This window comes from Streptomyces uncialis, assembly GCF_036250755.1.
Lineage (GTDB): Bacteria > Actinomycetota > Actinomycetes > Streptomycetales > Streptomycetaceae > Streptomyces > Streptomyces uncialis.
The window spans coordinates 6,039,091-6,096,135 of sequence record NZ_CP109583.1; the positions used below are offsets into that span (position 1 = coordinate 6,039,091).

52 protein-coding genes, 3 tRNA genes and 2 pseudogenes (2 of these 57 cut by a window edge) are annotated in these 57,045 nt (G+C 72.0%); 35 read left to right on the top strand and 22 right to left on the bottom strand.

What is annotated here, in order from left to right:
• Window positions 1–324, bottom strand: partial view of a Gfo/Idh/MocA family oxidoreductase gene (locus OG711_RS25200; RefSeq protein ID WP_266515975.1) — the 5' portion only. 771 nt of this gene lie to the left of the window's left edge; only the first 324 of its 1,095 coding nucleotides appear in the window; it begins with the start codon at window positions 322–324; its stop codon lies beyond the left edge, outside the window.
• 55 nt (window positions 325–379) lie between these two features.
• Here OG711_RS25200 and OG711_RS25205 point away from each other — a divergent pair, with 55 nt between their 5' ends.
• On the top strand, window positions 380–1,549 hold the full coding sequence (locus OG711_RS25205; RefSeq protein WP_329560596.1) for an ROK family transcriptional regulator: 1,170 nt from the start codon (window positions 380–382) through the stop codon (window positions 1,547–1,549).
• 408 nt (window positions 1,550–1,957) lie between these two features.
• Here the strand turns inward: OG711_RS25205 and OG711_RS25210 are convergent, their stop codons facing one another.
• Window positions 1,958–4,807 carry an alpha/beta hydrolase gene (locus tag OG711_RS25210; protein WP_329560598.1) on the bottom strand — a complete coding sequence of 950 codons (2,850 nt, stop codon included), beginning with the start codon at window positions 4,805–4,807 and terminating at the stop codon, window positions 1,958–1,960.
• Between the two features lie 506 nt (window positions 4,808–5,313).
• Here OG711_RS25210 and OG711_RS25215 point away from each other — a divergent pair.
• Window positions 5,314–6,411, top strand: a complete 1,098-nt coding sequence (locus tag OG711_RS25215) for a hypothetical protein (RefSeq protein WP_329560600.1) — start codon at window positions 5,314–5,316, stop codon at window positions 6,409–6,411.
• 29 nt (window positions 6,412–6,440) lie between these two features.
• Here the strand turns inward: OG711_RS25215 and OG711_RS25220 are convergent, their stop codons facing one another.
• Window positions 6,441–8,042: an MFS transporter gene (locus OG711_RS25220; protein ID WP_073793876.1), complete on the bottom strand. Its 1,602-nt coding sequence runs from the start codon at window positions 8,040–8,042 to the stop codon at window positions 6,441–6,443.
• Between the two features lie 375 nt (window positions 8,043–8,417).
• Between OG711_RS25220 and OG711_RS25225 the strand changes: the two genes are divergently transcribed.
• The 3 genes from OG711_RS25225 to OG711_RS25235 all read left to right on the top strand — a co-directional run bounded on the left by OG711_RS25225 (window position 8,418) and on the right by OG711_RS25235 (window position 11,142).
• On the top strand, window positions 8,418–8,564 hold the full coding sequence (locus tag OG711_RS25225) for a hypothetical protein (RefSeq protein ID WP_178391177.1): 147 nt from the start codon (window positions 8,418–8,420) through the stop codon (window positions 8,562–8,564).
• Between the two features lie 162 nt (window positions 8,565–8,726).
• Window positions 8,727–9,506: an HAD-IIA family hydrolase gene (locus tag OG711_RS25230; protein WP_099283322.1), complete on the top strand. Its 780-nt coding sequence runs from the start codon at window positions 8,727–8,729 to the stop codon at window positions 9,504–9,506.
• A 229-nt stretch (window positions 9,507–9,735) separates the two neighbouring features.
• Window positions 9,736–11,142: a hypothetical protein gene (locus OG711_RS25235; protein WP_329560604.1), complete on the top strand. Its 1,407-nt coding sequence runs from the start codon at window positions 9,736–9,738 to the stop codon at window positions 11,140–11,142.
• Window positions 11,143–12,001: 859 nt separating this feature from the next.
• On the opposite strand, the gene OG711_RS25240 is transcribed toward OG711_RS25235, so the two are convergent.
• Both OG711_RS25240 and OG711_RS25245 read right to left on the bottom strand, forming a co-directional pair.
• Window positions 12,002–12,664 carry a YdcF family protein gene (locus OG711_RS25240; RefSeq protein WP_329559839.1) on the bottom strand — a complete coding sequence of 221 codons (663 nt, stop codon included), beginning with the start codon at window positions 12,662–12,664 and terminating at the stop codon, window positions 12,002–12,004.
• Window positions 12,665–13,036: 372 nt separating this feature from the next.
• Window positions 13,037–13,849, bottom strand: coding sequence for a GntR family transcriptional regulator (locus OG711_RS25245; protein ID WP_329559838.1), 813 nt, complete (start codon window positions 13,847–13,849; stop codon window positions 13,037–13,039).
• 539 nt (window positions 13,850–14,388) lie between these two features.
• On the opposite strand from OG711_RS25245, the gene OG711_RS25250 reads away from it, so the two are divergent.
• The 18 genes and pseudogenes from OG711_RS25250 to OG711_RS25335 all read left to right on the top strand — a co-directional run bounded on the left by OG711_RS25250 (window position 14,389) and on the right by OG711_RS25335 (window position 27,782).
• The gene (locus tag OG711_RS25250) at window positions 14,389–14,604 is read left to right on the top strand and encodes a hypothetical protein (RefSeq protein WP_329559837.1); all 216 of its coding nucleotides are present in this window, start codon (window positions 14,389–14,391) and stop codon (window positions 14,602–14,604) included.
• Complete coding sequence (locus tag OG711_RS25255; RefSeq protein ID WP_329559836.1) at window positions 14,604–14,885, top strand: hypothetical protein; 282 nt, start codon at window positions 14,604–14,606, stop codon at window positions 14,883–14,885. Before OG711_RS25250 ends, OG711_RS25255 begins: the two co-directional genes overlap by 1 nt.
• Complete coding sequence (locus tag OG711_RS25260) at window positions 14,882–15,178, top strand: hypothetical protein (protein ID WP_329559835.1); 297 nt, start codon at window positions 14,882–14,884, stop codon at window positions 15,176–15,178. The genes OG711_RS25255 and OG711_RS25260 overlap by 4 nt, the downstream gene beginning before the upstream one ends.
• Window positions 15,175–15,621, top strand: a complete 447-nt coding sequence (locus OG711_RS25265; protein ID WP_329559834.1) for a Pycsar system effector family protein — start codon at window positions 15,175–15,177, stop codon at window positions 15,619–15,621. The genes OG711_RS25260 and OG711_RS25265 overlap by 4 nt, the downstream gene beginning before the upstream one ends.
• On the top strand, window positions 15,618–15,962 hold the full coding sequence (locus tag OG711_RS25270; RefSeq protein WP_329559833.1) for a hypothetical protein: 345 nt from the start codon (window positions 15,618–15,620) through the stop codon (window positions 15,960–15,962). Before OG711_RS25265 ends, OG711_RS25270 begins: the two co-directional genes overlap by 4 nt.
• Window positions 15,959–16,861, top strand: a complete 903-nt coding sequence (locus OG711_RS25275) for a DUF2637 domain-containing protein (RefSeq protein WP_329559832.1) — start codon at window positions 15,959–15,961, stop codon at window positions 16,859–16,861. Before OG711_RS25270 ends, OG711_RS25275 begins: the two co-directional genes overlap by 4 nt.
• A gap of 137 nt (window positions 16,862–16,998) precedes the next feature.
• Window positions 16,999–17,364 (top strand): annotated as a pseudogene (locus OG711_RS25280) (DNA cytosine methyltransferase); the annotation flags it as partial.
• A gap of 22 nt (window positions 17,365–17,386) precedes the next feature.
• Entirely contained in the window at window positions 17,387–17,884 is a 498-nt protein-coding gene (locus OG711_RS25285) for a hypothetical protein (RefSeq protein ID WP_329564268.1), read from the top strand.
• A 23-nt stretch (window positions 17,885–17,907) separates the two neighbouring features.
• On the top strand, window positions 17,908–18,066 hold the full coding sequence (locus OG711_RS25290) for a hypothetical protein (RefSeq protein ID WP_329564266.1): 159 nt from the start codon (window positions 17,908–17,910) through the stop codon (window positions 18,064–18,066).
• A 308-nt stretch (window positions 18,067–18,374) separates the two neighbouring features.
• Window positions 18,375–19,847, top strand: coding sequence for a hypothetical protein (locus OG711_RS25295; protein WP_329559831.1), 1,473 nt, complete (start codon window positions 18,375–18,377; stop codon window positions 19,845–19,847).
• A gap of 80 nt (window positions 19,848–19,927) precedes the next feature.
• Window positions 19,928–22,066 carry a hypothetical protein gene (locus OG711_RS25300; RefSeq protein ID WP_329559830.1) on the top strand — a complete coding sequence of 713 codons (2,139 nt, stop codon included), beginning with the start codon at window positions 19,928–19,930 and terminating at the stop codon, window positions 22,064–22,066.
• Window positions 22,067–22,278: 212 nt separating this feature from the next.
• A complete protein-coding gene (locus tag OG711_RS25305; protein WP_405673753.1) occupies window positions 22,279–22,752 on the top strand; it encodes a hypothetical protein in 474 nt (157 codons plus the stop codon).
• Between the two features lie 9 nt (window positions 22,753–22,761).
• Entirely contained in the window at window positions 22,762–23,514 is a 753-nt protein-coding gene (locus tag OG711_RS25310) for a hypothetical protein (protein WP_329559829.1), read from the top strand.
• 85 nt (window positions 23,515–23,599) lie between these two features.
• Window positions 23,600–24,505 (top strand): bifunctional DNA primase/polymerase, encoded by a 906-nt coding sequence (locus OG711_RS25315; RefSeq protein WP_329559828.1) that lies wholly within the window; start codon window positions 23,600–23,602, stop codon window positions 24,503–24,505.
• Window positions 24,502–24,855 carry a hypothetical protein gene (locus OG711_RS25320; RefSeq protein ID WP_329559827.1) on the top strand — a complete coding sequence of 118 codons (354 nt, stop codon included), beginning with the start codon at window positions 24,502–24,504 and terminating at the stop codon, window positions 24,853–24,855. Before OG711_RS25315 ends, OG711_RS25320 begins: the two co-directional genes overlap by 4 nt.
• Window positions 24,852–26,087 (top strand): DUF3631 domain-containing protein, encoded by a 1,236-nt coding sequence (locus OG711_RS25325; RefSeq protein WP_329559826.1) that lies wholly within the window; start codon window positions 24,852–24,854, stop codon window positions 26,085–26,087. Before OG711_RS25320 ends, OG711_RS25325 begins: the two co-directional genes overlap by 4 nt.
• A 175-nt stretch (window positions 26,088–26,262) precedes the next feature.
• Window positions 26,263–26,514 (top strand): helix-turn-helix domain-containing protein, encoded by a 252-nt coding sequence (locus OG711_RS25330; RefSeq protein WP_329559825.1) that lies wholly within the window; start codon window positions 26,263–26,265, stop codon window positions 26,512–26,514.
• An 8-nt stretch (window positions 26,515–26,522) separates the two neighbouring features.
• Complete coding sequence (locus OG711_RS25335; RefSeq protein ID WP_329559824.1) at window positions 26,523–27,782, top strand: tyrosine-type recombinase/integrase; 1,260 nt, start codon at window positions 26,523–26,525, stop codon at window positions 27,780–27,782.
• 78 nt (window positions 27,783–27,860) lie between these two features.
• Here OG711_RS25335 and OG711_RS25340 read toward each other — a convergent pair.
• A tRNA-OTHER gene (locus tag OG711_RS25340) sits at window positions 27,861–27,945 on the bottom strand.
• 89 nt (window positions 27,946–28,034) lie between these two features.
• On the opposite strand from OG711_RS25340, the gene OG711_RS25345 reads away from it, so the two are divergent.
• The 3 genes from OG711_RS25345 to OG711_RS25355 all read left to right on the top strand — a co-directional run bounded on the left by OG711_RS25345 (window position 28,035) and on the right by OG711_RS25355 (window position 30,234).
• A complete protein-coding gene (locus OG711_RS25345) occupies window positions 28,035–28,463 on the top strand; it encodes a hypothetical protein (protein WP_329560606.1) in 429 nt (142 codons plus the stop codon).
• 40 nt (window positions 28,464–28,503) lie between these two features.
• Window positions 28,504–29,166 (top strand): class F sortase, encoded by a 663-nt coding sequence (locus OG711_RS25350; protein ID WP_329560609.1) that lies wholly within the window; start codon window positions 28,504–28,506, stop codon window positions 29,164–29,166.
• Between the two features lie 63 nt (window positions 29,167–29,229).
• Window positions 29,230–30,234 (top strand): glycoside hydrolase family 6 protein, encoded by a 1,005-nt coding sequence (locus tag OG711_RS25355; RefSeq protein WP_329564013.1) that lies wholly within the window; start codon window positions 29,230–29,232, stop codon window positions 30,232–30,234.
• A gap of 152 nt (window positions 30,235–30,386) precedes the next feature.
• Here OG711_RS25355 and OG711_RS25360 read toward each other — a convergent pair whose 3' ends face one another.
• Together OG711_RS25360 and OG711_RS25365 are read right to left on the bottom strand one after the other, a co-directional pair.
• Window positions 30,387–30,590: a DUF397 domain-containing protein gene (locus OG711_RS25360; protein WP_073793869.1), complete on the bottom strand. Its 204-nt coding sequence runs from the start codon at window positions 30,588–30,590 to the stop codon at window positions 30,387–30,389.
• Window positions 30,591–30,603: 13 nt separating this feature from the next.
• Window positions 30,604–31,467 (bottom strand): helix-turn-helix domain-containing protein, encoded by an 864-nt coding sequence (locus OG711_RS25365; RefSeq protein ID WP_073793868.1) that lies wholly within the window; start codon window positions 31,465–31,467, stop codon window positions 30,604–30,606.
• Window positions 31,468–31,710: 243 nt separating this feature from the next.
• Here OG711_RS25365 and OG711_RS25370 point away from each other — a divergent pair, with 243 nt between their 5' ends.
• Window positions 31,711–32,118, top strand: a complete 408-nt coding sequence (locus tag OG711_RS25370; protein ID WP_073794411.1) for an ATP-binding protein — start codon at window positions 31,711–31,713, stop codon at window positions 32,116–32,118.
• 110 nt (window positions 32,119–32,228) lie between these two features.
• On the opposite strand, the gene glxA is transcribed toward OG711_RS25370, so the two are convergent.
• The 3 genes from glxA to OG711_RS25385 all read right to left on the bottom strand — a co-directional run bounded on the left by glxA (window position 32,229) and on the right by OG711_RS25385 (window position 37,282).
• The gene (gene glxA, locus OG711_RS25375; RefSeq protein ID WP_266515936.1) at window positions 32,229–34,166 is read right to left on the bottom strand and encodes a radical copper oxidase GlxA; all 1,938 of its coding nucleotides are present in this window, start codon (window positions 34,164–34,166) and stop codon (window positions 32,229–32,231) included.
• Window positions 34,163–36,265: a glycosyltransferase family 2 protein gene (locus tag OG711_RS25380; protein ID WP_329560613.1), complete on the bottom strand. Its 2,103-nt coding sequence runs from the start codon at window positions 36,263–36,265 to the stop codon at window positions 34,163–34,165. Before OG711_RS25380 ends, glxA begins: the two co-directional genes overlap by 4 nt.
• A 943-nt stretch (window positions 36,266–37,208) precedes the next feature.
• A tRNA-Lys gene (locus OG711_RS25385) sits at window positions 37,209–37,282 on the bottom strand.
• 574 nt (window positions 37,283–37,856) lie between these two features.
• Between OG711_RS25385 and OG711_RS25390 the strand changes: the two genes are divergently transcribed.
• The 3 genes and pseudogenes from OG711_RS25390 (at window position 37,857) to OG711_RS25400 (ending at window position 40,914) form a co-directional block, all read left to right on the top strand.
• The gene (locus OG711_RS25390; protein WP_329560615.1) at window positions 37,857–39,323 is read left to right on the top strand and encodes a peptidoglycan-binding protein; all 1,467 of its coding nucleotides are present in this window, start codon (window positions 37,857–37,859) and stop codon (window positions 39,321–39,323) included.
• 254 nt (window positions 39,324–39,577) lie between these two features.
• Window positions 39,578–40,767 (top strand): annotated as a pseudogene (locus OG711_RS25395) (SPFH domain-containing protein); the annotation flags it as partial.
• 73 nt (window positions 40,768–40,840) lie between these two features.
• Window positions 40,841–40,914 (top strand) — tRNA-Lys (locus OG711_RS25400).
• 168 nt (window positions 40,915–41,082) lie between these two features.
• Here the strand turns inward: OG711_RS25400 and OG711_RS25405 are convergent.
• From OG711_RS25405 to OG711_RS25440, 8 genes are all read right to left on the bottom strand, one after another.
• Window positions 41,083–41,685, bottom strand: coding sequence for a lytic polysaccharide monooxygenase auxiliary activity family 9 protein (locus OG711_RS25405; RefSeq protein WP_073793864.1), 603 nt, complete (start codon window positions 41,683–41,685; stop codon window positions 41,083–41,085).
• Window positions 41,686–42,010: 325 nt separating this feature from the next.
• On the bottom strand, window positions 42,011–42,748 hold the full coding sequence (locus OG711_RS25410) for an IclR family transcriptional regulator (RefSeq protein WP_266515923.1): 738 nt from the start codon (window positions 42,746–42,748) through the stop codon (window positions 42,011–42,013).
• 259 nt (window positions 42,749–43,007) lie between these two features.
• Window positions 43,008–43,820: an ectoine/hydroxyectoine ABC transporter ATP-binding protein EhuA gene (gene ehuA / locus OG711_RS25415; protein WP_073793862.1), complete on the bottom strand. Its 813-nt coding sequence runs from the start codon at window positions 43,818–43,820 to the stop codon at window positions 43,008–43,010.
• Entirely contained in the window at window positions 43,810–44,502 is a 693-nt protein-coding gene (gene ehuD, locus OG711_RS25420) for an ectoine/hydroxyectoine ABC transporter permease subunit EhuD (protein WP_245877008.1), read from the bottom strand. The genes ehuA and ehuD overlap by 11 nt, the downstream gene beginning before the upstream one ends.
• Window positions 44,499–45,185: an ectoine/hydroxyectoine ABC transporter permease subunit EhuC gene (gene ehuC / locus OG711_RS25425; protein ID WP_073793860.1), complete on the bottom strand. Its 687-nt coding sequence runs from the start codon at window positions 45,183–45,185 to the stop codon at window positions 44,499–44,501. Before ehuC ends, ehuD begins: the two co-directional genes overlap by 4 nt.
• The gene (gene ehuB, locus OG711_RS25430) at window positions 45,182–46,003 is read right to left on the bottom strand and encodes an ectoine/hydroxyectoine ABC transporter substrate-binding protein EhuB (RefSeq protein ID WP_245877007.1); all 822 of its coding nucleotides are present in this window, start codon (window positions 46,001–46,003) and stop codon (window positions 45,182–45,184) included. The genes ehuC and ehuB overlap by 4 nt, the downstream gene beginning before the upstream one ends.
• A gap of 292 nt (window positions 46,004–46,295) precedes the next feature.
• Complete coding sequence (locus OG711_RS25435) at window positions 46,296–47,765, bottom strand: amidase (RefSeq protein WP_405674057.1); 1,470 nt, start codon at window positions 47,763–47,765, stop codon at window positions 46,296–46,298.
• Between the two features lie 679 nt (window positions 47,766–48,444).
• A complete protein-coding gene (locus OG711_RS25440; RefSeq protein WP_329560622.1) occupies window positions 48,445–49,185 on the bottom strand; it encodes a maleate cis-trans isomerase family protein in 741 nt (246 codons plus the stop codon).
• 361 nt (window positions 49,186–49,546) lie between these two features.
• Here OG711_RS25440 and OG711_RS25445 point away from each other — a divergent pair, with 361 nt between their 5' ends.
• The 5 genes from OG711_RS25445 (at window position 49,547) to OG711_RS25465 (ending at window position 54,990) form a co-directional block, all read left to right on the top strand.
• On the top strand, window positions 49,547–50,488 hold the full coding sequence (locus tag OG711_RS25445) for a D-2-hydroxyacid dehydrogenase (protein ID WP_099279125.1): 942 nt from the start codon (window positions 49,547–49,549) through the stop codon (window positions 50,486–50,488).
• Window positions 50,489–51,227: 739 nt separating this feature from the next.
• On the top strand, window positions 51,228–51,764 hold the full coding sequence (locus OG711_RS25450; RefSeq protein ID WP_073793858.1) for a SigE family RNA polymerase sigma factor: 537 nt from the start codon (window positions 51,228–51,230) through the stop codon (window positions 51,762–51,764).
• Window positions 51,761–52,321, top strand: coding sequence for a hypothetical protein (locus OG711_RS25455; protein ID WP_266515910.1), 561 nt, complete (start codon window positions 51,761–51,763; stop codon window positions 52,319–52,321). Before OG711_RS25450 ends, OG711_RS25455 begins: the two co-directional genes overlap by 4 nt.
• Window positions 52,322–52,431: 110 nt before the next feature.
• Window positions 52,432–53,655, top strand: a complete 1,224-nt coding sequence (locus tag OG711_RS25460; protein WP_329560625.1) for a hypothetical protein — start codon at window positions 52,432–52,434, stop codon at window positions 53,653–53,655.
• A 261-nt stretch (window positions 53,656–53,916) separates the two neighbouring features.
• Entirely contained in the window at window positions 53,917–54,990 is a 1,074-nt protein-coding gene (locus OG711_RS25465) for an LLM class flavin-dependent oxidoreductase (RefSeq protein ID WP_329564016.1), read from the top strand.
• Window positions 54,991–55,006: 16 nt separating this feature from the next.
• Here the strand turns inward: OG711_RS25465 and OG711_RS25470 are convergent, their stop codons facing one another.
• The 3 genes in view from OG711_RS25470 to OG711_RS25480 are tightly spaced (at most 58 nt apart) and all read right to left on the bottom strand, a layout consistent with a single transcriptional unit that may run on beyond the window.
• Window positions 55,007–55,414: a type II toxin-antitoxin system VapC family toxin gene (locus tag OG711_RS25470; protein WP_329560627.1), complete on the bottom strand. Its 408-nt coding sequence runs from the start codon at window positions 55,412–55,414 to the stop codon at window positions 55,007–55,009.
• Complete coding sequence (locus OG711_RS25475; protein ID WP_073793855.1) at window positions 55,411–55,641, bottom strand: FitA-like ribbon-helix-helix domain-containing protein; 231 nt, start codon at window positions 55,639–55,641, stop codon at window positions 55,411–55,413. The genes OG711_RS25470 and OG711_RS25475 overlap by 4 nt, the downstream gene beginning before the upstream one ends.
• 58 nt (window positions 55,642–55,699) lie before the next feature.
• A protein-coding gene (locus OG711_RS25480; protein WP_329560629.1) for a putative bifunctional diguanylate cyclase/phosphodiesterase crosses the window boundary here: on the bottom strand, window positions 55,700–57,045 show its 3' portion. It continues 685 nt past the right edge of the window; 1,346 of the gene's 2,031 nt are visible here — the last part of the coding sequence; its start codon lies off the right edge, out of view; its stop codon occupies window positions 55,700–55,702.

Sequence of the window (57,045 nt, forward strand, 5' to 3'; positions counted from 1 at the left end):
CGTGCCGGCCACCGGCTTGTCCACCACCACCGGCAGTCCGGCCCGCAGCGCGGCGGTGGCCAGCGGTACATGGGTCCGGTTGGGGGACGCGACGACGACGAGCCCGAGCTCGCCCGTACGGGACCACAGCTCATCGGTGCCGTCGGCGATCCGGACCCCCGGGTACGTGGCGCGCACCCGTTCCTGCCGCTCGGGGTTGGCCGTGACGACGGTGTCCAGGACGAGGCCGTCCGCCGCGGCGATCAGCGGGGCGTGGAACACGGAGCCCGCCGTCCCGTACCCGATGAGTGCGACACGGAGGGGAGAGTTTCCGGCTGTGGTCATGGTCTCACTTAAGCAACGCTGTTGCCTAAGTGCAAGCACAAGGGACAATGACCGGGTGGACACGGGCGACGGCACGGACAGCGGCGAGGACGACCGCGACGGCGAGGACAGGGCCGCGGGCCCCCGCCACGCACTCGCGGGCGCCGGCGGTGGCGGCGGCGCCAACCTGCCCGTGCTGCGCGGCCACAACACCGCGCTGCTGCTCGGCCTGCTGAGGACGGCCGGCCCGGACGGCACCGGCCGCCGCGAACTCGCCGCGGCCAGCGGACTCACCCCCCAGGCCATCAGCAAGATCGCCGCCCGGCTGCGCACCGAGGGCCTGGTCGCCGAGACCGCCCGGCGCCCCTCCACCGGCGGCAAACCCTCGACCCCGCTGCGGCTCGTCCCCGGCGCCGCGCACGCCGTCGGCGTCCATATGGAGCGTGACGGGCTGACCGCCGTCCTCGTCGACCTGTACGGCACGGTGGTCGCCGAACGCCGTACCCCGCTGGACCTCGGCGCGGGCACGGAAGCCGTCCTCGACGCGGTGACGGACACCGTCACCACGCTGCGCGCCCGCCTCGCCCCCGCCGCCGCCGCGCCGCTCGGCGCCGGGGTGGCCCTGCCCGGCCCCCTCGACCACCGCACCGGCGTGCCGCGCCGGATCACCGGCTTCCCCGAGTGGGACGGCTTCCCGCTGCGCACGGCACTGCGACGGCGGCTGGGCACACCGGTCGTGGTCGGCAAGGACACCGACGCCGCCGCCCTCGGGCTGGCCCTCGCCGGGGCGGACGGCACGTCGTTCGCGTATCTGCACCTCGGCACCGGACTCGGCGCGGGCCTCGTCCTCGACGGCCGGGTGCTCCGGGGCGCGGGCGAGTTCGGCCACCAGGTGGTCCAGCTCGACGGCCCGCCCTGCGGATGCGGCGACCGGGGCTGTCTGGAGGCGGTGTGCCTGGCCGCGCTGGCACGCGGGGACACGGCCGGGGCCGCGCGCGTGCTCGGCACGGGGGCGGCCAACCTGGCGGGACTGCTCGGCGTACGTGCGGTGGTGCTCGGCGGGCGCGCCGTACGGGACGCCCCCGGGGTGTACGTCAGGGGCGTGCGCGAAGCGCTCGGCGCACGGGCCGCGCGCACGGGCGACCCCGATGACGTGCCGGTCCGCACGGTGCCCGGCGGGGACCGGCTCGTCGCCGAGGGCGCGGCCCAACTGCTGCTGGCACCGCTCTTCGGCCGCGGCGGATGAGAGAGCCGCCGCACGAGCCCGACGGACGCTACGGGGGCGGACGGCTCCGGGTGCGCCGGACGCCTTGGGCGAGCGCGGCCCCAAGTGCGCCGTCCGCACCGGGCGGCACGGTCGGGTTCCCCGGGGACCGCAAGGGCGCCGCGGCCCCCGGCGGCGCGCCCCCCGTGGCCCCGTGATCCCCGCCGCCCCCTGATCCCCGGGGACCCGGGGACCCGGGAACCCCGGAACCCCGGGACCCGGGGACCCGGGAACCCCGGAACCCCGGAACCCGGGAACCCCGGAACCCCGGGACCCGGGGACCCGGGGACCCGGGGACCCGGGAACCCGGGAACCCGGGAACCCGGGAACCCGGGAACCCCGGGAACCCCGGGAACCCCGGAACCCCGGGGGGACAGCTAACCGCTACCGCTACGGGGCGTCCCGCACCGTACCGGTGAACTCCGGACCGTAACTCGGCTCACCGCCGTCCTCCGGGGTGACGACGAGCTGCGCTCGCAGGTACTCCTCCGGCTCGGTCACCGTGTCCTTGGTGACCGGCACGGAGATGTCGGCGCTGGACCGGCCCGGCTGGATGTCGGCCCACAGATACGGCGCGTACGGAGGGTCGTACAGCCCCGACAGGGGTAGCGCCGGGTCCGGGACCGTCCCGAACTGGGTCTCGACCCACTGCCGGTCGACGTCGTCCGTGTCCAGTTCCCTGCCGGAGGTCACCGGCCGCAGTACGAGCCCCGCGTGGCTGAAGTCCGTGTCCACGGCCTCGGACAGGGTCACCCGCCAGGTCAGGCTCCGCCCCTCGGTGACGTCGTCCGCGACCGTGGTCAGGGTGACCCTCGGCATCGGGTCGTCGTTCCGTACGGTCAGCGTGCCCTCGTACGAGCCGATCACCGCGCCCCGGACGGCCTTGACGTAGGCCCGGTGCTCGATGTCGTGGCTCCAGCGGGTGTTGCCCTCGACCTCGACCGGCAGCTCGATGCGCTGCCCGCTCCCCGGCTTGACGGTCACGGTCCGGGTAACCGGCCGTTCCCCGGTGGAGTCGGGGAGGAACACCCGTACCTCGCCCTCGCCCCGGCCGCGTACCCGGGCCGGGATCGAGAGGGTCCGCACCCCGGAGTCGCCCTCCTTGACGGACGCCTGTCCCAGGTCGACCCGCGGCAGCTCCGCCACCGCGCCCACGGCCGGGGTACCGGGGCGCCAGCCCCACGCGTCGACCAGCCAGAGCTTGCCGGAACCGGTCCGCGGCGTCAGCTCCAGGCTCTTGATCCTCTTCAGGTCCAGCCCGGCGGCGACCGCGGCCTTCACCGGGACACGCAGTTCCCGGCCCCACGCGGACGTCGTCATGTCGGTGCCCGGCAGTCCGTCGACCGTGACCCGGCCCAGCCGGGCCCGCTTGCCCGAGGTGTCGGTGACAGCGACATCCAGCTTGGTACCGGTGGTGTTGGGCGGTACGAACATCCGCAGCGCGAGCGACTGCGAGCCCGCGAGGGAGAAGGACCGGGCGGGCGTCACCCGCACCGGGACACCGGACCGGCTCCACTTCGCCGTGACCGAGTGCCGTCCGGGCTCCGTCCCGAGCATCCAGTGCGCGAAGTGCGGTGACTCCGTCCCGCCCCGGCGCGGCAGACACACCTTCGCCCGGTCGCCGGTGAGGTGCTCGCAGATCCGCCCGCCCGCCACCTTCGTGGCGGCCGAGGGCAGCACCGCGACGGTGCGGTTGCCGCCGACGGCCTGGGCCGGCGCGCGGACGGGACCCGCGGACGGCGCCCTGCGGTGGCTGCCGTCGAGCAGCGGGCGCACCTTGTCGTCACCCGCGACGAACAGCCGCGCGGCGGCGGCGATGTACGTGGAACCCGCCCGCTGCTGCCGCTCCGCGCTCAGCCGGGTCGCCGTCCCCGGCGAGCAGACCGCGTCGTCGGTCCGCCGGAAGTCGTCGGTGGCCGGGGCGACGGCCTGGCCGGGCGTCCACTCGGTGTTGAAGAAGTTGTGGTTGGCGCCGACCATGTACACCGAGCTGTGCAGCGCCCTGCCCCGGCTGATCCCGCGCGTACGGTCCGCGTACATCTGGCCCTGGAGGTCGTACACATCGCCGTCGCAGCCCGGCAGGATCGTCATCGACGGGACATCGGGCGCCGGGTTCTGGCCGAAGGCGGTCGGGCCGATGAGGACCGTGCCGCGGATCTTCCAGCGGACCGGCCCCGGATGGCCTTCCTGGTCGGCGGGCGGCCGGTACAGACTGTCCAGCGCGGCGCGGTTGACGCCCTCGCCGCCCCGGGAGTGCCCGACGAGGAGCACCTTGTCCAGATCGGCCCTGGGCAGCGCGCGGACGGCCGCCGGAGCGCTCGCGGGGTTCGCGGACCAGCCCGCGAGCCGGGCGAGATGCTGCCGCACGAGCGACGAACGCGCTTGCGCCCCGGAGTCGTCCAGCCTGCTGTCCTGCGCGTTGATCCCGTTCGCGGAGACCGACACCGTCACATAGCCCTGCGAGGCGAGCAGCCTCTGGTCGTGCAGATAGCCCCGGTAGCTCGGTATCTGCCGGTAGCCGTCCGCGCAGGGCCAGTCCATCGCGGTGTCGGACGTGGTGTCGTAACAGGTGACGTGCCTGCCGTGCAGGAACAGGGCGACCGGCCGTTTGCCGGGCGCGTTCCGCGGGCCGACGACCACGGCCTTCATCTCGACCTCGCGCGGTATGCCCGGCAGCTTCAGCGACGCCAGGCTGTACTCGCCGCTGACGGTCCCGTACCGGCCCTTCACCCCCGGGTCGACCGGGTTCACGGGCGCGGGCGCCGGATTCACCGCCCGGGGTCTCGCGGACTCCCGGGACGACGGGACACCCACCGGCCTGCCCGCCGCGTCCAGCGACCGTCCGCCCGCCGACACCCGCAGTTCGTCCCCCGGACCGATCCGCGCGGTCCCGACCCGCAGCCGGAACGTCTCCTGCCGCCGGTCGGGCACGGGCACACCCAGCAGCCGCCCGCCCGAGTGGAACTCGACCCGGGCGTCACCGATGGGCAGCGCTTCGGACGGCGTCCATATGAGCTCCCGGCCGGCGCCCGCCCCCGATACGCGCCAGCCCGGCGGCAGCGGGGCGCCGACGCTGTCCCCGGCTGCTCCTGCTGCTCCGGCTGCTCTTGCTGCCCCTGCTGCTCCGGCGGTGCCGGGCGTGGGCGCCGCTCCTGGTGACGCGTACGCCAGCTCCGGGGCCCCGGCCGCCAGCGCGAGCATCGCGACGGCGGCGGCACCCTTGCGCGAGACACGGATCAAGGTGGTCCTCCTTGCGTTCGGTCCTGCTCCCGGCCCCGGAAGAACAGGGGCCTCCTCCTCCGCAGGACCGAAGCGGGCGGACCGGAGTTGACTCCGGTCCGGCGGGTGGCGGGAAACAGCCAACGGGGCCCGGACGAGAGGCTGATGGGGCTCGGGTGCGGGACGCCCACGGGGTCCCGGTATGAGACATACGGGGTTCGGGTGCGGGTCGTGACGGGGTTCGGGCCGGGACGGGGGCGGGGTCCTGATGGGGTGCTCGTCCCGACCGGACCGGGTGCGGGACCTGACGGGGCTGGGGCGCGGTCCGGACGGGGATCGGGCGGTGACACAGGTACGGCACGGACGGGTGACGGTTCCGGTGTTCGCGCGAGAACTCCCGCCGTGCGGGGAAGGGGCTGGTGTTCAGGCGACATCCGGGCGCTGATCGGGTGGGGTTCGCCGCCGTACCGTTCGCCGGGCGCGGGCGCCCGGAAGACCTCGTGCGTCCACGACCCGAAGGCGCGCCCATGCCCCAGCCCCGCCGTGTCCGCCGACCGCCCGCCGCCCGCCGTGTCCGCCAGTTGTTCACCGGACGGTCTGTTCGCGAGCTGCCCGCCGGACGACGTGTCCCCGCGCTGCCCGCCGGATGCCGCCCTTTCCGCGGATCGCCCGCCGGACGCGGCATCCGTCGACTGCTCGCCGGAGCAGCCGCCGCCCTGGCCCTCGCCCTGGCACTGGCACCGGCCCCGGCGTCGGCCCTGGCGTCGGAATTGGTCCTCGCCCCCGGTGCCGCCCCCGCCGCTTCCGCCGGCCCTGCGGTGTCGTCCGGTCCGCACGCGGCTCCCGCCCGGCCCTGGGGCCCCGCGCACCCCCCGGCGCCCCCGTACTCCGCCGCGGATTCCCCGTACTCCGCCGCGGTCCCCGTCCCCCCGTACCCGCCCGCGCCCGTGCCCGGCACCCCGCGCGCCGGTACGTTCCCCCTGACCACCCGGATCGAGGGCGCCCCCGATGTCTACCGGCCCGGCGCGCCCCCCGAGTCCTGGACCCTCGGCCTGGTCAACACCACGGGGACCGGGTACCGGGGTGTCCACCCGGTCGTCGTCCTCGTGGACGAGGACCGGACGCTGCGGCCCGAACAGGTACGGCTGGAGTTCCACGACGGCTCCGGATGGCGGGCCGCGCGCACGACCCGCACGGGCCGGGACGAGACCGTGGGCGTCTTCGACGGCGACGGGTTCACGGTCCCCGCCCACCGGACCGTGCCCGTCCGGGTCAGGCTCGCGGTCACGCGGGACGCGGCCCCGGGCGAGGTCACGGCCACCGCCGCGCTGGTCCAGCGCCGGGGCGACGACGGTGAATGGGTCGGCGAGTCCGGCCCGTACACCTTCGACGTGCGCACCGGGCCCGCCGCCCCGGCCACCACGACGACCGGCCCGCCCCGCGCCTCCGATCCCGGTACCGTCCGGTCCGGCGCCCCGGTCACGCCCGGTCCGCTGCCGCGTGAACTCGCCGTGACGGGCGCCCAGGCCACCGCCTTGGTCGCCGCCGCGCTCACCCTCGTCCTCGGGGGCATCGCCCTCTATCTGGCGGTCCGCCGCTTCACCCCGCCGCGCGACCACCGCTGATCGCGTCCGCGCGTCCACGAGGTCCCCGCTCAGTCACGGTCCGCCAGGGCCGTGTCCGACGTCTCGCCCTTCCCGCCGCCCTTCCCGTCACCCTCCGCGCGCCCCGGCGCGGTCGTGGGCGTGGACGGGACGTGGCGCAGCCGGACGCCCGCCCAGACCGCTGTCGCCAGGGCCACGGCCGCGGCGGTCGCCGAGGTCAGGTTCAGCCCCAGGGTCAGCGCTCCGCGTGCCGCCGTGAGCAGGGCGTCCGCGAGGTCACCGGGCAGGTCCGCGGCGATCCGTCCCGCCCCGCCCAGGGTGTCGCGCACCGATTCCGTCGCCTTCGCGGGCAGTCCCTCGGGCAGCTCGCCGTCGATCCGGGACCGGTACACGGCGGTGCCGAGGCTGCCCAGCACGGCGACCCCCAGCGCGACCCCCAGTTCCCCGCCGGACTCCGACAGCGCGGACGCCGCGCCCGCCCGCCGGGACGGCGCCGTACTGATCACCAGGTCCGTGCACAGGGTGATCATCGGGCTCAGGCCCAGCGCCACCAGCAGATATCCGACGATCAGGGTCGGCAGGTCGTCCACGCCCGTCAGCGCCAGCAGCACGAAACCGGCGGACGCCAGCACCATGCCCCCCGTGATGACCGTCGCGGGCCGCCACCGCCGCGCCAGTACCGGCGCCATCAGCGAACCCGCGACCGTCCCCAGCGACGCGGGGACCATCCACACCCCCGCCAGCAGCGGCGACAGCCCCAGCACCTCCTGGAGGTACAGGGCGATGAACACCTGCGTCCCGCCCATCGCGAACATCCCCAGCAGATAGGTGAGGAGCGAGGTGTTGATGACCCGGTTCCGCAGCAGCGACAGATCCAGCAGCGGGTGGGCCAGGGTGAGCTGACGCCGTACGAACAGCGTGCCGAGCACCAGCCCCAGCGAGCCCACCAGCAGCGCCGTGCCGTTCGGGCCGTGCGCGGCGGCCTCCTTGACCGCGTAGACGACGCCGATCATCGCGGCGACCGACAGTCCCGCGCTCAGCGGATCGACCCGCCCCCCGGCCGGATCGCGGTACTCCGGCAGCAGCAGCGGCCCGAGGACGAGCAGGAGCAGCATCACGGGCACGCCCATCAGGAACACCGAGCCCCACCAGAAGAACTCCAGCAGCAGTCCGCCGAGCAGCGGCCCGATGGTGGTGCCCACCGAGAAACTCGTCATCACCACGGCGACCGCCACCCCGCGCTGCGCCGGGTCGGGGAACATCACCCGCACGAGTGAGAGCGTCGACGGCATCAGGGTGGCGCCCGCGATCCCGAGCAGGGCCCGCGCCGCGATCAGGGTCGTCGCGCTGTCGGCGTACGCGGCGAGCACCGACGCCACACCGAACAGGACGGCCCCCAGCAGCAGGAGCCGCCGCCGGCCGAACAGATCACCGGCCACGCCCATCGGCACCAGCGCGCCCGCGATCAGGAAGCCGTACACATCCATGATCCACAGGAGCTCGGTCGAGGACGGCCCCAGATCGGCGCTCAGCTGCGGCACCGCCAAATACAGGACGGTCACGTCCATCGAGATGAGGAGCGTGGGCAGGGCGAGTACGGCGAGCCCCGCCCATTGCCGCCGTCCGGCGCGGTCGGTCGGTCGACTGGTCATCAAGGCACTGTCTCCAAGGGGGCGGGGCGGGGGCGCGGGGGCGCGCGGGCGCGGGTTCCGGCGGTAGGGGGTCGGCGGTACGGGTGCGGCGGTACGGGTGCGGCGGTACGGGTTCGGCCACGGGGTCCGGTCGCGGGTGCGGCTAGGCACTTGTACCGGTGTGGGAGTGGCCCGGGTACTCGTCGTACGGTGGGGCGCCGTGTCTTGACCGGCCACTTCCCTGGTTCTTCACGGGTCCGCCACGGTCCGGTGCCGGTTTCCGTACAGATGTGCGGTCGGCCCGTACCTGGGTAGGGGAGCGGCGACCGGATCGGGCGACGGAATCGACCGGGCTTCACCGGTGTTGAGCGGGTACAGCGTCATGAGGAGCAGAAAATGGCTGGACTGGTGAACAGGATCAAGCAGTTCGTGCGGAGCCCGCAGGGGCAGCGCGCGGTGTCCGAGGTGCGTCGGGCCGCGTCCGACCCGCGCCGCCGGGCCCAGGCGCAGCGGCTGCTGGGCAAGCTGCGGGGGCGCCGCTGAACACCGGTGCGGTGGCGGTCGGGTGCCCGCCGGGGCGGGCGGGCGTGGGGGACGGCCTGCGGGGTCGGTATCCGGCCACGCTGACTACCCTGGGTGGCGTCGGTACGGAGTCGTTCCGGCGCCACATCAGCACCGCACCATGGATCTTCAGGAGACCGGCACATGGCAGAGCGCAAGCCCATCGAATCCTGGCTCACCGACATGGACGGGGTCCTCATCCACGAAGGTGTGCCGATTCCCGGCGCCGACGCGTTCATCAAGAAGCTGAGGGAGTCCGAGCGGCCCTTCCTCGTGCTGACGAACAACTCCATCTACACCGCGCGGGACCTGCACGCACGGCTCGCGCGGATGGGGCTCGACGTGCCCGTCGAGAACATCTGGACCTCGGCGCTCGCCACCGCGCAGTTCCTGGAGGACCAGCGGCCGGGGGGCACCGCGTACGTCATCGGTGAGGCGGGGCTGACCACCGCGCTGCACGACATCGGGTACGTCCTCACGGACCACGACCCCGACTACGTCGTGCTCGGCGAGACCCGTACGTACTCCTTCGAGGCGATGACCAAGGCCGTCCGGCTCATCAACGACGGCGCCCGGTTCATCTGCACCAACCCCGACGAGACCGGCCCCTCCGCGGAGGGCCCGCTGCCCGCCACCGGTTCCGTCGCCGCGCTGATCACCAAGGCCACCGGGAAGGACCCGTACTTCGCGGGCAAGCCGAATCCGCTGATGATGCGGACGGGGCTCAACGCGATCGGGGCGCACTCGGAGACGAGCGCGATGATCGGGGACCGGATGGACACGGATGTCCTTGCCGGACTGGAGGCGGGGATGGAGACGTTCCTGGTGCTGACGGGGCTCACCACGCGTCAGCAGATCGAGAAGTTCCCGTTCCGGCCGTCCTGGGTGGTCGACTCGATCGCGGACCTGGTCGACCGGATCTGATCCCCGGGTTGGGTCCTCCCGGGTAGACGTACTTGTTCCTGTGCCGTCGCTCGGTGGTTTTGCGCAGTTCCCCGCGCCCCTTCGGGACGCAACCGGTGTCCGCACGACCCGCACAGGGACAGGTACGGCCAGGTGTGGAACCCCGAAGGCGCGAGCGAAGGCGGCTGGCGCCTTCGGGGGGTGTGACGGGACCATGGGGGCCGGGGACGGGTCGAACCGAGGTGGGGTCATGCGTAGTTACACCCGTGTGTTCGTCGGCAACTGCCTCTTCACCACGGTCTGTCTGCTGCCCGTCCCCTTGGCCTTGCTCGTGGGATGCATCGCCTGGTCCGAGGGCGACGACTGGGCCTGGATCGCCTTCACCCTCGGATTCGTGGGCGTGCTCGGTATCGTCCTCATGGCGAGGCGGACCACGTACAAAGAGCTCCCCCTGGTCACCCGCAAGAACCGTCTGAAGGTCACGAAGGTCTCCTACGGGGACAACACCTTCGTGATGTGGGCCCCTCACTCCGCGAACGGCACACCGGCCGCGGAGTTGGTACGTGCGGACGTCCTGGAGGCGTCCCTGGTCCGGTACAGCCCCGAGGGCGAGGCGACCTTCACGTCCTACTGGCGGGAGTACACGCCCGACGAGTTCACGCCGTTGATCAGACTGAGGCTGCGGGTGCACGGCGCGGAGGACACCGACGGCGCCGACGGTTTCGAGATCACGGACGAGTGGCGGATACCGTCCCTCTGCCTCTCGGCGGTCACCGTCGGACGTCTGGTCGTCCTCGTCGAGCCCGCCGCGGCGCCGGGGCAGAGCCGGGTCGTCCCGCAATGGCCGCGCAGCACGCTGCTCGCGGGCACGAGGACCTGCCGCGTCATCGGCCTCGACGGCCGTACGACGGAGGTGACCCGGCGCGTCGGCCGCCAGCTGCGGCAGATGCGGATCTCGCGTGCCGCGGGTGGCGTCGCGATGAACGGGGACACGATCGACGTCCGGCGCCTGGAATCGCGGCTCGCGGCGCGGTACACGGAACTGGCCGAATGGGCGGAGGCCCACCCCGAGGACCGCGCGCCGTCGACCGAACCGGGCGAGGAGGCCCGGTGGATCGTGGACGACCTGCCGGGAGAGCGGGCCGGGTTCGGCTCCGTCGGCCGCCGGTGGTCGCGCCGCGGGGGAGTCCTGGCACTCGGACGGTTCCTGCACATGGGCGGCACGGACGTTTTCCAGGACCACGGTCCGGTCCTGGACATCGTGCTGCGTGTGTACCCCGTGGACGGCACGCCCCCGTTCGACGCCGCCCGCCGGCTGACGGTGCCGATGGACTACCTGGCCGTCCTGCACCGCACCACGGATGTCGTCCTCAGCGTCAACCCGGGCGGCACGACGTACATGATCGACTGGAGCCGTACCAGCCTGCTGGCGGGCCTCGCCGCGGCCACGGTCATCGCCCCCGACGGCGAGGAGATCCCGGTGACGGGCCGCTCCGAGACCATCTGGTCCCTGATGAACCTGCTGGCGTCCCAGGGCCTCTCGAACCCGTCCCCCGTCCTGGACCTCCGAAAGCGCCGTATGAGCCCAGCGGCCCCCACCCTCCTGCAAGCAGCCCGCAGCACACCGCACAGAACCAAGTACGCCCAGAGGGGATGACCCCAGGGACGCGAGGAACCGCGCACCCCGGACCACCCGCACAGGAACAAGTACGTCCAGAGGTGGAACCCCAGGGGCGCGGGGAACTGCGCACCCCCGGAGCGACGGCACGGGAACAGGTACGTCCAGGTGGGGAACCCCAGGGGCGCGAGGAACTGCGCACCCCCGGACTACCCGCACGGGAACAGGTACGCCCAGGTGGGGAACCCCAGGGGCGCGGGGAACCGCGCACCCCCGGACCACCCGCACGGGAACAGGTACGCCCAGGTGGGGAACCCCAGGGGCGCGGGGAACCGCGCACCCCCGGACCACCCGCACGGGAACAGGTACGCCCAGGTGGGGAACCCCAGGGGCGCGAGGAACTGCGCACCCACCGAGCGACGGCACAGGGACGAAGTGCGCCCAGCCGGACAGACCTAGGAAGCGCAAGCGAAGGCGACCCGCGGGGAACTGCGCAAAACCACCGGGCGACGGCACGGGAAACAAGTACGCCCAGCCGGACAAACCTAGGAAGCGCAAGCGAAGGCGACCCGCGGGGGAACCGCGCACCCACCGAGCGACGACACAGCAACGAAGTACGCCCAGCCGGACAGACCTCACAAGCGCAAGCGAAGGCGACCCGTACACCGAAAGGCCCCCGAACGGAGTACCGCACCGGGTCCGGAGGCGCGCCCGGGCCCCCCGCGCGTGACCCTGGTGTCTACCAGGAGGTTCACGATGCGCACCCGCCCGATCACCAACTCTGTCGGTCCCAGTCCGCCACCGTTCATGCCCGTTCAAAGCCCTGACGCTGGTCCCGGACGCTGGGTGGTTGAACCAGCCTGAACGAGGGCGGACGAGACTACGGATGAGACTGCGTTCAGCGGCGAGTGGCCGTCGGCATGAGGCGACTCGTGAAGCCGTCTCGGCACAGTCGCTCGTACGCCGCCATTACGTTCTCGGGCACGTCCTGCTTGATCATGAATCCCTGCTCGGGGTAGATCAAGAGCCGCTGGAGTGCGCCGACGAGCATGTCGATCACGAGTCGGCCGTCACCGATGCTGTCGACGTACTCGGGGAGCTCCATGGGAGCCGAAGCGCATACGAACTCGACGCCGGGCCAGAGCTTACGAGCGGTCGCATGCGCCCGACGCTGCTCGTAGGGCTTGGAGACGAGCAGGACCGACGAGACATCGATGCCTGCGGTCTCCAGGAGCTTCCGTGAGCGCGTGATGTTCTGACCGGTGTTCGTGGCGGTCGGCTCTACGAGTATCGCGGCGGCCGGCGCCCCGAGGCTGAGCGCGTGTTCCCGGTAGGCGACTGCCTCGCCATCGGGGAAGCGCGCCCGCGTAGTCGGGCTGTTGGCTCCGGTGAACACGATCAGGGGGACCAAGCCAGCCTCGAGCGCTTCGACTACTGTGGTGGCGACGCTCAAGTCATGGCTGCCGAGGCCGATCGCGACGGAGCAGGGTTTCGGGGCGTGGTGCATCTGGTGGTAGTCCCAGATGAGACGCGCGTCCTCCCACACCTGTACTGAGATCACTGATTCCGCCCATCTGCCGCTAGGCGTACCGCTTCGGCTGCCTCGACGTCGGGGAGCTGCTGGGACCACGTCAGGAACGCTGCCCGAGACTGTTCCGGATCTGCTAGGCCGCGCGCCGCGGCGAGCTGCCCCCACGTCGTTCCGTGCCTCAGGCCCTCGCGGACCAAGTGCTGCTCCTGGTCATCAAGGACGCGGCGGATCGCAGCGCCGAGGGCGAGTGCGGCGAGCGCATTCGACGCGGGGTCGCGTCTGTCCCTGCTCGTGCCACCTGCGGTGTGGCGCTCCCGGCGGGCCGCCAACAGCCACAGATCGGTGGTGGGAATGTCGCCGGGAGCCGTGATGACCGCCGTGTCGATCGGCTGAGGCTTTCCTTCACTCGGCACTGGGCCCTCTTTTCTCGGTCTTCGGGTCGCGAGTGGAGTCGGGGACCTTGAAGTCGTACTCCCACGCGAAGCGCGTGGCGGCGTGGACACCGATGGCGAATTCCACCACTGTGCCATCTGCTGTGTACGCGGTCCGATGTAGCTCGACCACGGGTTCGCCCGGCGGGAGCTGGAGCAGCTTCACTTCCTCGGACGTGGGGACGCGCGCGGACAGCTCCTCCTTCATGTGGTCGATCTCGTACCCCGCGTCGTACAGCACGCGAAAGCCGCCGCCTCGGCCTGCGGGACCGGGTGCCGGGTTGACGATCCTGGTCCCCTCGACGTGCTCGGGCCGGTAGTAGCTGGTCAGGGTGTGCGTCGGCTGCTCGCCTTCCTTCACCAGGCGCGCTCGGGCGTAGACCTCAGAACCCGCCGGCAGGCCATGAGCCGCAGCGACAGCCGGGGGCGCGGCGACCCGGCTCACGGTCTGAGTCTGCTCGCCGCGGCGGTACGCGCGGCCAGAGGCGACGCGATCGGCAATGAACGCCACCTCGTCACCGTCGCGCCACTTGGCCTTGTCGTACCGCGCGATGCCGAGCCGCTTGAGCGGGGTCTGCTGCCGCACCACGGTGCCGTGCCCCCGCGATGAGGTCACTAGGCCCTCAGCCTCAAGAGCCTTGTAGGCCGCGTGGACCGTGGACTTGGAGCCCTCGCCCGCCTCCACAAGGTCCCTAATGTGCGGGAGCCGCGTGCCCGGCTCGTACTCGCCGCTCTTGATGCTCTGGGCCAGCTTGTCCGCCAGCTCTCGCCACTTCGGCGCCATGGGGAACTCCTCTCGACGGCTCCAGTCAAACACAGTCCCAGGACTGTTGACAGTCCTGGGACTGTGCGTCATTGTTCTCTCACGGGCCGCAGTCCTAGGACAGCGGAACGGGAGTGGCTCTCTTTGGGCTGCTTCGAAAGCGCCCGGAAGCCCTTCGCAAGGGGGTCTAAGGAAGCGTCTGTTCGTTGAGAATTGAACAGTGTGCGGGTTTCTGAGCCGTCTCCCCTGTAAGTGACGGCCGCGCGGGTGAAAGACCGCGCATACCTGTCCGCTCCGTCTGCGAGCGGCCGACTGCCTCTTCTGCCCGTCCGGCGCCGCACCTCGTGCGGTGGCCGTACGGGCAGGGGTGCGGGGAGTCGGGAGTGATCCGACCCACAAGGTGCGGCACCCGGGTTGCCCCCCGGGTGCCGCGCACGGGCACCTGTGATGGAGGCACCTGTGGGAACGAGTCTGACAGAAGAAGAAAGGGCCACACTGGCCCGCAAGAACGCCGAGGCGAACAAGCGCAGCCAGGACGCCGCGCGTGTTCGCGGCGGGCGGTGAACACGATGGGCTGGGGACGCAAGGACCAGGGTCCGTCCGAGGCGTTCGCCGCGGAAGAGCAGGCGCGGGCCGACGGCCTTGCCCGCCGGTGCGACGAGATCGCTGCGGCGTTGTCGCACCCGATGAGGAACAGCCTGGAGCACTACCAGGCCGCGTACCGCAATGCGGCCGGGAATGCTGCTGCGCACACGGCGCAGCCGGAGGCGCGCTGATGGCCGACGACGAGCGCACCGCGCGTCTGCTGGAGCAGCGCGCCGACGGGTGGGCGGCCCCGCCGCGTTCGATGGACCCGCCGCCCGCCCCGGCCGAACGCGCCTGGCAGCAGGACATGATCCGCGACGCCTACGAGGACGCGGCCCGCCTCACCGGCCGCCCTCTGCGGCCCTTCTGCCGCCCGCATTCGCGTGGCGGACCCCCTCCTGAACGGCGCGGCCCCGGTGGGCAAACACCGGGGCCGCCACGAGCCGTTCCCTCTGAGAGGAACAACCCGTGAAGCACATTGTGGCCGGTCACGTGGCCGCCAGCACGACCGAGTTCATCGAACTCGCCCTCGGTACCCCGCTGGACTTGTGGCTGGGTGTCGAGGGCGAGTCGCCGGAGGAGCGGGAGGCGCGACTGGACGCCGCCCGTGACATCCTCGCCGACGCACCGCACCTCGCTGACGACACCCTCCGCCTGGCCGCCCGGGTCATCGACGACCACGCCCCCGACCTGTTCAACATCACCCCCCTGCCCCAGCGCCCCATCCGCCGTGTCCGCCGGTTCCGGAAGGAGGAAGCGGCATGAGTGCGCTGGATGAGACCCTGGCCTCCGCTCATGCCGAGGTCAGGGCGGAGATCGCCCGCACTGACACCAAGACCGCGTTGCTGCTGGCGTTCGTCGGGGCGGCCCTGGTCGCCGCCTGGACCGCCGGCCGTGACCTCCCCATGAATCCCGCCGCATACGTGGTGGGCGGTGCGGGGATGGCGCTACTGGTCGGGGCGGCCGGTCTGCTGCTGTCGGCGGTCCGCCCGAACCTGCGCGGTGGGCACGGGTTCCCGCTGTGGGCGACCCTGTCCCCGCAGCAGCTGTACGAGGCCCTGCCGGTCGACCTGAGCGCCGACGTCGTGGGCCTGTCCCGCCTCGCCGTCGCCAAGTTCACCCGGCTCCGCACCGCGGTCGATCTGACCTGTGCGGCGGGTGTGCTGCTGGCCGTGGCCGTCGTGATCGTGGTCGGGGGTGCGCTGTGAGCACCCTCGCCGATCTGTCGGCCCCCCTGCGGGCACTGCGTCTGATCTGTGCCGACCACCCGGACCTGCCCGCTCCGAACCTGGACGTGTGCCCGATCTACCCGGAGCGGCTGCACCTGAGCTTCCACAGCATGTCCGACACGGTCCCGTCGCTGGCCGCGTTCGAGGTATGGCGGGCCGCACTCGGGGTTCCCGACAGCACGGTGGACGGTCACTTCCAGAGCGACGGTCGGACGTGGGTGCTGAAGGCACGGGGCGAGTACGCGGGCGCCACCGTGGAGCTGACCGCCTACGCCGACGTTCCGCCCGTCCCGGCACCGGTGATGAGGGGTGCGGTATGACGCTGGACCGTAAGGGAAAGGCCCTCCTGGTCCTGGCCCTGGTCACGGTCGTCGCGATGGCGTTCCGCGTCTCGTGGAACGCGCTGCGCGACGTGGCCCGCGCGATCGGCGCCGACGACACCGCGGCGACGCTCTACCCGGTCGTGGTCGACGGCCTCATGGCACTCGCCCTCGTCGCCACCCTCGTCCTCGTCGGCCCGGACCGCACCTTCGCGCTGCGGGTGCTCGGCACCTACACCCTCGCCTCCCTGGTCCTGAACTACGTCCACGGGCTTGTCCCCGGACTCCACGGCGACTCGGTCGACTGGGGCAGGCTGGCCGACTGGGACCCCGCCAACTATGCCCTCGTCCTGCTGGCCACCTCCCTGCCGGTCGGAGCGATCTACTTCGGCTCCGACCTCGTCGCCAAGATCCTCGACCACCGGCCCGCACCCGCACCGGAACCGATGCCGGAACCGGCGGAACCGGCATCGGTTCCGGTGGCCGGGCGGAGCATGCCCGTGCCGGTGGAACCGGCCACGGATGTGCCTGTGCTGGGGCCGTGGACACCGGTGGCGGAACTCACCGGCGGAACCGGCGGAACCGGCACCGGAACCGGCCCTGACCTGTACATCCCCGCCGAGCAGGACGGGACGGGCCTTGGGGCGGAACCGACGCCGGAACCGCCGGAACCGAGCGTGGTTCCGCCGGTTCCGGACCCCGGTTCCGGTACCACCGGTTCGGGTTCCGAGGTCAGGGACGACACCGTGTTCGGCCGTCAGGTCGGGGAGGTCCGGAACTGGCTCCGGGAAGAACCGGAACTGACCGGAACCGCGATCGGAACCCGGCTCGGAACCAGCGACGCCTACGGCCGCCGTGTCCGCCGCGCAGCACTCCACACCGCAGGAGCGGCGGTATGAGCGGCGTGGCACGGCTGGCGGCGGCCCGTCGGCTCCTCGACGCGCCGCCGCCGGTCCCGGTGCCAGGCCAGGCGCCACTGGACGATGCCGCCCCGCTGCGGATCGGTTCGCTGTGCTCCGGGTACGGCGGGCTGGACATGGCCGTGACGGAGGTGTTCGGGGGGTCGCTGGCGTGGGTGGCGGACCCCGATCCGGGTGCCGCCCGCATCCTCGCCCACCACCATCCGCAGGTCCACAACCTCGGGGACCTCACCACAACCGACTGGTCCGCCGTCGAGCCGGTGGACATCGTCGCCGCCGGCTACCCGTGCCAGCCGTTCTCCACCGCCGGACACAGGAAGGGCACCGCCGATGACCGGCACATCTGGCCCCACATCGCCCGTGCCCTTCGCGTTCTACGACCCCGCTACGCGGTCCTTGAGAACGTCGCAGGGCACCTTTCCCTCGGATTCTCCGACGTCCTGTGCGACCTTGCCGGCCTCGGGTTCGATGCGGAATGGGATGTTGTACGTGCGGACGCGGTCGGTGCACCCCACCAGCGCAAGCGCCTCTTCGCCCTCGCCCGCGCTGCCCACACCCAGGGCGAGGGACGCGAAGGGCATCGGCTACCCCGACGGACTCCCCTCGGACACCCTCCGCGCCCAGGTGGCCCTGCTCCCCACCCCGCGCGCGTCAGCGAACGAGAACCGGCAGACCCGGCGCACCCCGTCCCAGGAAGCCGGGACACACGGCCTGTCCCTGGCAGCGGAGGTCTGCTCACTCCTGCCCACCCCGACCGCGGCGGACGGCGAACGGACCAGCGCGACGTTCGGGCGGGGCAACCCGACACTGCGCGGGGCGCTGCTGCCCACCCCGACCGCGACGGACGCGAAGGCGAGCAGCGGGGCGAACCCGGCCTGGGGACACGGGCAGACACTGACGGACGCGGCCCGCAGCGTTGGGGCCGGTACCACCCGGCGATCGCACGGTGGGAAGCCCTCACCCGCCCCGCCCCCCGGCCAACTGACCCTCTGGGACGCCTGAACCCCCCGTTCGTGGAATGGCTCATGGGCCTCCCCGCCGGACACGTCACCGCCGTCCCCGGCCTGTCCCGCACCGCACAACTCCGCGCACTCGGCAACGGCGTCGTCCCCCAACAGGCCGCCCACGCACTGCGGGCCCTGCTCGCCCGCTCGGCCGGCACCACTGCACGCACGGCCGCCTAGAGGCTGGCGAGCCACTCGGTCACCGCGCGCAGGACACGGAACCGGCACCGGTGCGCCTTGCTGCACCACCGGCGCGGCCCGTCGCTCATGGCCGCACGGGGCCCGCGCACACCTGACCGACCACCGCACAGCCCCCGGGCGCACGCTTTGGACGGCCGCGCCCGGGGACTGCTGACACTCCCGAAGGGAGTACCACCAGCATGACCGACACCGTCATCGAAGTGGTGCCATCCGCGCCACATCCCCCCGCTCCCCCGCCTTCCCCTTCTCCCGCCGCTGCTGTGCCCGCTCCGGCGCCGTTGCCGGGTGTGCCGATCGCGGTCGCCGGGGCGAACGCGCTCGGCGCGGTCGCCGCCGGGTCGATGGCCGTCGCCGGACCGGTCGGCCTGGCAGCGGCCGGTGCCGTGGTCGGGGTGGCCGCCACGGCCGGACTGGCCCGCCGCATCACCCGCAACCGCCCCAAGCCCCCCGGCAAGGGCAAAACCCCGCCCCGCCCCACCAGCAAGACCGGCACGAAACCAGCGCCCGCCAAACCCAAGTCGGCCCCTACGGGCGGTCTGCGGGCCGCTGGCACCGGGGCCCGCGCGCCCCGGCCGTCGGCAAGCGGCCTGCGGTCCGCCGCCCGCACGGACCGCACCCCGGTCTCACCGCCCCCGCCCCGTACCTCCCCGACGCGCGCCCCGCAGACTTCGGCCAGCGGCCCGGGCCCCCGCACCACCACCCCCGGCCGAGGGGTGACCACGTCCGCGCCTTCCGCTGGTCCCGCCGGCCGTTCGGGTGCGGCCGGGGTGCGGTCGGTGTCGCCGTCCGCCGGACTGTCAGCCCCTGCGAAGCCGAAGGCGGGTGCGGGTGCGGGTCGGGTGCAGTCGGCTGGCCGTGCCGCCGCCGGTGCGGCAGGCCGTGCCGGTTCCCGGCTCGCGGCCGGTGCCGCGGCCCGTGCGGAGAAGACGGCCGCGCGGAGTCTGCGGCGGGAGACCAAGGGCGTCGCCAAGGCCCGCCGTCAATCCGGCCTCGACCCCACCGGCACCAGGGCCAAGCCCCTGACCTCGCAGGGCAGTGCGGCGCAGAAGCGTGCGTTGCGGCGGTCGGCGGTGCGGCATGCGGCCCGGATGACCGGGTCGGCCGCCGTGGCCGCCGGAGCAGGGCTGTTGTACGGGCTGTGGAACATCAAGCGCCCCGGCAAGGCGTTCGGACACATGCGGGCCGTATGGCACCGCCTCGCCTCACGGGCCCGCCGCGTCCGGGCCGCACGGGACGCCGCGACCCTCGGCACCACCCCCAAGGGCCGCACCCGGGTGCCGGATTCGACCGTGAACAACCCCCGCCGCACCACGCCCCGCCCGAAGGTCCCCGTGCTCCGCGGGCGAGTCGGGGCGCTCATCTCGCTGGGCAGAACCGATCACTCTGGAGGAACCGTGTCCGACGCCACCGCCCCGGGTTTTACCCGCCTGTCCGAAGCGGCCGAAGTCATGCTCCAGGCCGCGTCCACGTTCGACCCCGAGCACATGACCGAGTTCCAGACCCTCGTGGACGACCTCCCCGACGCCATGGGCACGGTGCAGGAAACGCTGCGGGTGCTGGCCGAACTGTCCGACGAGAAGCTTCCCGTCGACTCGCGGGTGGTGGAGGAGATCGGGGAGGGCTACCGCGCGATGAGCAAGGTCATCGACGCCCTCGAAGACGTCGGCACCGTCTACCGCCGCGTCCACGCCGAGGACATCGAGCGCAACGAGAACCCCCGCAACGGCCTCGACGGTGAACGCCGCTGGAACGTCGGCTGACCCCGCCCGCACCCGGATACCGGGCCGGTCCCCGCACATGGCGGGGACCGGCCCTTCCCTGTTCTCCGAGGAGGCACCACATGAAGAGCAAGAACGACAACGGCGGGAAGGGCGGTCGTGTGCGGGTGGACTGGCGGGCCGGTCACGGTCTGCTGACCGGCACCCTCAACGCCACCACCGGCACCTTCGTCGCCACCGCGCTCGCCCACACCAGCACGATGCCTGCCGGGTGGGCACTCGCCGCGGGAGCGGCCGGGGCCGTGGGCATGACCGCGACCGGACTGCGCCGGAACGTGACCGCGGCCACGATCACCTTCCGGGCCGGATGCTGGGCCGCGGCCGGGACCTGGTCCGCCTGGGCGCTGGGCACCGGCGGCCCCCTGACCCTCGCCGCCGTCGGAGCGCTGACCGTGGGCGGCATCACCGCGGGGACCCTCGCGGCGGGGTTCGCCGCGCACGAGGAGACCGAACAGGCCCGGCGCCGCACCCTGCTGTCCATCGGAATGCGCCGGGCGCTCGCCGCCGAGTGGACCGACCGGATCGCCCGGGTCTGCCGCGTCGAGAACGTCACCATCCCCGCCATCGAGCACTGGCCCTCCGGCATGGGCTACACCGTCGAACTCGAACTCCCCGAGGGCGGCACGACCCGCCGGGCGATCGCGGACCGGGCCGACGCGCTGGCCTCCGACCTCGACCTCCCCGACGGCTGCGGACTCCAGGTCCTCCCCGGCGTCTCCCGCCGCCGCGTCCTGATCGAGGTTGCCACCAAGTCCTACCAGGGCCGCGAGATCCCGTTCCCGCTGGACGAGATCGCGGAGACCACCACGGTCAACAACCCGGCACCGGTCGCGCTGCTGGCGGACGGGGGGCGGTCGGAACTGGACATGCGGCAGGCGTCGACCATCGTCACCGGGGCCACCGGGACGGGCAAGACCAACTGGCTCCACACCCTGATCGCCCGCCTGAACCAGACCAACGACACCCTGATCTGGGCCATCGACCTCAACGGCGGCTCCCTCGGACTGCCCTGGCTCCACGCCTGGCACCAGGCCCAGACCAGCGGGAACGCGGGCGCGGTGCCGGTGCCGGGCGTCGACTGGCTCGCCTCGACCCCGGCTGAGGCGAAGCTGATGCTGGAAGCGGCGGTGCGGATCGCGAAGACCCGCAAGGTCGCCTACCAGCAGCACATGCGCGACGAGAACGACGACAAACTCCCCGTCTCCCCGGGCGTTCCCGAGATCGTGATCGTCGTGGACGAGGGTGCGGAGGTGTCCGCGACGCGTGAGGCGCGGGCGGTGATGGCGGGGATCGCGGAGGTCATCCGGATCGCCCGGGCCATGGCGATCCGGGCCGTCGTCTCCGTCCTCCGCGTCACCCAGGATGTCCTCCCCGACCCGATGGTGCGGAAGATGGCATCCAACCGGGTCTGCACCGGTGCCACCGAGGACGCCGAGTTGGGGCATGTCTTCGGCTGGCGGGCCCTCTCCGCAGAGAACAGTTTCTCCGGCCCTGGCTCGATGCTCGTCGGTACTGAGGGCAAACAGCCCAAGACCGCCCAGCAGTGGCGCATCACCCCCTCAGACATCGAAGCCGTCTGCATCACGACCGCCCACCGCCGCCCCGCCCTCGACCGACCCTCGATCGACGCGGCCGGGGCCGCCTACACCGAACGGTGGACCACCGAGCGGTGCGCACACCTGTGGACCCACGCCCTCACCACCACCGGCCCCACCGGACCGGCTGGCCAGACCGGGCAGGGGCAGGCGGGGGTGTCGGGGCCGCAGTGGCGCGCGACCGCCGGATGGGACCAGCCCCGGCCCGCACCCGACGTGGACACCCCCGGCGCCGACGAACTGGAGGCTCTTTTCCAGCTCCCCGCCGCCACCCGCGACCCCGGCACCGGCCCGGACAGGGGTACCGACGGCGGAACTGACTGGTCCGACCCCGGCACCTGGACCACCGGCCGCGACCTCGACAAGGCCGACCAGCCCGACGCCCGTCAGGCCGCACTCCGGCTCCTCCTCGACGCGGGCCCCGACGGAACCGGCGCATCCGCCATCGCCCGCGCGCTCGCCGAGGAGCACCGCACGACACGGCAGACAGTCGTCGGCTGGCTCAAGACCTGGTCCGAAGACGGCACCGCGGTCCGCGTCGGGACCGGCACCAAAGCCCGCTACGTCCACCGCGATCACACCCCCCGCCACCCCGCCGAGGAGTGACCGCTTGTCGCTTGTCGTCACCAGCCCGGGAAGGGCCCCCGGGTGGCTCTGTAGGGGCCGGAAACGGGCTGTGACCTGCAAGGCGACAAGCGACAAGACAAGACAAGCGACAAGGCCCACGACAAGCCGGACGACAAGCGACACGACAAGTCAGCGCGGGTGACACCCCACCCAACCGGGGCCGTCACCCGCGCTGCTGAAGGAGCCCCGTCGTGCATGAAACCCCGTACGAGATCACCACCCTGAACTCCCACCCGGGCCCCGGAAACGGCCCTCGCCACGACGCCGTGATCCTCCCCGCCGACCTCCCCCCGGGGGTCCAGGTCGTCACCCTGCCCGGCGGCATCCGCACCCTCGCCTACACCCAGCCCACCACCCCGAACGCCCACCCGGCACCGCCCGCCCGGCCGATCCCGACCTGGGCCCGCACCACCGCACTCCTCACCCCGACCATCGGCGGGGGCATCGCCGCCGCCGGAGCCGGACTCTCCTACGCCGCCCCGGGACTCATCGCCATGACCCACGCACTCTGGGCCACCGCCGCCCTCATCGCCGCCGGAACCATCGCCGTCCCCGTCATCCGGGGCACCGCCCGCCGCCGCACAGCGAACCCGGCCCACATCACCCAGAACATCACCGCCACCGGCATGTTCGGCCGCGCCAACGGCACCATCAACCACCACTGAGGAGCCGTCGTGACAACCCCTGTGATCACCGCCGTGGCCACCCGCCAGGGCACCCGCTCGCACAACGCCGATGCCGCCACCGTGCACCGCCTTCCGGGCACGCCGATGGTGGCCGCCGCGATCGTGGACGGCATCGGCAACACGGCCGACGTGGTGACGTTCGCGCGCACCGCCGCCGAGGTCGCCGCACGGGTCGGTGCCCGCCGGGGCCCCCTCCTCGGCATCCTCGCCGCCGCCGAGATGGCCACCGCACCCCCCGGCGTCCAGGTCGAGGACGGGGTGGCCGTCGCCGCTGTCGCCAGCGCCGACTCCTCGACCACCGCCATCGCCTGGACCGGGGATTCACGCATCTACGGCTGGACCGGAAGCCGCCTTGTCCAGCGATCCACCGACCAGACCATGGGCACCTGGCTGAGGGCCTGGGGCGGCACCGCCGTCACCCTTCACCCCTCTCACAGCCCCGACACGACTGTCCCGACAGAGGACGCCGCCCGCGTACTCGACGACCTGGCACGCGCGGCTCTGGCACGGTGCTCCATCGCCACCGTGCCCATCTGCTACATCTCCGACCCCCTGGTCATCCTCACCAGCGACGGAGCCCACGGCCAGATCCCACCCGCAGCCCTGGAGACGCTCGTCCGCGACCACGCGCACGCCCCGCAGGCTCTTGCCGACGCCATCGTCACCGCCGCACAGCCCGACACCGACGGCTACCGCGACGACGCCACCGCCATCGTCATCGCCCTACCGCCCCGCACCTGACCCAGCACACAGCAAGGGCGGCCCCCTCTCCACCACAGATCCGGGGCCGCCCTCATCCACCCAACTGAACAGTGGAGGTCTCAGCATGACACCTGACCCCCGTCCTGCGCTGCTGACCGCAGCACTTGACGCTGCCGCCCTCGGCTGGCCGGTCATCCCGCTGCGGCCCGCCGGGAAGCGCCCCGTCGGCCACCCCGAACGGAACTGCCCCGGTACCGGCCGCTGCACCAGCGGTCATCTCACCCCCGAGCAGCGCGCTACCACCGACCCCGGCCTCATCCGGGCCGCCTGGACACACCGCCCCTACAACATCGGTGTGGCGACGGGCCCGGCCGGACTGCTCGTCGTGGACCTGGACACGCTCAAGCCCGAAGACGGGAAGGACGCCCCTGACGGGGCGGCATCCTTCGCAGCGCTCTGCGAGCGCGCCGGACAGACCGCCCCGGCCACCCGCCGCGTGCGGACACCCTCCGGCGGATACCACCTCTACTTCACCACCCCCGCTGACATCCGGTTCCGGTCCACCGCCGGGCAGCTCGCCCGCCGGATCGACACCCGCGGCTGGGGCGGATACGTCGTCGCCCCGGGCAGCAGCACCGCGACCGGCGCGTATGAGGTCACCGACCCGGTACCGCCCGCACCGCTCCCCGCCTGGCTGCTCGGGCTGCTCAAGGACACCCCCGCCCCCGCTGCACCCCTGCCGGTCGTTGCGCCCGTCCTGGACGGAGCACGGGTCGCCGTGGTCGCGCTCACCCGGGAATGCGCCCAGGTCAGCGCCACCGGAGAGGGCGGACGAAACTCCGCGCTGTACAAGTCCGCATGCAGGGTAGGGCGGTTCGTCGCGTGGGGCGACATCCCCCGGCACGTGGTGGAAGACGCATTCCAGGGGGCGGGGGAGTCAGTGGGACTGCCGTCCGCCGAGTGCCGCACGACCATCCGCAGCGCCCTCGACTGGTCCCAGCGCACAGCCCGGCCCCGGGAGGCGGTGTGAACCACCACCCCTCCCCCCGCCTGGAATGCCCAACCCCCACCAGGAACAACCGGCAGACCGACGCACCCCTGCCCCCGGCCGACCCTGACGGCCCGAAGGCCGTCGCCCGACAGGGCGTCGTATCTGTCCTTCGTCCGGACCCGCACCCGGGCGACGGACGCCACCCCGTCGCCTGGCTCCACATCACCGCGCCCGGCCGCGGCACCGTCCCCACCGCCACCTCCCGGTGCGTGTGCGGACGCGACCGCAGCGCCATCGGCCACACCAAGGTCACCGCGCTGGTCAGCGACCACACCGCCCACCGCGACACCTGCCCCCGCCGCACCACACAGGAAGGGACAGCAGCATGACCCCGCCCAGCCAGAGCACCCCGGAGCAGCCCATCGACGGGGCCGCGCTCCTCGACCAGGTGGAAGCCTTCCACCGGCGCTTCAACGTCTTCCCGAGTGAGGCCGCGTTCACCGCTGTTGTTCTCTGGGACGCCCACACCCACCTCCTCGACTGCTTCGAGTCGACCCCTAGGGTTGCGTTCCTGTCCCCGGAGCCGGGTTCCGGGAAGACGCGGGCGCTGGAGATCATCGAGACCCTGACGCCGCGCCCGATGATCACTACCGACATCAGTCCGGCCGCGCTCTTCCGTTCTGTGTGCGACGCGGAGGACCGGCCGACCGTCCTCTTTGACGAGATCGACACGATCTTCGGTCCCCGCGCCGCCGGGAACGAGGATCTGCGCGGCCTGATCAACGCGGGCCACCGCAGGTCAGGTGTCGTCTACCGGTGTGTCGGGGACGGTGGCGCCCAGACCGTGCAGAGGTTCCCTGTCTACGCCGCCCTGGCCATCGGCGGGCTGGGATATCTGCCCGACACGATCATGACCCGGTCCGTGGTCATCCGGATGCGTCGGCGGGCCCCCAACGAGAAGGTCGAGCCGTTCAGGGAGCGCATCCACAAGGCCGAGGGGCACGCGCTCCGTGACCGGCTCGCCGAGTGGGCGGACACCGTCCGGGACCGGGTCGACGGGGCGTGGCCGGAGATGCCTGCGGGGATCACGGACCGGCCCGCCGACGTGTGGGAACCACTGCTCGCGGTGGCGGATGCGGCCGGTGGCGACTGGCCCGCCCGGGCCCGCGCGGCCTGCCTCGCGCTGGTCGCCGCCGCCAACGACGGGGACAAGGCCAGCGTCGGTATCCGGCTGCTGGCCGACCTCCGGGACGCGTTCGGTGACGCCGAGCGTCTGCTGAGCGCCGACCTGGTGGACCGGCTCACCGCCCTGGACGACGCCCCGTGGGCCGACCTCGACGGGAAGCCGCTCACCCCGCGCACCCTCGCCCGGTTGCTCGGTGACTACGTCACCGCCGACAACGAGCCCATCCGCTCCCGCAACATCAAGACCGGGCCACGGACGGTCTCCAAGGGCTACTACGCATCCGACCTCGCGGACGCCTGGCTGAGGTACTGCCCGCCCGGCTCCCCGCAATCCGCTACTGCCGCTACCTCCGCTACCCCGCAGGTCACCACCCCTGCCCCGGTAGCGGACGCGCTCCCGGTAGCGGCTACCGAACCGGCCACCGCCCGCAGCTGAGTTCCCGGACCCGGCCCCCGCCACGCACTCGGCAAGGGGCCGGGCACATCCGCTACCGCTACCCCATCCGCTACCACCATCACGCCCCTGACCAGGGCGGTAGCGGAGGTAGCGGCAGTAGCGGACCTGTCAGGAAGGGGCTGCGAGCCCCGGACTTCGTGCAGGAGGTTCCTCCATGACGACCACCGCCACGCTCGCATCGGTTAGCGGTGCGAGTGAAGTCGAGTTCGACCCCACACTCCTCGCGCTCACGGTCGAGGAAGCGGCGCGCCGCCTCAGCGTCGGACGCACCACCATGTACGCCCTCATTCGCGATGGCGCCGTTCGGACCGTTCCCATCGGCCGACTTCGGCGCGTGCCTGTACAGGCCCTCAGCGACTACCTCACCGCACGCATGCAGCCGCAAGGCCAGTCCTTGGCCGCGTAGGGAGAACCATGAAGAAACGCGCCAAGCGCCCCGACGGAGCCTCGTCCATCTACTTCGGCAAGGACGGCTACTGGCACGGCCGGGTCACGGTCGGGGTCCGCGACGATGGTCGGTCCGACCGCCGTCACGTCATGAGCAAGGTCAGTGAAGGTGAGGTGATCAAGAAGGTTCGGGAGCTGGAGAAGCAGAGGGATTCGGGGAAGGTCCGGAAGCCGGGTCGGCCGTGGACCGTGACGGCCTGGCTCCAGCACTGGGTGGAAGAGATCGCCAAGCCCTCGGTGCGGGAGAACACATACGCCGGATACGAGGTCGCCGTCAGGGTGCATCTGGTCCCCGGTATCGGTGCTCACCGACTGGACAAGCTGGAGCCAGAACACCTGGAACGCTTCTACGCGAAGATGCTCGGCAATGGCAGCAAGCCCGCCACTGCCCACCAAGCTCATCGCACGATCCGGACGGCGCTCAACCATGCCTTGCGGCGCGGTCACGTCACCCGGAACGTAGCCACACTGGCTGTCCCGCCCCGGGTTGAGGACGAGGAAGTCGAGCCGTACGACATCGAGGAGGTTCAGCGACTTCTCTCCGAAGCTTCCAAGATTCGGAATAGCGCCCGCTGGTCCATCGCGCTCGCGTTGGGACTGCGGCAGGGGGAAGCGCTCGGGCTGCGGTGGGCTGACCTCGACACTGACAGCGGGGTCCTGCGTGTCAGGAAGAACCGTCTGAGGCCGAAGTACCTGCATGGGTGCGGTGGCGAATGCGGCGCGAAGCCTGGCTACTGCAAGAAGCGTGTCAGGAAGAACGAGGACACGGCCAACACGAAGTCTCGTGCCGGCCGTCGAGTCATCGGTGTGCCGGACGAACTGGTCAGGCTGTTGGAGCTCCATCGCGTAGAGCAGGAACGTGAGCGGGGCATTGCTGGGAAGGACTGGAGCGAATCCGGGTTCGTCTTCACCTCACCCATGGGCGAGCCTCTGGTGCCGAGCACGGACTACGACGCTTGGAAGCGGCTTCTGGCCGCTGCGGAGGTTCGGGACGGGCGCTTGCACGATGCCCGGCACACCGCAGCGACGGTTCTGCTCATCCTCGGGGTTCCCGAACGGGTCGTGATGCAGATCATGGGGTGGTCGTCAACGGCGATGGCGGCCCGGTACCAGCATGTGACGGGCGGCATCCTCGCCGATGTGGCGCAGCGGGTCGGGGGCCTCATTTGGGAAGTGGCCAAGGACCCGGACGAGAGCGAGCCGGAAGGCTCCCAAGAGTCTCGTTGAGACTGTGGATGAGACTGCGAACGTCGAAGGCCCCCATCTCGCGATGGGGGCCTTCGACGTTAGTGCCCGGTGAGGCACTGGCGGAGGATACGAGATTCGAACTCGTGAGGGGTTGCCCCCAACACGCTTTCCAAGCGTGCCGCAGGCATCCTCGCAGTCCTCCCACTGGTCGCCGCGGCCTCCGCTCCCGCCCCCACCGACCCGCCCACGACCCTCACCCTGCACCCCGCCCACGCACCCCCCGGTACCGAGGTGGAACTGCGTCTGACCGGCTGCCCCGCGGCCGTGGCGCAAGCCGCCTCCCCCGCCTTTGTCGCCCCCGCGACCCTCGCCCCTGCCCCCGACGGCCCGGATCTGCACGGCGAGGCCAGACTCCGCACCGGTGCGTCCCCCGGCCCGCACGGCGTCACGGCCACCTGCGAGGGCCACCGCGCGGCCCGCCCCGTCACGGTCACGGTGACCGCCCGGGGGACGGAACCGGCCCCGTCCCCGACGGCCCCGGTCAGCGCGGGCGGCGGCGGGGCGGCCGGCCCGCGAGGCGACGGCGTGACGGGCACCGGTCCCGGTCTACGCCAGGCCGTCGTCGGCCTGCTGCTCGCGGCGACCGCGGCCCTCGCCGTCTCCCTGCGCACCCGCACCCGTCCCCGCCGCCCGCGCCCCGACCGGGACGGCACACCATGAGGCTCCGCACCGCCCCGGAACGCGGCACAGGCAGGGCGCCGTGACCGGACCCCGTACCTCCGGTAGCGGACGGCCGGCGATCGGCGCCGCGTGGGCCGTCCTCCTGCTGGGCCTGTGGCTCTGGGGGCGTGAACTCACCTCCGTACCCGGTGGAACGACCGCCCCGACGACCGGGGACGTGGCCGCCGTGGGCCGCCCGCTGGGCGACGGACCGCCCGCCCCGATCCGCCCGCTCGCCCCGTCGGCGCCGACCCGCGTCGACATCCCGGCGATCGGGGTGCAGGCACCGGTCGTCCGCCGGGGCCTGGACCGGGCGGGCGCCGTGGCCCCGCCCCCGTTCGACCAGCCCGGCATCGTCGGCTGGTACGGCGACGGAACCCGCCCGGGGGCACCCGGCGCGGCCCTGCTGGTCGGGCACACCGACACCGACACCCGGCCCGCCGTGTTCCACCGGATCGGCGCTCTCCGGCCGGGCGACACGATCCGGGTGGTCCGCACCGACGCCACGGTCGCGGAGTTCACCGTCGAGGACGTCGAGACCGTGGACCGCCACCGTTTCGACGCCGCGCGGGTGTACGGGCCGCACGAGCGGGGCCGGGCCGAACTCCGGCTGCTGACCTGCGCCGGGACGTTCGACCGGGCGAGCGGCACGTACAGCGCGAACACCGTGGTGTCCGCGTATCTGACGGGTGCCCGTACCTGAACCACGGATTCGGAGATCACGTATGTCAGGATTGAACTTCGGACGGTGCCCAAGGGGGAATGGATGTACGGCAAGGTGCGGGCGTCGGCGGCGGTCGCGGGGGCGGTGCTGCTGCTGATGGGGTGTTCCTCCGGTGGGAGCGACTCCGGCGGGGACAAGCCGGAACCGATGAAGCAGCAGCCCAAGGACAAGGACCCGTACTGGGTCAACCCGGAAGGGTACGCGGCCGATCAGGTCGCCGCGTACGAGAACGACGGCAAGGACCGGGAAGCCGAGCAGATCCGGAAGATAGCCGCCCAGCCCACGGCGGACTGGATCGGCGTGGAGAACCCGGAGGAGGAGACGCGGGGCATCACCCAGGCCGCGCAGAAGGCCGACCGGGACGCCCTGCTCGTCCTCTACAACATCCCGCACCGCGACTGCGGCCAGTACTCGGGCGGCGGCGCCGCCGACGGCGACGCGTACCGGGCCTGGATCGACGGGGTGGTCAAGGGCATCGGGGACCGTCCCACGACGGTCGTCCTGGAGCCGGACGCGGTTCTGCACCTGGTGGACGGCTGCACCCCGAAGCAGTTCCACGAGGAGCGCTACCACCTGCTGTGGGGTGCGGTCGAGAAGCTGAAGTCGTCGGAGAACACCAAGGTGTACGTCGACGCGGGCAACGCGGGCTGGGGCAAGCCCGACCAGATCTTCGAGCCCCTGAAGCGGGCGGGCGTGGAGAAGGCGGACGGGTTCTCCGTCAACGTCTCCAACTTCTACTCCACCGCCGACAGCGTCGAGTACGGCAAGGAACTCTCCGCGAAGGTCGGCGGACGCCCCTTCGTCATCGACACCAGCCGCAACGGCAACGGCCCCTTCACCGGCGGCAACCCGGACGAACGCTGGTGCAACCCGCCGGGCCGCGCGCTCGGTGAGACGCCCACCACGAAGACGGGCGACCCGCTGGTGCACGCCTTCCTGTGGGTCAAGCGCCCCGGCGAGTCGGACGGCGAGTGCAAGGGCGGCCCCAAGGCCGGCGCCTGGTGGCCCGAATACGCCCTGGAGCTGGCGAAGTCCAGCAAGAACTGAGCCTTGCGGGCTTCGGGCCGACCGGACGAGTGCGTCGGTCGGCCCGAAGCCGGTGATCACTCGAAGCGGGACCGCTTCGCCCACTGCCGCCGGGACGGGCTGCCTGCCGCGTGAGGACCGTGGCGCCGAACCCGGCCGGCTCGGCCCCTACCTCACAGCTCGCCGTGTGCGACGGCGGTGACGAACTTCTGCCAGGCCGCCGGGGCGAACGCGTGCGCCCCGAGCGCCCGGCACTTGCTGTCACCGACGGCGACCTCCCCATCGGCGGTCAGCTGTCGCTCAACGCAGTTGCCCCCGTTGTCAGGACTGTAGGAGGACTTCCGCCAGCCGTGCTCGGGGAGGTCGTACCGCATCATCTGGTGTCTACCTCTAGGTCTTGTTCAGATCCCGCATGACGCGCGTGATCAGGTCCATGGACTGCTGAGACGACAGCGCCGACGCCCGCAACTGGTCGAAAGCCAGCTTGTACCGCTCAACGGGACCATCTTCCTCCAGATACAGCAGCCCGTCGAGGTACGCGAGGCTCACCACGTCCAGGTCCATCGGGTCGGGATATCTGAAGATGCTGAACGCGCCATCGAGACCCGCGTGCCAGCCCTGACCGAACGGAATGACCTGGATCGTGAGCTGCGGCGGGTTGTTCAGCTCGATGAGCTTCTGAAGTTGGCTCGCCATGGTCCTCGGTCCTCCGACCGTGCGGCGCAACACCGCTTCGTCGAGTACGCAGACCACTTGCGGTCCCTTCTCCCGCAGTATGTCCTGCCGAGTCATCCGAACGGCGACGTACGAGTCGATCTGCTCGTCGGTGGCCGACTTCTCCACTCCGCGGATGGACTCCTCGGCGTACTCACGTGTCTGGAACAGTCCGGGGACGAGCAAGGGCTGGAACAGGAAGATGCGGACCGCGTCCGACTCGATGCTCATCCGTTCCTGGAAGGGTTCCGCGAGCAGGTCGCCGTACTGCGCCCACCAGCTCTTGCGCCGTCCTTCGCGGGCCAGAGTGCTGAGCGCCGTCATGAGCTTCTCGTCCTCGACGCCGTAGAGGACGAACAGCGCCTCCAACTCCAGCTTGCTGACGCCTTGGCGGCCGTTCTCCTGCCGCGAGATCTTCGATTTGTCACCGCCGATGCGTTCGGCGGCCTGATCCGCCGTGATCCCGGCGGCTTCGCGGAGTTGCCTGAGCTTGCCGCCAAGTCTGCGGCGACGCACGGTCGGACGAGGGTGGCTGGACAACGGATTCCCCTTTCTGCACGGCTTGGCCGACAGTCTGTCGCAGCCGACCCCGTTTCCTCCAACTCGCAGCATATGCCAGCGAGTTATTCCACATTCAGCGAATCTGCAACTTTGGAGATGAACAAGTTGCGAACCGGTATGGCGTGGGCTCATTCTGGTCGACGTCACTGATGGCGCTGGCTGCGCCACAGGGCGTCACCCTCGTTTGATCTGCGCTGACTCGTTGGAGGAGCCATGGTCGTCATGGCGGAAGAAGGGGCGCGGCAGTACCGGCAGGAACTCACCGCCGACCCGCGTGCCTTCGCTCTCATCCGTCGCACCGTCACCGCCCACATCCGGTACTGGGGCTGGACCGATCACGTCGGCCCGGCTGTCATGTGTGTGACGGAGATGCTGGCGAATGTCCGGGACCACGCCGGTTCCCCCGACTGCGTCCTGATACTGCGCGCCACACCGTCCGAGCTGCGGATCGTCGTGAGCGACAGGAGTCCGGTGCTGCCGGTGGTCCGTCAGCCCGACTGGTGCAGCGAGAACGGGCGCGGCATGTGGCTGCTCGGCGCCAACGCCGACACCTGGGGCGCGGAGCACACCGCCGAGGGCAAGAACGTGTGGGTGGCGTTCACCCGCCCGACCGGGGCGGCCTCCACCTGAGCCGACCCCGGCCCCCGGGCCCGTCTGCCGACCTGCAAGCACGGCCCCACCGCACGTCAGCTCCAGGAAAGGTTCCTGGAGCTGACGTGAGAGACCGGTGCCGGGGGGTCCTACGGCACGTTCACCCACTGGGCCTTGCTCGGGGTGCCCTTGTCGTCGGTGACGAAGAGCATGTACCAGCCGGACTGGACGAGGTTGCGGCTCTCCGGGACGGTGACCGTGACGCCGTCGGCGGTCTTCGTCATCTTCAGGGCGATGGACTTCTGGTCGATGTCGGTGACATGCGTGGACGCGCTGGGCCGCATCAGCCGGGCCGACTTCACCGACGCGCTGTCCCGGGTGGTGAAGGTCGCCGAACCGCCGCGCTCGATCTTCTTGGGGCCGCCCGCGAGGGAGGGCCGGGAGTCCCGGAAGAGGTACGGCGGGGTGTAGATCTCCACCCGCTGCTCGAACTTGCCGGGCTTGGTGTTGGCCTTGTCGGCGTACAGCGAGTCGGAGCCGAAGAACATCACCCGGCCGTCCGGCAGCAGCAGCGAACCGGAGTGGTAGTTGCGGCCCACCAGCGGATCGGCCACCCGCTTGAACGAGTTGGCCCCGGTGTCGTAGAGCCGGGCCTGGAGGATGTCCGAGCCGCCGCGGCCCCGGTAGTCCTCGGAGCCGCCGGAGACCAGCACCGAGTCGTCGGGCAGGATCGACGCCTGCGGATAGCGGGTGCCCTTCTCCATCTCGGGGCCGTCCTCGAACCGGGGCTTGTCGGCCAGCAGGTCCACGATCCGGGTCCGCTTGCTGGCCTCGTCCGACTCACCGACGCCGCCACCGCCGATGACCATGTACTTCTCGTCCTGCGCGGGCGGCAACAGCACCGTCCCGGAGGTCTCCATCAGCTTGGGGTCGCTCAGTCCGGGGACCTTGGTGAACTTGTTGCTCTCCAGGTCCCAGACGCCCGGCTCGCGGCCCTCGTCGGCCGGACCGTACCCGGCGTTGGAGCCGGAGTAGAAGAGCCGGCCGTCCTGCATCAGCGAGACCGCCGGATACGTGGGGAACTGGCGGATGCCCTCGGTGTACTCCCACTCCTTGGTCTCGGGGTCGTACACCTCGTTCTTGCCGGGGACCAGCTGGCCGATCTCGTCGAGCCCGGAGAGGCTGAGGACCTTGCCGTCGCTGAGGGTGGTCAGCGTCGGGTACCAGCGGGCCTCCTTCATCGGGTCGACCCGGATGTACTTCTCCGCCACGGGGTCGAACTCGAAGGCGTCCCTGATGCCCTGGAAGTCCTTCTTGTCGAGGGCGAGCTTCTCCGCCATGCCGTACGTGTTGCGGGTGTCGGCGGGCTTGAGACCCTCGACCTTGTAGTTGTCCTGGGCGCCCGTCTCGTGCTTGGCGCCGCTCTGCGCGGCCTCGACGTAGATCCGGCCCAGCCCGGGGTCGTTGCGCAGGAACCGTCCGGTCACCTTGTCGAAGACCTTCTTCGCGCGCTCCACGACCACGGGGTCCTTGGAGATGAACGACTTGCCGTTGGTCTTGCCGGTGAAACGGGTGCCCGCGGGCAGCGTGATCGGCTTGTCCGGGTTCTCGTTGTGGACGACCATCAGCCCGCCGGCCTTGGTGACGTCCCCCTCCAGCTTCTCGTACCGCTTGGTGCCGCCCGCGATCAGCAGATTGCCGTTGCCGAGCTGGGTGTGGCCGGTGCAGAACAGGTCCGTCGGGGTGTCGATCTTCTTGATCTTGTCGGTCTCGGGGTCCCACAGCCGGGTGTCGAACTGCTTGCGGTCGAAGTTCTCCTGGACGTTCCCGGAGCCCGCGACCAGCAGCACCTTGCCGGTCCGCAGCACGGCCGCGTGGATGGTGTTCTGCCGGTACTCCTCCGGGAACTCCATGATCTTCCAGTGGCCGTTCTCGGCTTTGTACTCCTGCTTGTTGATCGTGTACTCGTGATACTGCTCGGACCCGAACCGGTAGAGCGCGGGCCCGTTCATCCCGGCCAGCGCGACCACCACCGCCGTGCCTATCGCGATCCGACGGGCGCGGCGGCGGCTGGAACGGTCTTTCACGGCTTACCCCGATACGGCTGGTAGTGGTTCGACGGTGCGGAGGGCGCGGCGGAGGGGCCGTCGCCCGGTCGGGCGGGGAACCCGGGCGCGTCGGGGCCGGAGGACCGGCGCGCGAGCGGGATCTGGAGGGTCTGGTCGTCGCCCGGGGTCCAGGTGGGCCGCTGCTGCGGGACATGGGCGCCGGGAGCGGAGTGCCGTCCGCGGGGGGCCTGCGCCGGGACCACGGGAGCGCCCGGGGCGCCGGCGTCCGGACCGGAGGCGGTGACCGGGACGGGTCCGGGCACCGGAGCGGGCGCGCCGGGCGCGGGCGGCTTCTTGGCGTCCTGCCGCATCTGCCAGCGCCAGATGATGATCGGTGCCGCGGTGATCAGCAGCGCGAACGACGCCCAGATGATCATGGCCGGGTGGTTGTGCCCGAAGATGAACGACGCGACGACCGAGGCGCCGAACACCGCGATGAAGAACAGATGGATGCGGAACGTCCCCAACAGCGTGTCGGGGCTCGCCGAGTCGCCCTTCGGCGTCACCACGAACTTGCTCTTGCGGCGCAGCACGGCGTCCATGAGTGAGCGCGCGTAGATCGGCGCGGACAGCGCGGACATCGCCATGCCCGCGACCCCGCCGGAGCCCTCGGGCTCGTGCGGCGAGACGTTGTGGCGGCGGTTCCAGACGTACAGCCCGATCTGGAGGGCCGAGGCGTTGCCGTACAGCATCAGCCAGATCGTCGGGTCGATGCTCACACCCGAGGCGCCGAGACCGAGGAACAGGACACAGCTCAGGGCGGCGAGGATCCAGTTCAGCGCGGACATCGGATAGAAGATGATCATCATCGTGTAGTTGAAGAGCTTGCCCGGGGGCAGGGAGTAGAAGCCCTTCCAGTACTGCTTGAGGATCGTCTCGTAGGTGCCGCGCGACCAGCGGAGCTGCTGGGTGAAGAAGTCCGTCCAGGCGTTGGGTCCCTCACCGACGGCGAGCACGTCCGGGGTGTACACGGACCGCCACTTGTTGCCGGTGGCCGGGTTCTTCGCCCGGTGGATCTCGAACCCGGTCGCCATGTCCTCGGTGATCGAGTCGTACAGCCCGCCGATCTGCTTCAGCGCCCTGATCCGCACCGCGTTGGACGTACCGACGAACATCGGGGAGCCGTACGCGTTGCCCGCGCGCTGGATCAGCGCGTGGAAGAGGAACTGCTGGGACTCGGCGGCCTTGGTGACGAAGTCGTCGTAGTTGCCGTACACCTGCGGGCCGATGACGAAGCCGACGTCCGGGTCCCGGAAGAAGCCGAGCATCCGCTCCAGGTAGTTGGGCAGCGGGATGTGGTCCGTGTCGACGGAGGCGAAGTAGTCGTAGCCGTCACCGTGCGCGTCCAGCCACGCGTTGTAGTTGCCGTGCTTGGTCTTCGCCCGGTGCGGACCCTTGTCGGTGTTCCACTTCGCGATGCCCTTACGGGAGAAGTGGCGCACCCCGAGCCGCTCGCAGACGGCCTTGACGTCCGCGTCGTCGCCCTCGTCCAGCAGCCAGACGTGCATCACCCCGCGGTGGCGGATCTTGACGGCCGCCTCCAGGGTCTTCGTCACCATCTCCAGCGGCTCCTTGCCGGGCACGAAGGAGGTGAGGAAGGCGACCCGGGTACCGGTCTCCGGGACCACCGGGATCGGGTCACGGGCGACGATCGTGGCGTGCGCGTTCGACAGCACGTTCATACAGCGGAAGAACTCGATCAGGCCGATCGAGACAAGCATGACCACGTCGAGAGCGGGCAGGAAGTCGTACGCGGGGTGGTCCCGCTCGGTCCAGTGCGCGGGCTGGAGCAGCCAGAACAGCAGCACGAGGGAGAGCAGGGGGGCCGCGCCCAGCATCAGGGCGGCCCGGATGCGGTGCGGTTCCTGCGACAGCAGCGACCGGTACCGGACCTTGTACGGCTCGTTCGGATCGGGTTGGGTGAGAGGCCCGGCGAGACGGCTGTAGTGCTCGTAGTCGTAGCGCGGCAGGGTCTTCTGTATTCGGCGCAGGCCACCGGTCCGGTGCGACGGCACGCGAAGTTGCGTGGTCTCCGTCGGATCGAAGTTCTGCCCGGCGCCGGAAGGCGGCGACGTCATGAGTCATCCCCCCAAACACGCGTACGACGCGCGTGTTTCGTCGTTCCCTATCGCCCTCCTCGGTTCCCCTGACCGTCCCGGGCGCACAAGTGGCGAGCCACTCTCACCTTAGACAGCGAACAGTGGCTTCCGGTTGCATGATGCCTCCCCCGGACCCCGCTTGTGTACTGGGGTCCCCAACGAAGGGCATCCGCCGTTGTGGGGGTGGGGCACGCGGAACGCCTTCGCTTGCGCTTTCGAGCCCTCGCTCCGGGCCGCACCCGTCCCTCTGCGGGTCGCTCGCGGGTTGCGGCCCCCTGGGTTTCCTGGGCTGGACGCACTCCGTTCCTGTGCCGTCGCTTGGTGGGTGCGCAGTTCCCCGCGGGTCGCCTTCGCTTGCGCTTCCGGGGTCTGTCCGGGTGGGGGCGGTTGTTCCTGTGCCGTCGTTCGGTGGGTTCGCGCAGTTCCCCGCGCCCCTTTGGGGCGCATCCGGCCGGTTCTTCGGGTCGGTGCCGGTCGGGATTCTCCGTCCTCGATCCGACACGCTCGGTAACACGTCCAGTGGTCCTACTGAAGAGCATCGGAGTCTGCGAGCAGAGATTCCCGCCCACCCCCTCCCGTAGCCGAGCGACTGCGGGAGGAGAGGGGTGCCCCTTCAGGGGCGCGGGGAACTGCGCACCCACGGACGTACCCGCACGGGAACAAGTACGCCCAGCACAGGAGACCCAGGGGCGCGGGGAACTGCGCGACCCCGTCCGACCCGCACAGGGACAAGTGCGCTCAGCCGGACAGACCTCGAAAGCGCGAGCGAAGGCGACCCGCGGGGAACTGCGCGAATCCACCAAGCGACGGCACGGGAACCGAGTGCGCCCCGCCGGACAGACCCAGGGAGCGCAAGCGAAGGCGACCGGGCAAGGGGGAGACGAAAGGCCCCCCGTTCTCAACGGGGGGCCTTCGGTGTCTGTGCGCCGCCAGGGACTCGAACCCCGGACCCGCTGATTAAGAGTCAGCTGCTCTAACCAACTGAGCTAGCGGCGCCTGTCTGACGTGGAGAACTCTACCCGACGCCGGCGGATGCTCGAAACCGCTTCCGGGGCCACCCGGGAATGGGGTCTTTCCGCTGGTCACAGCGGTATGGGGCGAGTGATACGGGTCACGTGCGGCGGCCCATGGCGGGGGGTGGGACCCCTGGCCGGCGGCGCCGGGCCCGCGGCCGGGGGATGGGGCGCCGGACGGGGGGGATGTCCGGTCCCCGGAGGGCCGCGGGCCCGGCCCCGGACGGGGGCGTCCGGGTGCCGGTGGACGGAGCACGGGTCCCGGCGCCGGACGGGGGAGTCCGGAATTGGCCGGAAGGTGCTGCCAGATCCGTAACCACTTGATCACACTTGCCCCTTCTGGATCAACCCTGCCGGAAGGTGACGTTTGACCCTTGTGTGAACGGAAGCCCGATCAAGGGGTGGGCTGAAATCTGACGTACCCTCATGGGGTTGAAGCATTGCATGTCTGACTGTCCATCATTTGAATGGTCAACATGCGATATGTCCGGACAGTTGGGAAACTGACGCCTGTGCAGACGCGCGGAGAGGCCGATCCGGTCTGTGAGGGGAATCGAATGGACACTCCCGTATTCGAAGACGTGGCACCCGCGAGCGACTGCGCCTGTCCCGGTTGTGCGGACCGCAGGCGGACCCAGGCCCGCGGTCTGCCGGTACGGCTCGGCGGCAACCCCGCGGCGCACGGCGCCCGCCGTCACGCACTGGTTCTCGCGGCGGCGGCCGGCACGGTCCTGAGCAGCACGAACGCACCGGCGGCCGTCGCCGCCGAGGTCCGTCCGCCGGGCCAGGGGTTCACCACGGCCGGGGAGGGTGTGATGGCGCTCACCGGCGGCGCGGCGGTGCACACCCCCGGATTCGTCCCGCCGGTCGGCGGGGCCGGGCCGGACGTCCTGGGCGACGGAACGGCCACCCCCCAGGGCGCCACGAGCCCCCTGCACGGCGCGAGCCCGTCCACGAGCGCGACCCCGGTCTCCACAGGCTTTCCGGCCACCACCCGGGCGGAGATCATCAACCGGGCCAAGACCTGGATCAACGCCAAGGTCCCTTACAGCATGTCGAAGTACTGGTCGGACGGTTACCGCCAGGACTGCTCGGGCTTCATCTCGATGGCCTGGGGACTCCCCGGCAACGAATGGACGGGCAGCCTCGCCCGGTTCGGCGTCCGGATCACCAAGAACGAGCTCCAGCCCGGCGACATGCTGCTGTTCCACAACCCGTCCGACCCGAACAAGGGCTCGCACGTCACGATCTTCGGCGGCTGGACCGATTACACGCGTCAGTACTACGTCGCCTACGAGCAGGCCCCGCCGAAGTCCCGCAAGCAGGCCACCCCGTACGGGTACTGGTCCAACGCGAGCAGCTACGTGCCCTACCGCTACCGCGGGGTGAAGGCCGGCACGGGCGGCGGCACGGACACCGGTACGGCTCCGGGTACCGGTACGGGCAGCGCCGGGCCCACCGGGACCGCGTTCCCCGGCGCCTCGAAGTTCGGGCCCGGCGCCAATAACCAGCACGTCACGGAGCTGGGCCGGATGCTCGCCGAACGCGGCGGCTCCCGCTACTACCGCAGCGGCCCCGGCCCGCGCTGGAGCGACGCCGACCGCCGGGCCACCGAGGCGTTCCAGAAGGCCCAGGGCTGGAAGGGGAGCGCCGCCGACGGCATTCCCGGCCCCAAGACCTGGGACCACCTGGTCAAGGGCCGGGGCCGCGACATCCCCGCCCCCGGCACCCCGGGCGGCGGCTCCCGGCCGGGCGGCTCCACCGGCAGCCCCGGCGCACCGGCCGAGGCCGACTTCCCCGGACGGGGGTACTTCCGCCCCGGACAGAGCAACTCGTACGTCACCCAGCTCGGGAAGCAGCTCGTACGGAAAGGATTCGGCAAGTACTACACACAGGGTCCCGGACCGCGCTGGGGCGAGAGCGACCGGCGCAATCTGGAGGCGTTCCAGCGCGCGCAGGGCTGGCGCGGCGGAGCGGCCGACGGTTACCCGGGCCCTGAGACCTGGCGGCGGCTCTTCTCATGACGGAGGCACGGATGAGCCCAGTGACACCCCAGTCACCGCAGTCCCCCCACCCGCCCCAGCCTTCGCCGTCCGCGAAAGCCCCGCTCCCCGCCCGTACCCCCCGGACGGCGCCCCGGATCTCCCGCTCACCGCAGGCCCCGGCCCCGGAACCGTCCGGACAGCGGCCGAGGAGCCCGCGCGTGGACGAACCGGGCGGTCAGCGCCCGTCGCGGCTGATCCACAACGAGTCCACCACCGAGATCCCGGTGCATCTGCTGTTCCGCGAGGACGCCTCCGGCACCCCGGTCCCGGCCGAGCCCGCCGTGGTGCGGCGCCGCCAGGCATCGGGCGAGCAGCCGAGGACACCGTCCGGCGGGCGCGGCCCCCGGCGCGACGGGCGCGCCGCGGCGGGTGACTTCCAGGAGCGGCCCGGCGCCGCCGCCGAGCGCCGCGAGCGGGCCTTCGAGCAGGGGGACGGCCGCTGCCGGTCACCGACCCCGAGCTCGTCGAGCGGCTGGGGCGGGCGCTGCCCGGCACGGCCGGGGTGGCCGCCGGGTTCCTCGGGCTCGCGGGCCTGGTCGTCGCGCTGTGGTGGACGGGCGCGCTGCCGACGGCCGCCGTCGAGCTCCTGGGGCTCCCCGCGTACGGGGCCGACGCCGGACCCATGGGCGTCGCACTCGACGGGATCACCTCCCGTTCCGGGATCACCGCGGCCGGGGCGGTACCGCTGGGCATCGGCCACTGGGCGCTGCTCGCGGTGACCGGGACGCTCGCGCTCTTCGGCTTCGGCGGGCTGGCCCGCGGCCGGGTCGGCCAGGCCTGGGTGCTCACCCTCTTCGGACGGTACCGGGGGAGTGTGCGGCGCACCGGCCTGGTGTGGGTGAACCCGCTGCTGCTGCGCCGCCGGGTCGACGTACGGCTGCGGCACTGGCGCAGCGAGCCGATGCCCGCGGTGGACGCGCACGGGGTGGCGCTGCGGGTGGTGGTGCTCGTGGTGTGGCGGATCAGGGACTCCGCGAAGGCGACGCTGACGGTCGAGGACCATCAGGAGTATCTGCGGGAGTGCGTGGAGGCGGCGATGGCGCGGGTGCTGTCGCAGTTGCCGGCGGACGCCTTCCACGAGGACGCGCCCACGCTGCGCAACGCGGAGGCGGTCGGGGACGCGCTGACGCGGCGGATCGCGGCGGACACCCGGCCGGTGGGGCTGGAGGTGTTCTCGGCGCAGCCGACGCGGATCGAGTACGCGCCGGAGGTCGCCGCGGCGATGCAGCGGCGGCGGATCGCGGCGCTGGACGCGCAGCACCGGGACTCGGTGCTGACCTCGGTGGTGGACTCCGTCGAGGACACGGTGACCCGGCTGACCGTGCGGGGGCTCGTGGAGCTGGACGACTACGAGCGCAAGGCCCTCGTCAAGGACCTCACGGTGGCCTTCTACACAGGTCGGGGCACCGCCGACCCGGGCTGACCGGGGTTACCGCGGGTTACCCGGGTGGGTCCCCGGGGGGTTCCGGAGCGGGTATTATTTCGGGTGTCGGCAGGCGCCGCTAGCTCAGTTGGTTAGAGCAGCTGACTCTTAATCAGCGGGTCCGGGGTTCGAGTCCCTGGCGGCGCACAGACAGCAGAGGCCCCTCGCGCAAGCGGGGGGCCTCTCGCGTCCCCTGAGGTCTCCCCGTGTGCGGCCGGCCGCACACGCCACGCGGCCACGGGTGGCGTGCGCGCGATGACCGTGCCTGTGGGGGGTCACGCGGAGACTTCGGAGCGGTTCGGACCTGGGGTCAGATCAGAACTTGACGTCGGAGCAGGCGTAGAAGGCGTTCGGGGTGTCGGCGACCGTCCACACCGCGAGGACCACATGGTTCCCGGTCTTGCCGGAGGGGACCTGGCCGGAGTGCGACAGGGTCCACGGCGGGCGCTGACCGTTGTACGGCACCGTCAGGAACGGGGTGGACTCCAGGGCGGCCCGCGTCAGCGGAGCGTTCTGGTTCCAGCCGTTCTTGGTGATGTAGTACTTGAAGTCGGCCGTGGCGTGCGCGGCCGTGAACTGCCAGCGGAAGTTGTAGCTCTGGCCGCCGGACAGCTGCGTGGCGGGCCACGCGGTGCCGTTCGGCTGCTTGGGCTGGTCGAGGGCGCTGAAGCCGCCGTTCCCGGCGGAACAGATCTTGCCGTCGGCCGGGCCGCGGCCCGGGAAGCCCTTGAGGCCCTCGACGCTCTGCGGCTCGTACTGGATGGAACCGCAGCCCTTGACGATGCCGCCGTTCCCGCACGCCTTCTGGCGGCTCAGGGGCTGATCGGTGTACCCGTGGCTGCTGGCACCACCGGACGAGAGCGTGACAGCTCCGACGGTGGCGAGTCCGAGCATGGCCGCGTACATCTTTTTTCGCATGCTGCCACTCCTGGAGAACGTGGGGGTTCTGTGGGGCGTACGCGCACTGCGGTCTAGACCAAGTCCCAGGTTATTGCCGTTAGTTGAACATGTCCATACCAACGGTAGAAAGGATTCGGTCACATCACGCCCCCGATTCCTCCACAAGCCTTGCGTCCGGCCCGCCGATGGTGACCCCCGATGACGGACCTCCGCCATCCCACGGCCCCCGCCGACCACCCCTTGACCGGACGTTCGGGACGGCCGCGCCGGAAGGCCGGACGGCCGGAATCCGTACCGGCACCGTCGCCGGTTGCCGGGTGGCCGGATCAGCCCTTGCGCGAGTTCAGAGGGTCAGGGAGAGGAGGACCGCCGGGGCCTCACGGTTCAGGATCTCCGCCGCGTCCCGCAGCCTGTGCACCTGCTCCACCGGCAGCGAGAGCCCGAGGCATCCCACCGCCGCCCCGGCGGTGACGGGCACCGCCGCGCACACCGTCCCCACCGCGTACTCCTGGAGATCCAGCACCGGCACACTCGCGGGCTGCAATCCCAGCCGCCGCGTCAGTACCCGCTCGTCCGTGATCGTCCGGGAGGTGAGCCGGGCCGGCCGGTGCCGGGACAGATGATCCCGCAGTGCGTCCCCGTCCAGCTGCCCGAGCAGGCTCTTGCCGATCGCCGTCGCGTGGCCCGCCGACCGGAAGTCCACCCACTCCCGCGCCGCGGGGGTCTCGGGCCCGTCGTTGACGTGGATCACCGTGACCTCACCGTCGAGATAGCGGCCGACGTACAGCGCCGCGCCGACGCTCGCCCGCAGCCGGTCCAGCGTGTCCTGGATCGGCGGCCGTGCCGTGCCGAGCCGCCCCAGCGCCTCCCCGGGGAGGTAGATCCCGTCGGGCCCCTGCCCGACGTACCCCTCGCGACGAAGCATCCGCAGCAGTCCGGTGAGCCGCGCCCCGGAGAGCCCGGTCTCCCGGGCCAGCTCCGCCTCGCTCGCCCCCGAGGAGCCGCGGGAGACGAGGTCCAGGACGCGCAGGGCGCGCTGCACCGAACGGTACGGCGCGGTCGACTCGTGCTGAAGCGCCACTGCTTCCCCCTGGACGGTCCCGGTCCATACGGCTGGGCACATCAACGATAGCCGTCAACCGGTTCCCGGGAACGGGCCGTTGGCCGGTTCACCGGTACGTGTCGGCGACGCGCCCGGAGCCCGGTGCGAAATGGCCGTCCGGCATATGTCCAGGGCATACGGGGCCGGGAAGGGGCCGCCGGGCCGGACCCACCGGGCCGGACCGCTCACCCGCCCCGCCGGCCCGGCGCCCTCACCCACGGCCCACCGCACGCACCCCTCACAGGATCGCGCTGAGGAACTCCCGGGTCCGGTCCAGATCCGGATCGCTGAACATCTTCTCCGGCGGGCCCGACTCGATCACCTTGCCCTCGTCGAACATCAGGACCTGGTCGGAGATGTCCCGGGCGAAGTTCATCTCATGGGTGACGCACAGCATCGTGATGTCCGTGCTGTGCGCCACGTCCCGCAGCACGTCCAGCACCCCCGCGACCAGCTCCGGGTCGAGCGCCGAGGTCACCTCGTCCAGCAGCAGCACCTGCGGACGCATCGCCAGGGCGCGGGCGATGGCCACCCGCTGCTGCTGTCCGCCGGACAGCTGCGTGGGGTACGCGTCGCAGCGGTCGCCCAGCCCGACCAGGTCCAGCAGTTCCTTGCCCCGCTGCTCGGCCTCGTCCTTCGACATCCCGAGCACGGTCACCGGTGCCTCGGTGATGTTGCGCAGCACCTTCATGTTCGGGAACAGGTTGAACTGCTGGAACACCATGCCGATGTTCTTGCGGACCTCGCGGACGTGCTTCTCCCGGGCCGGGACCAGCTTCCCGCCGCGTTCCTCGTGGGTGAGGTAGTCCCCGTTCACCTTGATCCGGCCCTCGTCGGGCTTGAGCAGCGTCATCAGCAGCCGCAGGATCGTCGTCTTGCCGGAGCCGGACGGGCCGATCAGCGTCACATGCTTGCCCCGGCCGACCTGGAAGTCGAGGCCGTCCAGCACCGTGGCCTTGCCGAACCGCTTGGTGACGTTCTCGAAGCGGATCAGCTCCTCACCACCGTTCGCCCCCGTGTCAAGGATCTTCGGACTCTGGTCAGTGGACAAGACGGCGCTCCAGGGATCGGATCAGCAGCGAGGACGGATAGGCGATGAGGATGAAGGCGATCCCGACGACGGTCAGGGCCTCGGTGTACTGGAAGGTGTCCGTGGCCTGGAGCCGCGCACGCTGAAGCAGTTCCAGTACGCCGATACCGGCGAGCAGCGGGGTGTCCTTCAGCATCGCGATGACGTAGTTGCCGAGCGCGGGGACGACCCGGCGCACGGCCTGCGGCAGGATCACCGCCGTCCACGTCCGGTGGTACGGCAGGCTCAGCGCGCGGGCCGCCTCCCACTGCCCGGTCGGCACACCGTCGATGCCCGCGCGGTACACCTGCGCGGTGTACGTCGAGTAGTGCAGCCCGATCGCCACTATGCCGGTGGTCAGGGCCGAGAACTGGATGCCCCACTCGGGCAGCACGAAGAACAGGAAGAACAGCTGCACCAGCAGCGGGGTGTTGCGGATGAACTCGGTCAGCATGCCCACCGGCCAGCGCACGAACCGGCTCGGCGCCCGCAGGGCGAGCGCCCAGACCAGGCCCAGCGTGAACGAGATCAGCGAGCCGAGGGCCAGCACCTGGAGGGTGGTGAGCACACCGTCCCAGAAGTACGGCATGAAGTCCGAGACGGCCGCCCAGTCCCAGGCGTCCGGCTGGGCCGCCGCGGCCGAGGTCATGGATGAGGTGCTCATGCGGTGCCACCTCCGACACCCATCGCGGCGGGGGCCTTGCCGACCCCGGCCTTGGCACGGCGCTCCAGCGCCTTCATGCCCCGGGTGAGGGCGAACGCGATCACGAAGTAGATCACCAGCGTGATGCCGTAGATCTGCGCGCTGTCCTGGGTCGCGAGCCGGACCAGATACGCGGCGAACGACACATCGCCGATCCCGAGCAGTGACACCAGCGCGGTCCCCTTCAACAGCTCTATCAGCAGATTGCAGAACGGCGGGATCATCTCCGGCACCGCCTGCGGCAGCAGGATCAGCCGCAGCCGCTGCCAGGGCGTGAAGCTGAGCGCGACGCCCGCCTCCCGCTGCGCCGGGGCCACCGCGCCGAGCGCGCCCCGGACGATCTCCGCGCCGTACGCCCCGTACGACAGACCGAGCGCGAGGACGGCCGCCCACATCGGGACGAGCGACCAGCCGACGAGCTGCGGCATCACGAAGAACAGCCAGAACATCAGCACCAGCGCCGATGTACCCCGGAAGACCTCCGTGTACAGCCCGGCGAGGAACCGCACGGTCTTCAGCCGGTGGGTGCGCGCGATGCCCACCCCGAACGCGACGGCGGTCGCCAGGGCCGCGCTGTACACGGTGAGCTGGAGGGTGATCCAGATACCGGGCAGCACCCAGTTCTGCCAGAGTCCCACGGTCATGAGCACAGCTCCTCGGCGGTCAGGTCCGTCATCTCCGCCTCGGTGAAACCGAACGGGCGCAGTATCCGGAAGAGTTCGCCGCTGTCCTTCATCTTGTGGATCTCGACGTTGAAGGCGTCCCGCAGCCCGGTGTCGGTGGGCCGGAACGTGAACCCGCCGCCGTCGATGTGCTTCTCACCGTCCACGACCGGGGCGAACGCCTTCGTGGCCTCCGCCCGGCGGCTCTTGCGGGTGACCTGCCGGGTGGTCAGGGCCGTCCCGCCGAAGACGTCGATACGGCCGGACTCCACGGCGTTCAGCCCCGCCACCTGGTCCTGGAGGATCACTATGTCCTTCTCCGGGTAGCCGGCCCCGACCGCGTACGCGGACTGCGCGTACCCCGCCCCCGTACCGAACTTCGCCTTCGCCCGGATCACGTCCGCGTAGCCGCGCAGGCCCAGCGGATTGCCCTTGCGGACGATGAACGAGTCCAGCATCTGGTACTCGGGGTCGGAGAAGATGACCTGCTCGCAGCGCTCCTTGTTGATGTACATGCCCGCGGAGACCACGTCGAACTGCTGGGTCTTCAGCCCGGGGATCAGTGAGCTGAAGTCGGTGGCGACCGGCTGTACCCCGGGTACCCCCAGCCGCTTGAAGATGACCTTGGCCAGTTCGACGGCCTCCCCGGTGAACTCACCGTCCTCGTCGATGTATCCGTAGGGCACCTCGCCCGCGATCCCGAGGCGTACCGTGCCCTGGGACCGCAGCCGGGCCAGGGTGTCGCCGGTGGGCACCCGGGAGCAGCCGGCGGCGCCGAGCGCACCGGCGGTGCCGAGCACGGCCGCCCCGGTGAGCAGGGTCCTCCGGCGGGGCCCGGTGGTCGCGGAGCGGGATATCGGAACCGGTTCCGGCCGGGCGCCGCCGTCCGCCGAGGGCCGCCCTGTGCGTCTGTTCGCTGAGTCGTCTCGCAGTGGTGGAGCCATGGGCGCGCGGCTACCCCGTGCCAAGCGAGTTATTCCGGTCAGTTCACGCCCCGCACCGGACGGCCGTCCGCCGACCGGGTGTTCTGACGCCGTCCGGGCGACAGTGCGCCTCCGGCGGCTGCGCCGTCCGGGGGACGGGTATTTCCGGTCAGCCCGCCGACCGGTCCCCGTCCGTCGGCGGGCCCTGGAGGTCCGGAGCGGGGACGCCCGCGATCCCGGCCGTGTACAGCGCGTGCGCCGTCCGCAGCACGGTCCGGTCGGCGAACCGCGCCGCCACGATCTGGAGCCCCACCGGCAGCCCCTCCCCGTCGAGACCGACCGGCACGCTCGCCGCGGGCTGGGTGGTCATGTTGAACGGGTACGTGAACGGGGTCCAGCTCGTCCAGCGGCGCGCTCCGCTGCCCGGCGGGACCTCGGCGCCCGCCGGGAACGCGGTCAGCGGGAGCGTCGGGGTCAGCAGCACGTCGTACCGCTGGTGGAACAGGCTCATCCGCCGCCCCAGCTCGCCGCGGACCGCCTCGGCGGCCAGCACGTCCAGGCCGGACAGGCCCGTCCCCGCCGCCCGCATCTCCCGCAGCCCCGGGTCCAGGAGCGCCAGCTGGGCGGGCCCGAGGCCCCGGGTGGACCGGGCTATCCCGCCGGCCCACAGGGTGTGGAAGGCGTCCACCGGGTCGGTGAGGTCCGGATCGGTCTCCTCGACGTACGCGCCGAGGCCCGCGAGACGCTCCACCGCCCGCCGCACCACCGCCGCGACCTGCGGGCGCACCGCGACCTGGCCGCCCAGCGACGGCGAGAACGCGATCCGCAGCCCCCGCACCCCGCCGTCCAGCCCGGCCCGGAACCCGGTGCCGGGCGGGCCCGCCTGCCAGGGGTCCCGGGCGTCCGGCCGCGCGAGGACGTCCATCATCAGCGCGGCGTCCGCCGCGTCCCTGGCCAGCGGGCCCACATGCGCCAGCGAGCCGTACACGCTCGCCGGGTACACGGGCACGAGCCCGTACGTCGGCTTCAGCCCGAGGACACCGCAGAACGCGGCGGGGATGCGGACGCTGCCGCCGCCGTCGGTGCCGATGGACAGGGCGCCCGCGCCCGTCGCGACGGCCACCGCGCTGCCGCCGCTGGAGCCCCCGCTGGTCCGGTCCGGGCCGTACGGGTTGCGGGTGATCCCGGTCAGGGGCGAGTCCGTCACGGCCTTCCAGCCGAACTCCGGGGTGGTGGTCCGGCCGAGGAACACGGCGTGCTGCTCACGGAGCCGGGCCACGGCCGGGGCGTCCTCGGTCCAGTGGCGGCCCACCGGGTCCACGGTGCGGGAGCCCCGCAGGCTCGGTGTCCCGCGCTGGAGGAAGGTGTCCTTGACGGTCACGGGGACGCCGTCCAGCAGACCGGCCGGTTCGCCGCGGTACCAGCGGGCCGCGGAGGCGCGGGCCTCGGCCAGGGCGCCCTCGGTGTCGATCCGCACGAACGCGTTGAGTTTCCGCTGGACGTCGTCCGCCCTGCGCAGTGCCGCCTCCACGGCGTCGACGGGCGTGAATCTGCCCGTCCGGTACCCCTCGACCAGTTCCACGGCCCCCAGCGCCAAGATCCCGTCCACACACCCTCCCCACCCGTACCCCCCACCCATCGCTACCCCGGTACCCCCACCGGGACTCGCCATCGCCCACGCTTCTGGGGTTCCACACCTGGACGTACCTGTCCCTGTACGGGTCGTTCGTGGGTGCGCAGTTCCCCGCGGGTCGCCTTCGCTCGCGCTTGTGAGGTCTGTCCGGCTGGGCCCACTTGTCCCCGCACAGGCCGTCCGTGGGTGCGCAGTTCCCCGCGCCCCTGGATGCTGCCCCTTTGCGGTCGTTCGCCGGGTGCGGGTCGCCCTCGTTTTTGCGCAGTTCCCCGCGCCCCTTTGGGGGCGCCCCTTCAGGCTGTCGGTCAGGTGCGGGCCTTTGCTTGCGGAACCCCCCTCCTCGCGCAGTCGCTCGGCTGCCGAAGGGGGTGGGCGGGAATCTCTGCTCGCAGACTCCGATGCTCTTCAGTCGGGCAACGTAACGGCTTACCGAGCGTGTCGGATCGAGGACGGAGAATCCCGACCGGCACCGACCCAAAGAACCGGCAGAACGCGCCCCGACAGGGGCGCGGGGAACTGCGCGAAACCACCGAGCGACGGCACAGGAACGAAGTTCGTCCAGCCGGACAGACCTACGAAGCGCAAGCGAAGGCGACCCGCGGGGAACTGCGCACCCACGGACGACCTGTACAGGGACAAGTACGCCCAGCCGGACAGACCTCGAAAGCGCGGCAAGCACACGCGGTTAACGGGACGGGGGCGCCTGCACCACCGGCTCGCGGGTGAACAACGCACCGAGCCCCGGCGCGTTCACCCGCCGGTCGGTCAGCCGCAATCCCTCCCACACGGTCACCTGATTCGCCGTGAGCACCGGCTTGCCCAGCCGCTCCTCCAGGACGGACACCTGCGCGGCGGTGTGCACCGCGGTACCCGGCACGAGGACGGCCCCGGCATCGGGATGGTCCGCCTCGGCGGCCAGCGCCACCAGGTCGTCGGCGGAGCCGTGCGCCACCGACACGACCTCCGTGCCCGCCGCGGCGAGGAAGTCGGTGAACAGCCCCGTCAGCACCGGTGTGTACACGGACGCGACGGCGACCCGCCGCGCGCCCACCTCACGGACCGCGTGCACGAAGCCGAACGACGTGCTCGACGCGGGCAGCCCCGCGGCCCGCGCCAACGCGCGGACCTGCTCCTGCGCGCCCTCGGGACCCAGCGCGAAGCCCGGCCCCGCCCAGACGACGGCCTCCGCGCCCGACAGCCGCAGCTCCTCGCCCACCGCCGCGAGCCGGTCGGCCGACCCGGTGGGCACCGGCACGGCGCCCACGTCGAGACCCGGCCCGTCCTCCGCGACGGGACCGGTGGCGTCCGTTCCCGGCCCGTCGGCGTGGACCAGATACAGCCGGATGTCGCTGCCGATCAGCTGCTCCATACGCGGGTAGTCGTCCGCCGCGGTCCGTCCCGGGTACAGGAATCCCAGTGAGGTCACGTCCTCCTCCTTCGCGTGGGTGGCTCCCGGCCCCACCACGGGGCCGGGCGGTTTCGCCCGTCAGGGCTCCACCGCTCGCCTGCCCAGCGGGCCGGGGCCCACCCGTCGGGCCGCCGGGGTCTTCTCCCAGGATGCCCCGCGCGGCCGGGCCCGGCGCGACGGCCGGGAACCGTGTTGACGGGGGTGACGCCCGGTGCCAGCGTGGTCGGGCCGTGTACGGGCGCCCCGGGGGACGGCCACCGCCGGACCGGGACGCCCGCCCCGGCGGCCCCGGCCACCCCTGACGGAAGCGGACGCCCCCTTGGAACCGGAAGCGCACTTCCCCCCGCGAGCGGACTCCCCCGTACGAGCGGACTCCCCCCTGCCCACCGTCCTCGTCCTGGACGCCGACCCGCCGCCCCGGCTCGGGAGCCTCATCGGACGGGCCCAGGTGGTCCGTACCGACGGCGACTCGCTGGCCGCGCTGCTGCCGTCGGCGGACGTGCTGCTGGTGTGGGACCACACCAGCGACGCGGTACGCCGCGCCTGGCCCGGTACGGGGCCCCGGCCCCGGTGGGTGCACGCGGCGAGCGCGGGCGTCGATCATGTGCTGGGCCCGGAGCTCGTCGCGTCCGGCACGGTCGTCACCAACGCGCGCGGGGTCTTCGAGGGGCCCGTCGCCGAGTACGTCGCCGCACTGGTGCTGGCGATGGCCAAGGATCTGCCCCGGACCCTGGACCTCCAGCGGCACGGCGAATGGCGGCACCGGGACACCCTGCGGGTCGCGGGGTCACGGGCCGTCGTGGTCGGCTCCGGGCCGATCGGGAAGGCCGTCGCCCGGACCCTGAAGGCGCTGGGCGTACGGACGGCCGTGGTCGGCCGGGTCTCGGGGCCGGGGGTGCACGGGCCGGACGAGCTGGACCGGATGCTCGCCCGCGCGGACTGGATCGTGTGCGCGGCGCCGCTGACCGCACAGACGAGGGGGATGTTCGGCTCCCGGCGGTTCGGGATGATGCAGCCGTCCGCGCGCTTCGTCAATGTGGGGCGCGGAGCGCTGGTGGTGACGGACGAACTCGTCGACGCGTTGTCGCGGCGATGGATCGCCGGGGCCGCGCTCGATGTCTTCGAGGTGGAGCCGGTGGGGGAGCGCAGTCCGCTGTGGGGGGTGCCCGGGTTGATCGTGTCCCCGCATATGAGCGGGGACGTGCTGGGGTGGCGGGACGCGTTGGGGGCGCAGTTCGTGGAGCAGTTCGGGAGGTGGGTGCGGGGGGAGGTCCTGCGCAATGTCGTGGACAAGCCCCGGGGGTACGTCCCCGGCCCCTGAGGGTCCCGCCGGGTCGCCGCCCCCGTTTCCTGCGCTGGACCCACTTGTCCCCGCACAGGTCGGACGGGGGTGCGCAGTTCCCCGCGCCCCTTTGGGGCGCACCCGGCTTGTTCTTCGGGTCGGTGCCGGTCGGGATTCTCCGTCCTCGATCCGACACGCTCGGTACGACGTCCAGTGGTCCGACTGAAGAGCATCGGAGTCTGCGAGCAGAGATTCCCGCCCACCCCCTCCCGCAGTCCGGCGAGTCCGCGAGGAGGGTGGTTCCGCAAGCAAAGGCCCGCACCTGACCGACAGCCTGAAGAGGCGCCCCCAAAGGGGCGCGGGGAACTGCGCAAAAGACGAGGGCCGACCCGCACCCGGCGAACGACCGCAAAGGGGCAGCATCCAGGGGCGCGGGGAACTGCGCACCCCCGTCCAACCCGCACAGGGACAAGTGCGCCCAGCCGGACAGACCTCACAAGCGCAAGCGAAGGCGACCCGCACAGGGACAAGTGGGCCCAGCCGGACAGACCTCACAAGCGCAAGCGAAGGCGACCCGCACAGGGACAAGTGGGCCCAGCCGGACAGACCTCACAAGCGCAAGCGAAGGCGACCCGCAGGGACAAGTACGTCCAGTACGGGGAACCTCGGAAGCGCAAGCGAAGGCGACCTGTGAGGTGCGTCACGCTCTGTAAACCGTAGGGCGGAGCCCACGCGTACCGTCTGCGTCACCCGGATTCTTTGCGAGGAGCGCTGACGTTTGACGGAGGAGGAGTTCGCCGATTTCTATCGGCGTTCGGTTCACCGGATCACCGGCCAGCTGTATGTCATGACCGGCGACTTCCACGAGGCCCAGGACGTGGTCCAGGAGGCGTTCGTCCGGGCCTGGAACAGCCGTGGCCGCCTCGACCGCGACCTCGGCCCCGACGCGTGGGTGCGGACCGTCGCCTGGCGGCTCGCGGTCAGCCGCTGGCGCCGCCTGGTCCGGGGCCGCGCCGCCTGGGAGCAGCGGGCCGATCCCCTGACCAGCGGCGGGCCCGACCCGGGCATGGTCGACATCGAACGCGCGCTGCGTGACATGCCCGCCCGGCAGCGCCAGTGCGCGACGTTGTTCTACGTCTGCGATCTCACCGTCGACCAGATCGCCGCCGAGACCCGGCTCGCGAGCGGCACGGTCAAGACCCATCTGTCGCGGGCCCGGGCCCGGTTCGCCGATTCCCTCGGCCCGCGGCCGGGTGTCCGTACCGCCGGCCGCGCCACCGACCGTCCGTCGCCCAGCGGGGAGGACCACCGATGACCGAGCACGACGACGACCTCGGCGCGGAACTGCGGGAGGCGGCCGACCGGGCCGCCGGCCTGACCCGGCCGGTGGACATCCGGGTGATCGCCGAACGGGGCCGTTCCCGCAGGCGCCGGACGCTGGCCGTGTCGGCGGCGGGCGCGGTGACCGTGGCCGCCACGGTGACCGCGTTCCTGCTCACCCAGGCCACGGCACCGGCCCCCGCGCCCCCGCCGGTGCCCGCCGCGTCCACCGACGGGACGGAGGGCACACCGGACCGGGGTCCCACCGGAACCCTCGGCACGTCCGGTCCCACCGGGACCATGGGCACCCTCGGCCCCTCGGGCTCCCGTCCGCCCACCGGCACCGGCGGGACCAGCGGTCCGGCCGGGAGCCCGGAACACTCGCCCAGCTCCAGCGTTCCCCCGGCCACCGGCTCCTCCCCGCCGCCGACCTCCGCCATGGACCATCCGTTCCCCGAGGGCAGTCCGCGCGGACCGGGCCGGAGCGAGCGTCCGGAAGGCGGTTCGGCCGCGACGGGTCCATGGCAGGGGCCGGGGACCGTGGGCCCCTGACACCCTCCGCCGCCCCGGGGGTGATCCACGTCTCACCGCCGGTGAGGTGTCAACCGGATCTCTCGCGGGACGCGTAAACGCGGCAGAAGCCGAATCCCGCGAGGAGCCAGATGGCCATCGACACCCGGACCGGGCCCCCGCCCGCCCGTGTCCCGCAGCCGCCCGCGCCGGTCCGCGTCCCGGGCCCGGCGCCCGTCCGGCGCGCGTCCAGGGCGGCCGGGTGGCCCCGTACCGTCGGGACCGTGGTCGCGGTCCACGCGGCGGCCACCGCCGCGCATCTCGCCGCGCTGTTCGTGACCGCCTCGGCGGCGGGCGGCGCGGGGGTACGGGACCGGCTGCTGTCCTGGGACGCGCGGCTGTACCTGGGGATAGCCGAGGACGGCTATCCGGCCGGGATCACCCGGGACGCCGACGGCGAGCCGGAGGGGAGCACCCTCGCGTTCTTCCCGCTGTACCCGCTGCTGGTCCGGCTGGCGCACCGGACCCTCGGGTCCGACATGGAGACGGCCGCCCTGCTCACCGCCCATCTGGCCTTCCTCGGCGCGCTGTTCGCCGTGCACGGACTGATCGGCGCGCTGTACGGGACCCGGACCGCGACGATCACCCTGGTGCTGGTCGCGGCGGCGCAGCCCATGGCGGTGGTGCTCGTCATGGCGTACGCCGAGTCGCTGTTCCTGGCACTGGCGGTGGGCGCGCTGCTGGCGGTGCGCCGGGGCCACTGGCTCACGGCCGGGGTCCTCGCGCTGCTGACCGGACTGACCCGGCCGGCCGCCGCCGCGCTCGCGCTGGCCCTCGCGGTCGCGGTGGTGCTGGAGATCCGCCGCCTGGACCGGGTCACCTGGCGGCCGGTCGCCGCGCTCGCGCTGGCGTGCGCGGGCACCCCCGGCTATCTGCTGTGGGTCGCGGAACGCACCGGACGGCTCGACGGCTACTTCGTCGTCCAGGAAGCGGGCTGGGGCACCCACTGGGACTTCGGCGCGGCGTTCGCCGGCTTCCTCGGCGACACGTTCCGCCAGGGCGACGGCTGGGTCGCGGTGAGCACCGCGTTCCTGCTGCTCGCGGCCTGCGCGCTGACGGCACTGGCCTGGCGCCGGGGTGTCTGGCCGCCGCTGCTGGTGTACGGGACGGCGATGCTGGTGCTGACCGTCGGCCAGTCGAACTACTACCACTCCAAGCTGCGGCTGCTGGCGCCCGCGCTGCTGCTGCTCGTCCCGCTCGCCGTACGGCTGGCCCGGGCCCCCCGCCGGACCGTCGTGCCCACCCTGCTGGCGGCGGCCCTGTTCGGCACCTGGTACGGCGCGCACATGCTCGTGACCTGGCGGTACGCGATCTGACCGGAACGCGGGGGACACGCGCGGTCGCGCCCGTGGCGGACGGGCGGACGGCCCCCGGGGAACAAACGGAGCAACCCTCCTGTTCTGTTGACGCGGAAGGCCGGTCGGAACCGGCCGGAGGCGAGCGGGAGGACGACGACGGTGGCATCGGCGGGCAGCGGCAGCGAGCGGAACCAGGACCCGGCGGACGGGACGCGGCCCCGGACGGACACCCCGGCGGCCCCCGGCTCACGATCCGGCCCGGCCGACGACCCCGACGGCATCACCGGTACCCGGCACGGCACCGCCCCCGTACCCCTCTCCGTGCTCGACCTGGTCACCGTGGGCGCCGGACACACCGCCACCGAGGCACTGCGCACCAGCGTGGAACTGGCCAAGCTGGCGGAACGCCGCGGCTTCCACCGCTACTGGGTCGCCGAGCACCACTCCATGCCCGGGGTGGCGTCCTCGTCCCCGGCGGTGATCCTCGCGCATCTGGCCGCGCACACCGCACGCGTCCGGCTCGGCTCCGGCGGCGTCATGCTGCCCAACCACGCCCCCCTGGTGATAGCCGAGCAGTTCGGCACCCTGGAGGCCATGGCCCCGGGCCGCGTCGACCTCGGACTGGGCCGCGCGCCCGGTACGGACGGCGCCACGGCCGCGGCCCTGCGCCGCACCGAACGCCTCGCGGAGGGCGCCGACGACTTCCCCCAGCACCTCGCGGAGCTGACCAGGTTCCTGGACGACGACTTCCCCGACGGCCACCCGTACGCCCGGATACACGCCGTCCCGGGGCCGGTGCAGGCCACCGCGCCGGGCGGGGTCCAGTCCCGCCACCGGCCGCCGGTGTGGCTGCTCGGCTCGTCCGGCTTCAGCGCGCGGCTCGCGGCAACCCTCGGGCTGCCGTTCGCGTTCGCCCACCACTTCTCCGCCCGCAACACGGTCCCGGCGCTGGACCTGTACCGGGACACCTTCCGTCCCTCGGCCCTCCTCGACCGCCCGTACGCCCTGATCGGTGTCTCGGCGCTCGCCGCCGACGACGAGGGCGAGGCCCGCCGCCAGGTGCTGGCCGCCGCCCTCAGCATGGTCCGGCTGCGCACCGGCCGCCCCGGCCTGGTCCCCACCCCCGAGGAGGCCACGAACCACCCCTGGACCGCCCAGGAGCGGGAGTTCGTGGACTCCTGGAACGCGGACGTGGTCCACGGCACCCCCGACCAGGTCCGCGCGGGCCTCGACGACCTCCAGAAGCGCACGGGCGCCGACGAACTGATGCTCACCGCCAACGCCCACAGCGGCCGGGCCCGCCTGCGCTCCTACGAACTCATCGCCGACGCGTACGACCTCCCGACGGGCTGAGACGGCGGGTATCCCGCTACCCGACCGTGTGCTCGTTGATGACCTCGATCTTGCAGCGCGGGCTGCCCGAGCGGGACAGGCGCCCGTCGCTGGTGACCAGGGGGACCTGGAGACCCTCGGCGAGAGCGACGTACGCGGCGTCGTACGCGGACAGGTTCGCGTGCAGCTCCCGCACTCGCGGCAGCAGCGGCATGTGCTCGGTCCGGCGTACGGGGAGCAGGGCGTAGGCGTGCCAGGCGGCTTCCAGCTCGTCCGCGGTCAGCTTGCCGCCCCGGCGTCTGCCGAGCAGGGCCGACGTCACCTCGATGTCGACCAGATGCGGGGCCGCGAGGGTTTCCCCGGCGACCCGCTGACGGACAGCGGTGCCGACCGGGCCGGCGTCGGCCACGAGGAGCACCAGTGCTCCCGCGTCGATGACGATCAATGGTGCCGCCGCCCCTGCTCGATGTCGTCCAGGACGTCCTCCGTCGACAACCGGGCCGACACCTGGGCCTCGATCCGGGCGAGGACGTCATCCAGTGCCGGAGCGGCGACCTCCCGCTCCAGGAGTGCCCGGGTGTACGCCTGGAGCGACTGGTGGTTGCGTGCCGCTCTTATCTTCAGCTCGGTCACGGTCTCGTCGGAGAGGTCGCGCAGATAGAGAGTAGCCATGCAAGCAGAGTAGTCGCATTGCTAGCAATCTGCCAGCATTTTCGACAGCCCCCCGCCCTCACCCGTCGGACGCCGTACGGGCGGTGAGGAGTGCGGCGATGCGGTCCGGGGGGACCGGGCGGGAGTAGAGCCAGCCCTGGGCGGTGTCGCAGCCGATGCCGCGCAGCCGGGCGGCCTGGCCCGCGGTCTCCACGCACTCGGCGGTGACCGTGAGACCGAGGCGGTGGGCGAGCTGGACCAGGGTCTCGACGATGACCTCGTCGGCCGGGTTCGGATGGGCGCCGCCCTCGTAGCGGAAGCCCCGGACGAACGAACCGTCCAGCTTGAGGACCGACACCGGCAGCCGGCTCAGGTACGCGAGGTTGGAGTACCCCGTGCCGAAGTCGTCGATCGCGATCCGCACCCCCATGTCGCTGAGCGCCTGCAACGCCTGGAGCGGACGCCCCGCCGAACCCATCACCGCCGACTCCGTCAGCTCCAGTTGCAGCAGCCCCGGGTCCAGACCCGTCTCCGCGAGGATGTCCGCCACGTCCGCCACCAGATCGGAGTCCCACACCTGGCGCACGGCCACGTTCACGCTCACGAACACCGGTTCCGTGTCCGGGTGGTCCAGCTGCCACCGGCGGGCCTGACGGCACGCCGTGCGCAGCACCCAGCGGCCCAGCTGGACGATCGACCCGTCCTCCTCCGCCAGCCCGATGAACCGGTTCGGGGCCAGCGTCCCGAACTGCGGATGCTCCCAGCGCACCAGGGCCTCGACCCCGCGCAGCTCACCGCCGTCCAGCCGGACGAGCGGCTGGTACTCCAGCCGGAACTCCCCGCGTTCCACGGCCGGGCGCAGGGTCGACACCAGTGCCTGACGGGTCATCCGATGGGCGTTGCGCTCCGGGTCGAACAGCGTCCAGCGGGCCTTGCCGTCGGCCTTCGCCCAGTACAGCGTGGTGTCGGCCGCCTGCATCAGCCCGGTCGCCGTGGTCCCGTCGGCCCGCCGTTCCACCACCCCGATCGACGCGGACACCGACAGCCGCTGCCCGGCGATGTCGAACGGCTCCTGCAACGTCCGCAGGACCGTCCCGGCGAGATCCGCGAGCTGCTCCGTCCCCCGGGACTCCTCGACCAGCAGCGCGAACTCGTCCCCGCCGAGCCGCGCCACCAGCGGTGCCGTGCCCCGGGTCGGCCCCGCCTCCTCGGCGCACCGGGTCAGCCGCTCGGCGACCGCCGCGAGCAGCCGGTCCCCGATCCCGTGCCCCAGTGTGTCGTTCACCGCCTTGAACCCGTCCAGGTCGAGGTAGCACAGCCCGACCCGGCCGGTCCCGGACCCGTCGTACGCGCCCGCCTCCAGCGCCCCGGCCAGCCGTTCGAAGAACAGCGTCCGGTTGGGCAGCCGGGTCACCGGGTCGTGCA

What these genes read in the sequence shown, in the direction of transcription:
- OG711_RS25215 (WP_329560600.1), top strand. Translation starts at nt 5,314, where the DNA reads ATGCCCCAGCCCCGCCGTGTCCGCCGACCGCCCGCCGCCCGCCGTGTC.
- OG711_RS25220 (WP_073793876.1), bottom strand. Translation starts at nt 8,042, where the DNA reads ATGACCAGTCGACCGACCGACCGCGCCGGACGGCGGCAATGGGCGGGG.
- OG711_RS25225 (WP_178391177.1), top strand. Translation starts at nt 8,418, where the DNA reads ATGGCTGGACTGGTGAACAGGATCAAGCAGTTCGTGCGGAGCCCGCAG.
- OG711_RS25230 (WP_099283322.1), top strand. Translation starts at nt 8,727, where the DNA reads ATGGCAGAGCGCAAGCCCATCGAATCCTGGCTCACCGACATGGACGGG.
- OG711_RS25235 (WP_329560604.1), top strand. Translation starts at nt 9,736, where the DNA reads ATGCGTAGTTACACCCGTGTGTTCGTCGGCAACTGCCTCTTCACCACG.
- OG711_RS25245 (WP_329559838.1), bottom strand. Translation starts at nt 13,849, where the DNA reads ATGGCGCCGAAGTGGCGAGAGCTGGCGGACAAGCTGGCCCAGAGCATC.
- OG711_RS25255 (WP_329559836.1), top strand. Translation starts at nt 14,604, where the DNA reads ATGGCCGACGACGAGCGCACCGCGCGTCTGCTGGAGCAGCGCGCCGAC.
- OG711_RS25265 (WP_329559834.1), top strand. Translation starts at nt 15,175, where the DNA reads ATGAGTGCGCTGGATGAGACCCTGGCCTCCGCTCATGCCGAGGTCAGG.
- OG711_RS25275 (WP_329559832.1), top strand. Translation starts at nt 15,959, where the DNA reads ATGACGCTGGACCGTAAGGGAAAGGCCCTCCTGGTCCTGGCCCTGGTC.
- OG711_RS25290 (WP_329564266.1), top strand. Translation starts at nt 17,908, where the DNA reads ATGGGCCTCCCCGCCGGACACGTCACCGCCGTCCCCGGCCTGTCCCGC.
- OG711_RS25300 (WP_329559830.1), top strand. Translation starts at nt 19,928, where the DNA reads ATGAAGAGCAAGAACGACAACGGCGGGAAGGGCGGTCGTGTGCGGGTG.
- OG711_RS25315 (WP_329559828.1), top strand. Translation starts at nt 23,600, where the DNA reads ATGACACCTGACCCCCGTCCTGCGCTGCTGACCGCAGCACTTGACGCT.
- OG711_RS25325 (WP_329559826.1), top strand. Translation starts at nt 24,852, where the DNA reads ATGACCCCGCCCAGCCAGAGCACCCCGGAGCAGCCCATCGACGGGGCC.
- OG711_RS25330 (WP_329559825.1), top strand. Translation starts at nt 26,263, where the DNA reads ATGACGACCACCGCCACGCTCGCATCGGTTAGCGGTGCGAGTGAAGTC.
- OG711_RS25335 (WP_329559824.1), top strand. Translation starts at nt 26,523, where the DNA reads ATGAAGAAACGCGCCAAGCGCCCCGACGGAGCCTCGTCCATCTACTTC.
- OG711_RS25355 (WP_329564013.1), top strand. Translation starts at nt 29,230, where the DNA reads ATGTACGGCAAGGTGCGGGCGTCGGCGGCGGTCGCGGGGGCGGTGCTG.
- OG711_RS25360 (WP_073793869.1), bottom strand. Translation starts at nt 30,590, where the DNA reads ATGATGCGGTACGACCTCCCCGAGCACGGCTGGCGGAAGTCCTCCTAC.
- OG711_RS25370 (WP_073794411.1), top strand. Translation starts at nt 31,711, where the DNA reads ATGGCGGAAGAAGGGGCGCGGCAGTACCGGCAGGAACTCACCGCCGAC.
- OG711_RS25380 (WP_329560613.1), bottom strand. Translation starts at nt 36,265, where the DNA reads ATGACGTCGCCGCCTTCCGGCGCCGGGCAGAACTTCGATCCGACGGAG.
- OG711_RS25390 (WP_329560615.1), top strand. Translation starts at nt 37,857, where the DNA reads ATGGACACTCCCGTATTCGAAGACGTGGCACCCGCGAGCGACTGCGCC.
- OG711_RS25405 (WP_073793864.1), bottom strand. Translation starts at nt 41,685, where the DNA reads ATGCGAAAAAAGATGTACGCGGCCATGCTCGGACTCGCCACCGTCGGA.
- ehuD (WP_245877008.1), bottom strand. Translation starts at nt 44,502, where the DNA reads ATGAGCACCTCATCCATGACCTCGGCCGCGGCGGCCCAGCCGGACGCC.
- ehuC (WP_073793860.1), bottom strand. Translation starts at nt 45,185, where the DNA reads ATGACCGTGGGACTCTGGCAGAACTGGGTGCTGCCCGGTATCTGGATC.
- OG711_RS25435 (WP_405674057.1), bottom strand. Translation starts at nt 47,765, where the DNA reads ATGGGTGGGGGGTACGGGTGGGGAGGGTGTGTGGACGGGATCTTGGCG.
- OG711_RS25455 (WP_266515910.1), top strand. Translation starts at nt 51,761, where the DNA reads ATGACCGAGCACGACGACGACCTCGGCGCGGAACTGCGGGAGGCGGCC.
- OG711_RS25460 (WP_329560625.1), top strand. Translation starts at nt 52,432, where the DNA reads ATGGCCATCGACACCCGGACCGGGCCCCCGCCCGCCCGTGTCCCGCAG.
- OG711_RS25475 (WP_073793855.1), bottom strand. Translation starts at nt 55,641, where the DNA reads ATGGCTACTCTCTATCTGCGCGACCTCTCCGACGAGACCGTGACCGAG.